This window comes from Tropicimonas sediminicola (assembly GCF_900188335.1).
In the GTDB taxonomy this organism is placed as follows: Bacteria; Pseudomonadota; Alphaproteobacteria; order Rhodobacterales; family Rhodobacteraceae; genus Tropicimonas; species Tropicimonas sediminicola.
Genome location: NZ_FZOY01000002.1, coordinates 839790 through 897460 on the forward strand (window position 1 = coordinate 839790; position 57671 = coordinate 897460).

Annotated in this window: 46 protein-coding genes and 1 pseudogene (2 of these 47 cut by a window edge); 25 read left to right on the top strand and 22 right to left on the bottom strand. The window is 64.2% G+C overall.

All coding sequences use genetic code 11. The annotated features are described in order from the left end of the window. A protein-coding gene (locus tag CHB86_RS08215) for a zinc-binding alcohol dehydrogenase family protein (protein ID WP_089232501.1) crosses the window boundary here: on the top strand, positions 1-991 show its 3' portion. It extends 86 nt beyond the left edge of the window; the window shows 991 of its 1077 coding nt (coding positions 87-1077); its start codon lies beyond the left edge, outside the window; it ends in the stop codon at positions 989-991. A gap of 14 nt (positions 992-1005) precedes the next feature. Beyond that, complete coding sequence (locus CHB86_RS08220) at positions 1006-1389, top strand: nuclear transport factor 2 family protein (protein WP_089232502.1); 384 nt, start codon at positions 1006-1008, stop codon at positions 1387-1389. Between the two features lie 202 nt (positions 1390-1591). Here the strand turns inward: CHB86_RS08220 and CHB86_RS08225 are convergent, their stop codons facing one another. After that, positions 1592-2605, bottom strand: a complete 1014-nt coding sequence (locus CHB86_RS08225; protein WP_176442807.1) for a helix-turn-helix domain-containing protein — start codon at positions 2603-2605, stop codon at positions 1592-1594. A 152-nt stretch (positions 2606-2757) separates the two neighbouring features. Here CHB86_RS08225 and CHB86_RS08230 point away from each other — a divergent pair, with 152 nt between their 5' ends. From CHB86_RS08230 to CHB86_RS08245, 4 genes are all read left to right on the top strand, one after another. Then, positions 2758-4137, top strand: coding sequence for an amidohydrolase family protein (locus CHB86_RS08230; RefSeq protein ID WP_089232504.1), 1380 nt, complete (start codon positions 2758-2760; stop codon positions 4135-4137). A gap of 175 nt (positions 4138-4312) precedes the next feature. After that, positions 4313-5134 carry a hypothetical protein gene (locus CHB86_RS08235; RefSeq protein WP_089232505.1) on the top strand — a complete coding sequence of 274 codons (822 nt, stop codon included), beginning with the start codon at positions 4313-4315 and terminating at the stop codon, positions 5132-5134. A gap of 8 nt (positions 5135-5142) precedes the next feature. Beyond that, complete coding sequence (locus tag CHB86_RS08240) at positions 5143-5886, top strand: DUF3299 domain-containing protein (protein WP_089232506.1); 744 nt, start codon at positions 5143-5145, stop codon at positions 5884-5886. Between the two features lie 10 nt (positions 5887-5896). Beyond that, positions 5897-7087, top strand: coding sequence for a carbohydrate porin (locus tag CHB86_RS08245; protein WP_245837823.1), 1191 nt, complete (start codon positions 5897-5899; stop codon positions 7085-7087). Between the two features lie 268 nt (positions 7088-7355). On the opposite strand, the gene CHB86_RS08250 is transcribed toward CHB86_RS08245, so the two are convergent. Further along, the gene (locus CHB86_RS08250) at positions 7356-7991 is read right to left on the bottom strand and encodes a recombinase family protein (RefSeq protein WP_089232508.1); all 636 of its coding nucleotides are present in this window, start codon (positions 7989-7991) and stop codon (positions 7356-7358) included. A gap of 102 nt (positions 7992-8093) precedes the next feature. On the opposite strand from CHB86_RS08250, the gene CHB86_RS08255 reads away from it, so the two are divergent. From CHB86_RS08255 to CHB86_RS08270, 4 genes are all read left to right on the top strand, one after another. Further along, on the top strand, positions 8094-10184 hold the full coding sequence (locus tag CHB86_RS08255) for an inositol monophosphatase family protein (protein ID WP_089232509.1): 2091 nt from the start codon (positions 8094-8096) through the stop codon (positions 10182-10184). Positions 10185-10920: 736 nt separating this feature from the next. Beyond that, a complete protein-coding gene (locus CHB86_RS08260) occupies positions 10921-12843 on the top strand; it encodes an ABC transporter ATP-binding protein/permease (protein ID WP_089232510.1) in 1923 nt (640 codons plus the stop codon). A gap of 24 nt (positions 12844-12867) precedes the next feature. After that, a complete protein-coding gene (locus tag CHB86_RS08265; protein ID WP_089232511.1) occupies positions 12868-15111 on the top strand; it encodes a glycoside hydrolase family 3 N-terminal domain-containing protein in 2244 nt (747 codons plus the stop codon). Further along, positions 15099-16355, top strand: coding sequence for a glucoamylase family protein (locus CHB86_RS08270; protein WP_089232512.1), 1257 nt, complete (start codon positions 15099-15101; stop codon positions 16353-16355). Before CHB86_RS08265 ends, CHB86_RS08270 begins: the two co-directional genes overlap by 13 nt. On the opposite strand, the gene CHB86_RS08275 is transcribed toward CHB86_RS08270, so the two are convergent. Together CHB86_RS08275 and CHB86_RS08280 are read right to left on the bottom strand one after the other, a co-directional pair. After that, the gene (locus tag CHB86_RS08275) at positions 16331-17638 is read right to left on the bottom strand and encodes a glycoside hydrolase family 15 protein (protein ID WP_089232513.1); all 1308 of its coding nucleotides are present in this window, start codon (positions 17636-17638) and stop codon (positions 16331-16333) included. The genes CHB86_RS08270 and CHB86_RS08275 overlap by 25 nt on opposite strands. Beyond that, positions 17635-18390, bottom strand: a complete 756-nt coding sequence (locus tag CHB86_RS08280; RefSeq protein ID WP_089232514.1) for an alpha/beta hydrolase — start codon at positions 18388-18390, stop codon at positions 17635-17637. The genes CHB86_RS08275 and CHB86_RS08280 overlap by 4 nt, the downstream gene beginning before the upstream one ends. A 306-nt stretch (positions 18391-18696) precedes the next feature. Between CHB86_RS08280 and CHB86_RS08285 the strand changes: the two genes are divergently transcribed. Genes CHB86_RS08285 through CHB86_RS08295 form a run of 4 tightly spaced genes read left to right on the top strand, consistent with a single transcriptional unit; the run spans position 18697 to position 23561 of the window. Then, positions 18697-20289 carry an OpgD/OpgG family glucan biosynthesis protein gene (locus tag CHB86_RS08285; protein WP_089232620.1) on the top strand — a complete coding sequence of 531 codons (1593 nt, stop codon included), beginning with the start codon at positions 18697-18699 and terminating at the stop codon, positions 20287-20289. Next, on the top strand, positions 20286-20462 hold the full coding sequence (locus CHB86_RS24585; protein ID WP_176442808.1) for a hypothetical protein: 177 nt from the start codon (positions 20286-20288) through the stop codon (positions 20460-20462). The genes CHB86_RS08285 and CHB86_RS24585 overlap by 4 nt, the downstream gene beginning before the upstream one ends. Positions 20463-20485: 23 nt before the next feature. Then, complete coding sequence (gene mdoH, locus CHB86_RS08290; RefSeq protein ID WP_089232515.1) at positions 20486-22282, top strand: glucans biosynthesis glucosyltransferase MdoH; 1797 nt, start codon at positions 20486-20488, stop codon at positions 22280-22282. Beyond that, positions 22269-23561, top strand: coding sequence for an OpgC family protein (locus CHB86_RS08295; protein WP_089232516.1), 1293 nt, complete (start codon positions 22269-22271; stop codon positions 23559-23561). Before mdoH ends, CHB86_RS08295 begins: the two co-directional genes overlap by 14 nt. 171 nt (positions 23562-23732) lie before the next feature. Here the strand turns inward: CHB86_RS08295 and CHB86_RS08300 are convergent, their stop codons facing one another. The 3 genes from CHB86_RS08300 to CHB86_RS08310 form a co-directional block, all read right to left on the bottom strand. Further along, positions 23733-24101, bottom strand: a complete 369-nt coding sequence (locus tag CHB86_RS08300) for a rhodanese-like domain-containing protein (RefSeq protein ID WP_089232517.1) — start codon at positions 24099-24101, stop codon at positions 23733-23735. 24 nt (positions 24102-24125) lie between these two features. Then, the gene (locus CHB86_RS08305) at positions 24126-24497 is read right to left on the bottom strand and encodes a DsrE family protein (protein WP_089232518.1); all 372 of its coding nucleotides are present in this window, start codon (positions 24495-24497) and stop codon (positions 24126-24128) included. A gap of 141 nt (positions 24498-24638) precedes the next feature. Next, complete coding sequence (locus CHB86_RS08310; protein ID WP_176442809.1) at positions 24639-25184, bottom strand: YgjV family protein; 546 nt, start codon at positions 25182-25184, stop codon at positions 24639-24641. A 198-nt stretch (positions 25185-25382) separates the two neighbouring features. Here CHB86_RS08310 and CHB86_RS08315 point away from each other — a divergent pair, with 198 nt between their 5' ends. Next, the gene (locus tag CHB86_RS08315; protein ID WP_089232520.1) at positions 25383-26012 is read left to right on the top strand and encodes a TetR/AcrR family transcriptional regulator; all 630 of its coding nucleotides are present in this window, start codon (positions 25383-25385) and stop codon (positions 26010-26012) included. A 22-nt stretch (positions 26013-26034) separates the two neighbouring features. Here CHB86_RS08315 and CHB86_RS08320 read toward each other — a convergent pair whose 3' ends face one another. The 10 genes and pseudogenes from CHB86_RS08320 to CHB86_RS24140 all read right to left on the bottom strand — a co-directional run bounded on the left by CHB86_RS08320 (position 26035) and on the right by CHB86_RS24140 (position 36142). After that, a complete protein-coding gene (locus tag CHB86_RS08320) occupies positions 26035-27504 on the bottom strand; it encodes an ATP-binding protein (RefSeq protein ID WP_089232521.1) in 1470 nt (489 codons plus the stop codon). 14 nt (positions 27505-27518) lie between these two features. Then, complete coding sequence (locus CHB86_RS08325) at positions 27519-28574, bottom strand: adenylate/guanylate cyclase domain-containing protein (RefSeq protein ID WP_089232522.1); 1056 nt, start codon at positions 28572-28574, stop codon at positions 27519-27521. A 1-nt stretch (position 28575) separates the two neighbouring features. After that, complete coding sequence (locus tag CHB86_RS08330) at positions 28576-28935, bottom strand: group I truncated hemoglobin (RefSeq protein WP_089232523.1); 360 nt, start codon at positions 28933-28935, stop codon at positions 28576-28578. Between the two features lie 329 nt (positions 28936-29264). Continuing rightward, entirely contained in the window at positions 29265-30440 is a 1176-nt protein-coding gene (locus CHB86_RS08335) for an NAD(P)/FAD-dependent oxidoreductase (RefSeq protein ID WP_089232524.1), read from the bottom strand. Between the two features lie 14 nt (positions 30441-30454). Next, entirely contained in the window at positions 30455-31705 is a 1251-nt protein-coding gene (locus tag CHB86_RS08340) for a flavin-containing monooxygenase (RefSeq protein WP_217898281.1), read from the bottom strand. Positions 31706-32151: 446 nt separating this feature from the next. Then, positions 32152-32730 carry an OsmC family protein gene (locus tag CHB86_RS08345; protein ID WP_089232525.1) on the bottom strand — a complete coding sequence of 193 codons (579 nt, stop codon included), beginning with the start codon at positions 32728-32730 and terminating at the stop codon, positions 32152-32154. A 224-nt stretch (positions 32731-32954) separates the two neighbouring features. Continuing rightward, on the bottom strand, positions 32955-34367 hold the full coding sequence (locus tag CHB86_RS08350; RefSeq protein WP_217898282.1) for a pyridoxal phosphate-dependent decarboxylase family protein: 1413 nt from the start codon (positions 34365-34367) through the stop codon (positions 32955-32957). A gap of 58 nt (positions 34368-34425) precedes the next feature. Then, positions 34426-34872 (bottom strand): glutaredoxin domain-containing protein, encoded by a 447-nt coding sequence (locus CHB86_RS25030; RefSeq protein ID WP_281251212.1) that lies wholly within the window; start codon positions 34870-34872, stop codon positions 34426-34428. Positions 34873-34878: 6 nt separating this feature from the next. After that, a pseudogene (cysK, locus tag CHB86_RS08355) lies at positions 34879-35916 on the bottom strand (cysteine synthase A); the annotation flags it as partial. A gap of 40 nt (positions 35917-35956) precedes the next feature. Continuing rightward, positions 35957-36142, bottom strand: coding sequence for a hypothetical protein (locus CHB86_RS24140; RefSeq protein ID WP_141134847.1), 186 nt, complete (start codon positions 36140-36142; stop codon positions 35957-35959). 268 nt (positions 36143-36410) lie between these two features. On the opposite strand from CHB86_RS24140, the gene CHB86_RS08360 reads away from it, so the two are divergent. From CHB86_RS08360 to CHB86_RS08370, 3 genes are all read left to right on the top strand, one after another. Continuing rightward, entirely contained in the window at positions 36411-38624 is a 2214-nt protein-coding gene (locus tag CHB86_RS08360) for a hybrid sensor histidine kinase/response regulator (protein ID WP_089232528.1), read from the top strand. Then, positions 38624-39340, top strand: a complete 717-nt coding sequence (locus CHB86_RS08365; RefSeq protein ID WP_089232529.1) for a response regulator — start codon at positions 38624-38626, stop codon at positions 39338-39340. Before CHB86_RS08360 ends, CHB86_RS08365 begins: the two co-directional genes overlap by 1 nt. A 499-nt stretch (positions 39341-39839) precedes the next feature. After that, positions 39840-42215 (top strand): S8 family serine peptidase, encoded by a 2376-nt coding sequence (locus tag CHB86_RS08370; RefSeq protein ID WP_089232530.1) that lies wholly within the window; start codon positions 39840-39842, stop codon positions 42213-42215. 161 nt (positions 42216-42376) lie between these two features. Here the strand turns inward: CHB86_RS08370 and CHB86_RS08375 are convergent, their stop codons facing one another. After that, positions 42377-43783 (bottom strand): peptidoglycan-binding protein, encoded by a 1407-nt coding sequence (locus CHB86_RS08375; protein ID WP_089232531.1) that lies wholly within the window; start codon positions 43781-43783, stop codon positions 42377-42379. Between the two features lie 667 nt (positions 43784-44450). On the opposite strand from CHB86_RS08375, the gene CHB86_RS08380 reads away from it, so the two are divergent. The 5 genes from CHB86_RS08380 (at position 44451) to CHB86_RS08400 (ending at position 51336) form a co-directional block, all read left to right on the top strand. Next, positions 44451-46841 (top strand): Ig-like domain-containing protein, encoded by a 2391-nt coding sequence (locus tag CHB86_RS08380; RefSeq protein ID WP_089232532.1) that lies wholly within the window; start codon positions 44451-44453, stop codon positions 46839-46841. 514 nt (positions 46842-47355) lie between these two features. Further along, positions 47356-48291 (top strand): calcium-binding protein, encoded by a 936-nt coding sequence (locus CHB86_RS08385; protein ID WP_089232533.1) that lies wholly within the window; start codon positions 47356-47358, stop codon positions 48289-48291. A 195-nt stretch (positions 48292-48486) separates the two neighbouring features. Next, entirely contained in the window at positions 48487-49005 is a 519-nt protein-coding gene (locus tag CHB86_RS08390; protein WP_089232534.1) for a hypothetical protein, read from the top strand. 68 nt (positions 49006-49073) lie between these two features. Further along, a complete protein-coding gene (locus tag CHB86_RS08395) occupies positions 49074-49868 on the top strand; it encodes a DUF6782 family putative metallopeptidase (RefSeq protein ID WP_141134848.1) in 795 nt (264 codons plus the stop codon). Between the two features lie 238 nt (positions 49869-50106). Next, a complete protein-coding gene (locus CHB86_RS08400; protein WP_245837824.1) occupies positions 50107-51336 on the top strand; it encodes an anaerobic sulfatase maturase in 1230 nt (409 codons plus the stop codon). A gap of 324 nt (positions 51337-51660) precedes the next feature. Here the strand turns inward: CHB86_RS08400 and CHB86_RS08405 are convergent, their stop codons facing one another. Both CHB86_RS08405 and CHB86_RS08410 read right to left on the bottom strand, forming a co-directional pair. Next, a complete protein-coding gene (locus CHB86_RS08405; protein WP_217898283.1) occupies positions 51661-52122 on the bottom strand; it encodes a DsrE family protein in 462 nt (153 codons plus the stop codon). Positions 52123-52309: 187 nt separating this feature from the next. Then, positions 52310-52495, bottom strand: coding sequence for a hypothetical protein (locus tag CHB86_RS08410; RefSeq protein ID WP_089232536.1), 186 nt, complete (start codon positions 52493-52495; stop codon positions 52310-52312). A 358-nt stretch (positions 52496-52853) separates the two neighbouring features. Between CHB86_RS08410 and CHB86_RS08415 the strand changes: the two genes are divergently transcribed. Beyond that, positions 52854-53627 (top strand): ion channel, encoded by a 774-nt coding sequence (locus tag CHB86_RS08415; protein WP_089232537.1) that lies wholly within the window; start codon positions 52854-52856, stop codon positions 53625-53627. Positions 53628-53736: 109 nt separating this feature from the next. Here CHB86_RS08415 and CHB86_RS08420 read toward each other — a convergent pair whose 3' ends face one another. Both CHB86_RS08420 and CHB86_RS08430 read right to left on the bottom strand, forming a co-directional pair. Next, positions 53737-55257: a Ppx/GppA family phosphatase gene (locus CHB86_RS08420; protein ID WP_089232538.1), complete on the bottom strand. Its 1521-nt coding sequence runs from the start codon at positions 55255-55257 to the stop codon at positions 53737-53739. Between the two features lie 981 nt (positions 55258-56238). Continuing rightward, a complete protein-coding gene (locus CHB86_RS08430) occupies positions 56239-57141 on the bottom strand; it encodes a LysR family transcriptional regulator (protein ID WP_176442812.1) in 903 nt (300 codons plus the stop codon). Positions 57142-57345: 204 nt separating this feature from the next. Between CHB86_RS08430 and CHB86_RS24150 the strand changes: the two genes are divergently transcribed. Next, on the top strand, positions 57346-57671 hold the 5' portion of the coding sequence (locus tag CHB86_RS24150; protein ID WP_141134850.1) for a hypothetical protein. 106 nt of this gene lie beyond the right edge of the window; only the first 326 of its 432 coding nucleotides appear in the window; it begins with the start codon at positions 57346-57348; its stop codon lies beyond the right edge, outside the window.

Here is a 57671-nt window from a genome sequence, read left to right on the forward strand (position 1 = left end):
CGGCCGTGACCTGCTGGTCAGGGTCGAGGCGGTTTCACTCAACCCGGCCGACACGAAGGTGCGGCAGGACATGGCGCCGCCGGACGGGCAATGGATCGTGCTCGGCTACGACGCCTCCGGCGTGGTCGAGGCGGTCGGGCCGGACGTGACGGGCTTCGAACCCGGCGATGCGGTCTACTATTCCGGCGACGTCATGCGCCCGGGCACAAATGCCGAGTTCCACCTCGTCGACGAGCGGATCGTCGGGCGCGGGCCGGCGAACCTGAGCCATGCCGAGGCGGCCGGGCTGCCGCTGACCACGCTCGCCGCCTGGGAGGCGCTGTTCGACCGTCTGGACGTGCGCACCCCCACCGCGGAGGGCGGCAAGCTGATCCTGGTGATCGGCGGTGCCGGTGGCGTCGGCTCCATTGCGGTGCAATTGCTGCGCGAGCTGACCGATCTGACGATCATCGCCACCGCCTCGCGCCCCGAAACGGTGGACTGGGTCAGGGATCTCGGCGCGCACCACGTCGTCAACCACCGCGAACCGATGAGGCCGCAGATCGAGGCGCTTGGCCTTGGCGCGCCGGGCTTCATCCTTTCGACCAACGGCACCGCCGGCCATATCGGCGAGATCGCACAGATCATCGCGCCCCAGGGCCGGTTCAGCCCTGTGGACAATTCCGGACCGGTGGACCTCACCCCCTTCGGCATGAAATCCGTCGCGGTCTACAACTTCACCATGTTCACCCGGCCGATGTTCAAGACCCCCGACATGGGCGTTCAGGGCAAGATACTGTCCGAAGTTGCCGACCTGATCGATGCCGGACGCCTGCGGACGACGGTCACGGAGGTGGCGGGCAGGATCGACGCGGCAAACCTGCGCAAGGCGCATGCCCTGGTCGAATCCGGCAAGGCCCGTGGCAAGATCGTTCTGGAAGGTTTCCGAGACCTTTCCCAAGCTGGAACAGCCCACACGAACCGGGGCACGGGCGTCGGTCCGCAGCGTTGAGTTGGAGATCCGAGATGGACACCCTCGAACAGAACAAGCAGAACGTCATCGCCTTCTACGAGATGATGTTCAACGCCTGCGAGCCGCGCAGAGCGATCGAGACCTTCACGGGCGACGACTACATCCAGCACAACCCCCATGTCGCCACCGGAAAGGATGGCTTCATCGCCTATTTCGAGAAGATGGCCGCGGAATACCCGGGCAAGCGCGTGGAGGTGAAACGCGCCCTGGCGGAAGGCAATCACGTGGTCCTGCATTGCCACCAGATCTGGCCTGGGGGTTTGGAATACGCCGGCATCGACATCTTCCGCCTCGATGACAGCGGCAAGATCGTCGAGCACTGGGACGTGCTGCAGGAGATGCCCGAGACAAGCGCCCACGACAACGGGATGTTCTGACCTCGCGGGTGTTGTCGCCTGGTCGATGGCCTTTTCGCATCAGACACCCGGACACGCACAGCCTCGGAGCCTTTCGGGGTCGTGCGGTAACTTCGCGGCGCCCCCAGCCGAACTTGATCGCGATCTCCAACCGCACTTTCGGGTGTCAGGAAGCATGGCTGCCCCCAGAGGGCGGCGGCACAAGCCCCCGTGCCCGGCTTCCCTAAGCCTCCCCGCCCTTCCCGTCCCGCCAGCGGGACGGTGCAACGCCCGTCCAGCGCCGAAAGGCCCGGGAGAAGTTGGAGACATCAGTGTAGCCAAGGGCCTGCGCGACATCCTCGAGCTTGGGAGCGCCGCGCTCGAGAAGGTCACAGGCGAGCTGCTTCCGCTCGTCCTCGATCAGGTCGGCGAGGCCTGATCCGCGATCCCGGAGGTATTTCTGAACATCCCGTCGATTGAACCCCATCTGGGAGACCAGCTGCGGCACTCCGAATGCCGGGTCCGAGATGTTCGACCGGATATTGGAACGGATCGCGGCAATCAGGGCCTCCGTAGGGGGCTTCTGGGCGTTCCTGTCGGGAATTGCGTGTGGATGGCGCTGGATTGGCAGCACCAGCCACTCGGAGGGAAAGGAGAACGACAGCTCCCGGGGGTCGCCCCTGAGCAGGTTGCAGTTCCCGATTTCCGGCACCCTCGCCACTTCCGGATCACAGATCTTGAACACCATGTCGGACGACCGCCACGCATCCCCAAGGGCGACCCGGAACAAGGTGACGAACAGGCCGAGAGCAAAGGCATCGATCTGGGCCGGAGGCTCCATAGGGACAAACCCGCGGTCTCTCTCGAACCATGTGACGCCGGATCCGATCTTCAGGCGGAACGCCACGTTGGTTGTGAACTTCTGCGCGTCCAGCAGAAACCGGGTGAAGAACTCGACCATGACGTGCGAGTCCGAATAGGCCTCCGCGATCACCGGCCAGTCCATGATCGCGGGATCGAGCCCGAGTTTCACGCCAAGATTTGGCTCGCCCAGTTCCTTCGCGGCCAACTCGGTGAACCGGTAGATCGACTGCGCGGGAGCGACGGACTGCGGGTCATTGAGCATCTCCGAAGTGATGCCGACGGACGCACTCAGCGCGCCCGCCGGCAATCCCGCTTCCGTGACCGCGCGAACAAATGGTGCCATCGTCGAAACCTGGATCAGCGGCGCTTTCCTGTCCGGCATCATTCCGTCCATCGTTGTTTCCAGAAATGTAGGTCCATCGGCCGGCGTGTTGCAGACTGACATGTCATTTCTGGCAAGAAATCGACTCCGCCCTTCCAGGGATGACGTGGGCGGGCGCGAAATCGACGCTAACACTCATGGAGGCGAATAACAGGGAGAGAGAGATGAAACCTCAGGCAATCGGAGCGTTCGGCGCGATTCTTTTCGCAAGCACCGCGATGGCGCAGGACGATGCACCGTCCCAGGTGCTTTTCACCAATGTCCATGTCTTCGACGGCGTGAACGAGGCCCGGATCGAGAACGCAAGCGTTCTGGTCGAAGGTAACCTGATCAAGACGGTATCGACGGAGGTCATCGAAGCTCCGGATGCGGAGGTGATCGACGGCGGCGGCAGGACGTTGACACCGGGCTTCATCGAGGCTCACGCGCATTTGGCGCTGATGGGGCCGTCCCTCTCCGCTATGGAGGCAAATTCGACTTGGGAAGACTTCGGCATTCATGCCACGCGGATGGCGGAGATGTATCTCATGCAGGGATTCACGACGGTGCGCGACGCGGGCGGCGCCAATGGCGGCCTGCGGCGCGCCATCGACGCCGGCCAGATCGTCGGTCCGCGTCACTACGCTTCGGGTGCATTCATCAGCACGCGCGGCGGCCACGCCGACTTCGCCAATTTCACATCGCCACCGGGGACCGACACCAATTTCAGCCGCCTGAACATGGCGCAGGAAGTCAGCGGCGTGGACGATGTCTACTTGTTCGGCCGCAACAACTTGCGCATGGGCGCGACACAGCTGAAATTCATGCAGTCGGGCGGGGTCGTTTCGGCCTTCGATCCGTGGCAACTGCTCGCCGGATCAAAGGAAGAAATCGAAGCCGCCGTTCAGGTTGCCAGTGAATATGGCACCTATGTCATGGCGCATTCCTACCGCAAGGAAGCGATCATGAGCGCACTCGAAGCGGGTGTAATGTCGATCGAACATGGTTTTCATTTCGATTGCGAGATTGCGGCTTTGATGAACGAAAAAGGCGCGTACCTCACGACCAACTTGACCGCCTTCGACCCGGGTCTGCTGGACGTGCCGGCGGTCAAGAACCAGCCATCCAGCCTCCGGAAAGCGATATCTGCATCAGCGACCTTCGAGAACTACATTCCGAACATGAAGGAATGCCCGGTCAAACGCGCCTTCCAGACGGATTGTGTTGGCTCGGTCGAGGCGTGCAACATCCAGATCGCCTATGAGAAGTATCTGGGCAACGAGTTCTTCGGCCCCTACACGTCAATGGTCACCCTGACATCGACGGGTGGCGAGCTCGTGGCGCTCAGCGGTGACTTCACGAATCCCTACCCGGAAGGAAAGCTCGGCGTGATCGAGGAAGGCGCCTATGCCGATATCCTTCTGATCGACGGCAATCCGCTGGAGGATTTCTCGGTAACGGGCACCGGCGACAAGTGGTTCGATGCGGAACCGCGGCCCGAGAGCCCGGAGACGATCCGGATCATCATGAAGGACGGTGTAATCTACAAGAACACACTGAACTGATCGAGCATCGGGGCGGTTTCCGATCTCGGCCGCCCCGCCTTTCTTTGATTGAATGGAGAACGAAGCTTCCGGGTGTCGCGACCGTTTTCCTGTCAGACTTGGAGTTGAGACCCTGAAACATCTCAGCCTCTGCATTGCCGTTCTGGCGTTGGTACCCTGTGCAATTCTAGCGCAAGTGGGCCCCAATATTGACGAGCTCGCCAAGGAGTTGGCCAATCCGGGCGCGGCGAATGCCACGCTGAACTTCAAGCTTGAGTACCGGACATTTGACGGCGACCTCCCGGGTGCCGACGATCAGGACAGCCTGACCCTGACGTTCCAGCCGGTGTTGCCCTTCAAGCTGCCAAATGGCAACAATCTGATCTTCCGCCCTGCGTTTCCCTATGTCTGGGATCAACCCGGCTTCAACGCTGAGGAATTGGCGTTCGAGAACGTCGATTCCTTCGGAGATATTCCCTACGATCTTCTCTACTCCTGGCAATCCGGGGCCTGGACACTGGGCGCTGGGATCGTCGGATCAATCCCGACCTACACCGATCTGTCGTCGGAGAACTGGACCCTCGGCCCAAGCTTTCTGGCGGTGAAGACCTTTGACTGGGGGGTGGCCGGTCTGTTTCCGTTCCATAACGAGAAGATTGGCGGCAACGGCCCGGAGACGTCGATCACCTCGCTGCAGTACTTCCTGTTCTACGGACTTGGGGACGGTTGGCAGATTGGGACCGGCCCCACCAATAGCTATGACTGGAACGCTGACACCGACGATGGCTGGACCGTTCCGATCGGGCTGACCCTTGCCAAGACGGCAGCGTGGGGAAATCAGCTGGTGAAACTCAGCCTTGGTGTCGAAAAGAATGTCATCGCGCCGGAAGCTTTCGCGTCCGACTGGAAATACACGCTGCAGATCAGCCCAGTCGTCAAGAACCCCTTCCAGTCCAATCCACCTGCATCCCCGATTGACCCAGCCACACGCGCGGCGCTTCTTGCGCCGATCAGATAGGAGTGCACATGCGAATCTTTATCGCCGCCTTTGGGCTGGGCATCTTGGCAAGTGCTTCGATGGCCGACAACGCGCAGATCGGCTGGAGCGATCTGGTCGATACGCAGGCGCAGATGTTCGAGGATCCCTACCGGGAGCTGGACGAGGATCAGTTCGACCAGTTGATGACGGTCGTTCGTTTGCGCGACGCCCTTGAAGACGGGGCGCTCGGCCCGGAGAGGCGCACGGAGATCGAAACCGGCCTGGCGGCGGCGGAGACCAGCCTCGCCGGGGCCGGGATCGACGCCGACTGGCTCATTTCGCAACGCTGGATCGTTGCCGAGCGTCGGGAGGCAGCTGCCAATGCCGGCAACCCGGCTCTCGACGATCAATCCGTAAGCATCTCGGGCTTTGCCATTGCAGCGCCACGGGACGAGGACGGTGCATCCGTCATCTATCTCGTGGAGGCGCCGGGAATGTGCAGTCACATGCCGCCACCGTCCCCGAACCAGATGGTCCGTGTCCGCCTGGCGAGCGACTGGACGCCGGACTTCATGCACCAGCCGGTGAGCCTGACCGGGCGCCTTCACATCGATCCCTCGGACCGGATGTTCAGGGTGGTGGATGGAGACGTGCCGATGAAGGCCACCTGGCGGCTGGAAGCGGTCTCGCTGGCCCCCCTCACCCAGTCACCGGGAGGCATGGGCGGCAGCGCCGACTGGATCGAGCAACTTCGTGTCAAACTCGCCAGCAGCAAGACGGCCAAGGATTAGGAGGCTGACTATGGCAACGTGTCGCGCTCTCTCCATGGCGCTAGCGCTGGCACTGCTGCCCGGACTGGCAGCGGCGCAGCAGGGTTTGTCCGGTCCGTCGTCGGTCGCGGCCGACCTGGAGCCCGGTGACGGCCTGACCGATCCCCAACCGCGCAGCAGCTTTCCTCGCAACGCCCTGCCCGGCTATTTCGCCTGGAAGGACCGCCTCGCGGAGAGCGGTTTCCGGTTCAACCTGGACTATCTCGCCCTCGGCCAATGGAGCGACAGCGATCTCGGGCAAGGCGATGCAGGCGGCGGGCTGCTTCGGTTCTACGGGGCCTGGCAGGCAACCGAGAACGGGTCCCTGACATTCAAGGTCGAGAACCGGCAGGCCTATGGCGAGGTGGCCCCACAATTCTTCGGCTTCGATGGAGGCGCGCTCTCGATCACGGGAACGGCCTTCAATGACAACGGCACCATGCTGACGAACCTGTTCTGGACCCAGCGAGACCCGGAAGGGCGATGGACGATCCAGCTCGGTCAGCTCGATGTCACCGACTTCGTCGATGTCTACGGATTGGTCAGCCCCTACACGGCGTTCCAGAATCTCGCCTTCAACACCAACCCCACGATCAATGCACCGAACCCCGGCCTCGGGATCGCCGCCGGCGCGAAGCTCGGCGAGCATGTCTACGTCGTCGGCGCTGTCGCCGACGCCAACGGAGACCCGACCGAACCGACAGTCGACGTGTTCGATACCGGCGAGACCTTCAAGTCCATCGAGATCGGCTACACGGCTGGGTCCGACAGGATCTATTTCGACAACATCCACCTGACATTCTGGCAATCGGACGAGGCGGAGGACGGCAGCCGCGCCGAGGACAAGGGCGTTACCTTCTCGGCGGCCTGGTTCATCGACAACACATGGATGCCGTTTATCCGCGCCGGGAGATCGGACGGGACGGCGGCGCTCTATGACCGGTCGCTGTCCACGGGCCTTGGATGGTACCGGCGCAACACGGACCTCGCCGGAATCGGGTTGAACTGGGCCCAGGCCAAGGGGTTCGACGACACCCAGTTCACGACGGAGGCCTTCTACCGTTTCAACATCTCGACCGATTTCCAGATCACCCCCTCGATCCAGTACGTCTCGAACCCGCTCCTCAACCCCGAGTCCGACGACCTGACAATCTTTGGCTTGCGCGCAAGGATCGTGTTCTGAAGGTGCGTCCTTCCTTGTCGGGTTCACCGTTGCGGTAACAGAGCATTCCGGGGGAGCCTGTTCTCCGAAGCGATGGGACGCCGAGCAACCCGAAGCCAGCGCCCAAGGCTCGCCTTGCCGACGGTAGTGGACGCACCGCTGCGCAATCGATGCCGGTGGAGCAGGAGCGATCCACCTCATCCGCTCAGGGTCTGGTCCCAGGTGCAGAAAAGGGCATCACCAACGCTGCCTCCCGCAAGCCTTCAGCCCTTGATGGAAGACGAGGGACTCAACCCGCCTTGGGTGCTTTCGCCGGCCCCAGAAGTTTGCGGACGCTGTCCTCCTTCCAGGGCTTGCCAGTGGCGCTTTGCACCTGCCGGGCGTTCAACTCCTCGGCGATCTCCCTGTTGCTTCGTTTCTCCGCACGCAGCCGTTGCGCTTCTTGCAGGGCACGGGCGACGCGCTCGCCCTTCCCCCTCGTCCACTCGTCCTGCCTCTCACGCCATTGCGAGAAATGCGCAGCCGGATCGAACGGCTTGCCGTCGATCAGGACCTCGTCGGGGTAAACCGGCGTGACCCTGATGCCCAACCGCCGTGCCCAATCGGTAAACGGGGCATGGCTGCGCCATCCCTGCGCCTGCGAAAAATCGACGAAGAGAAGCGTCGCATCCTGCGCCCTGCAGATCTTCGCGACCTGTGCCAGGGGGGCCCGGACATATGCGCTGGCACGGTCCGGAGCGATCTCCATGAAGATCTCCTCGGCGACGAGCCGGTAGGTCTCGTCCTTGGCGAAGCGCCGTATCCGTTCGCGTTGATAGCGGATCGTGCGACTTGCGACGGCCGCCTCCTCGACGTTGTCCGGCAGACGTTCGAACCCGGCCCAGGGTACGGGCAGCGTCCAGTAGAAGCCGACGGCGTTTTGCATGGCCTGCCTTCCCTCCCTTGCAAGAACCGGAAAATCCCGAGCGCCCCCCAGCGGGCGCCGATCCGGGCGTATCCATGCTGCATCGAAGCAAAGGAGACTGAAATGATCCAGACACTTAATGCGCCCGTCGTCGCAGATCTTCTGCCGGATGTGGTCGGCGCAGTCCGCGAGGCCGGCGCCATGCTCCGGGCCGAGTTCCATCGCCCGGGTGGACCGCGCGGAAGCGGTTCCAGTGCGCCTGTCGATGCCGAGATCGAAACATTTCTGAAGCACCGTCTGCTCGGGCTGCACGATTGCGGCTTCATCGGCGAGGAGGCCGACAGGGCCGCGTCCCCGTCTGGCGACACCTGGGTGGTCGACCCGCAGGACGGCACGACGGATTTCCTGGCCGGCCGCCGGGGATCGGCCATTTCGGTGGCCCTGCTCCGCGATGGCCGACCCGTTCTCGGTGTCGTCCTCGCGCCGCTCGCGCCGGACGATGGCGGCGACCTGATCTCCTGGGCCGAGGGGGCGCAGCTTGCCCGCAACGGAACGCCGGTGAGACGACAGCCCGCCGGCGGCCGCATCGTCATCGCGATGAACGCAAATGCGGCGGATCACGCCCAGCACAATCACGAAACCTTGCCGGATGTGCGGATCCTCGGCATGCCGAGCCCGGCCTACCGGCTGGCTCTGGCCGCCGTTGGCGAGGTGGACGCCGCCGTCAGTCTCGTGTCGGGGCTGGATCGCTGGGACATCGCGGGCGGCCATGCCCTGCTGATCGGGGCGGGCTGTGTGCTGGTCGAGAGATCCGGCCGTACGATCGACTATGGCAGGCGCAGCTTCGATGGCTGCATCGGTGGCGACGCCGAGGCGGTTGCGGAACTCGTGGCTTTGAGGCCCCGCCCTGGGTCGCGCCAGGTCCGCAAGCGCGTGCGGCCGGCCTCGCCCATTGCAGATGCAGAGCGGTTGTCTCGGGCGCAAGGCTGCCTGCTGGGTCAGCTGGCGGGCGATGCATTGGGATCCGCCGTCGAGTTCCGCTCGTCTCGCGAGATCGCGCGCAGCCACCCCGAGGGCGTCACACAACTGAGCGACGGCGGGACGTGGGATCTCATCGCCGGGCAACCGACCGACGACAGCGAGATGGCGCTGGCGTTGGCACGGTCGCTCGTGGCGGCCCGTCGCTTCGATCCTGACAAGGTCGGCAAGGCCTATATTCGCTGGGAACGGTCGGGCCCCTTCGATATCGGCGGCACCACGCGCGCCGGCATCGCAGCGATCGCGGCCGGGCAGCAGGCCAGGAATGACCGGAGCCAGGCGAACGGCGCGCTCATGCGGGTCAGTCCGATCGGCATCTTCGCCGCGGGCGACCCGGCGGGCGCCGCCGATCTCGCGGCGCGCGACGCCCGCCTGACCCATCCACATCCCATCTGTCAGGCCGCAAGCGCCGCATTTTCGGCGGCGATCGCAACCGGAATCGCCGGCGGCAGCGCGGAGGACATGTGGGCTGCAGCGGACAGGTATGCGGGCGAAGGCCCGGGCGCGGAGACCATTCGCAAGGTGCTTGCCGTCTCGCGCCACGAGGGGCCGGCCGAGTTCGAACGCCAGATGGGATGGGTTCTCATCGCTTTCCAGAACGCGTTTCACCAGCTGATGCGCGGCACGCCCCCGGCCGAGGCGCTGCCCGAGACGGTTGCCCGCGGCGGCGACACGGACACCAACGCCGCCATCTGCGGTGCGCTCCTTGCCGCGCTCCATGGCCGAGAGGCCCTGCCGCTCCAATGGCGCAATGCCGTCCTGTCCTGTCGTCCCGTCAAGGCGCGCGGCATCCGGCACCCGCGCCCGCAGGAATACTGGCCCGACGACGCGCTCGAACTTGCCGAGGCGCTGCTTGCCGCACGACCGGATCGTCCGGCCGGGAAGAAAAAGAAACCCGACCCCAAGGAGGAAACCATGAGCGATTTCGACAACCTGAGCGACCAGCAGAAAGCCCTCTTGCAGATCAGGCTCGATGGATACCTGGAGGCGGCCGTGATGGCAGCCCGCAGCCAGAACATCGGACTGACCGAAGCCCTGTCGCTCGCCACCACCGCGCTGCTGAGGGAGTTCTCGGCGCAGGGCATTCCCCGAGAAAAAGTCGTCGAGATCTGGCAGAAAGCGATGCTGCCGATCTATCCGTCCACCGAGGCGACGGCAGTGCGCCGGATCCATTGAGGCCGGACAAGATCGGCGCCGAGCGATGCGGCCCTGTCGCGGCGCGTGGGCACCTCAAGTTCGCGAACATGACGGCGGTTCATGTTCGCGCGCTTTCTGTTGGCCTGCCGGGAGATTGCCGTCGGCTCCGGTCGCCCCCTTGCATCCGGGCTTGGCCGACAAGAAACGGCGCCCGCCGTGACGGCTGAGCGCCGAGTGTGGAACGAGGGACAGTGCAGCGGGTTGCGGCTGTTCCAATCCCCGCAACCCATGATTTCTTGTAGCAGGCGGGTCGTTTTTCGCCATGACCTGGATCAACGAACACGGCGGGTACGCCCGAAATGACGGTCTTTCTGCGCCCCGCCGGACGCCACCTCCATCCACGTAAGGCAGGAGAGACCGAGAGCGGCCGGAAAGGCGCACTTCTGCACCGTCGCGCCACCGAAAAAGCCCGCGGGATCAGCGACATCGGTGGCGCCCGTGACGTCGTTGTCCGGACAGCTGTGTGAGCGGACCGTTGCAGAAGTGCGACGCAACTTCGCTTTGACCAGCAAAATATGGAGTCCGGTGCCGTCCCGGCGGTTTACTGCCGATCGGAAAAATGGCTATTGTACCTCACGAGCATTGGTCGAGGCGCAACAAACTGGCGCGTATCGGCCCCAAATCAACAAGAAATGGTGCCAAGTCGGCGCCTCAGGCGACAGGTCGTTGCTCTGAGGTAATGCCGGTGTGTCAGGACACCAGTGGGGCAGGCTAAATGAAACGTCTTTCGGGGTTCTGGGGCCTCCTGTCGGCATATTGGGTGTCCGAGCGGTGGCGGGAAGCGTGGTTGCTCACCGCGGTCATCATCGCGCTGACCACCCTGCTCAGCAAGGCAAGCGTCTGGGTCGCCATGGCGAGCGCCGAATTCCTCGCATCGCTCGCGAATTTCCATTCCCTCGAAGCCGCGACGGATCCGGTGCGTGTTGTCCTCCTCGCTGCGGGCACCTACCTCGCGATCTTCGTCGCCCGGACCGCCGGCGTGGCGCTTCGGCATTTCATCTCGACGACCCTCCACCGCAGGGCACGCGGCTGGCTGGTGGCGCAGTTCAACCAGGCGATCCTGTCCGACGAACGCACGGCCCTGGACCTGATGAGCGACCGCTCGGAAGCCGGAGGCACCTCCCGGATGCCCGATGCCATCGACCAGCGGATCGACGAATGCTCCGCAGGGCTTTACGGCGGCGTGATTGGCCTCTCGATGGGACTTTGGGGAGCCGTGACGTCCATCTACTTCATCTCCGAAGCCTTGCTCGAACACACCAAACCCGTGCCCTTCCTAGATCGCTGGGGACAGGAGGCCAATCTTGCTCTGGAACGGACGGTGGGTCCGGAGATGGCCTCCCACGTCAACCTCGTACCCGGCGAATATGGCACGGCGCTGCTGGCGATCCTGATGGTCGCCGTCTACGTCCCGTCCATCACCTATGTCGCATGGCTGCTGGGACGGGTGCTGGAGCGGCTCAACCTCCAGCGGCAACGGCGCGACGGCGCCTGGCGGGGCGAGTGGGGCGTGATGCTCAACCGCGTCGCCCAGATGGCGGCCTCCCGCGGCGAGCGGGCACAGAGCCGCATCAACGGCAAGCTCTACGCGGATGTCGATCAGACCTGGGGGCGCCAGAACCGGCTCGACGCGGGCATGCTGATGTTCCGGAACACCTACAGCTTTCTCTCCGCGCGTCTTCTGGCCTATCTCCCGGCGTTGCCCGCATTCATGGCCGGCAGCCTGTCGTTCCGGGACTTTGCGGCGAGCAGCGAGCTGACGGCGGAACTCATCGGCGACGTGTCCTGGTTCATCAACGTGATGCCCGCGATCGCCATGCTCCGTGCGAACTCGGCCCGACTGACCGAGGTTGCCCGCGCCATCGAACGGGTGCGCCAGCGGCAGGATTTCTACGCCGAAACCGGGGTCAGTCGCTTCGAGCGGGTCCGGACCGAGAGCGGACCGGTTCTGGCGATGGAAAATCTGAGCCTGAACCATCGCGGGCACGACACGCAGGCTTTCCTGACAGTGCCGCGCATGGCGCTCTACCCCGGAGAGCGGGTCTACCTGCGCGGTCAGAACGGCTGCGGCAAGAGCAGCCTGCTGAAAGCCGTCGCCGGGCTGTGGCCCTATGGCGAAGGCCGCGTGAAGATGCGGGACGGGGCGGAGATCTTCTTTGCCGGGCAGGAGCCCGACATCCCGGACCGCCTGACGCTGAAGGCGCTTGTGGCCTATCCCGATTATCCCGAGCAGCATTCCGATATCGCCGCCGCCCATGCCCTCTCGCGGGTCGGGCTGGGGGACTTCATCAACTGCCTCGAGGACGACCTCTACCAGGGCAAGAACTGGCGCAATGTCCTGTCCGGCGGCCAGAAGCAACGGCTGGTTCTGGCGCGCATCCTGCTGGCCAAACCCCGGATCCTCCTGCTGGACGAAGCCACGTCGGCGCTCGACGTCAATGCCGCGGTAGACTTCCATCTCACCTTGTGCGAGTGCTTGCCCGAAACCGCAATTCTTGCGGTTCTGCACGGGGAGACCGTGCCGCATGACCCGGATGGCGACCCGTTCTATTCCTCGGTTCTCGAAATCCGAAACGGTATCGGGCAGTTGCGCCCAATCGTGGCGACAGGATACGCAGCGCGCCACGCGGCGGAGTAAAGGCTCAGCAAACAAGGCGCCCGCATGGCAAAGCAGACGAATGTCGAACGGCTGATGGCCGAAATGACGCTCGCCGAGAAGACCGGTCAGCTCAACCTGCTCGCCGCGGGCGAAGGCCTGGTCACGGGGAGCGCGCAGAACACCCCGCTGGCGCGGCGGCTGGACGCGGGTCAGGTCGGGGCGATCTTCGGCACCAAGTCGCTGGCCTCCGCGCGCGCGATGCAGGAACGCGCCCTTGCCGGCTCGCGCCTGAAGATCCCGCTGTTCTTTGCGGAGGATGTCATTCACGGCCACCGCACGGTCTTTCCGCTGAACATCGCGCTGGCCTGCAGCTGGGACCTCGACCTGATCGAGGAAACCTCGGCCTTCGCGGCCGCGGAGGCTTCAGCAGAGGGCCTGCACCAGGTCTACGCCCCCATGATCGACATCTCCCGTGACGCTCGGTGGGGCCGCGTTGCGGAAAGTCCGGGCGAAGACCCCCTCCTCGCCTCCCGGATCGCGGCGGCCGCCACGCGCGGCTTCCAGGGAAAGGACTTCGCCGGGCCCGGCCGGGTGGCGGCCTGCCTGAAGCATTTCGTTGCTTATGGCGCGCCGGAAAGCGGTCGCGACTACGACAACGTTAGCCTCGCCTGGGAAGACCTGCTTTCGGTCTACCTGCCCCCATTCGAGGCCGGCATCGCCGAGGGAGCCGCCAGCGTCATGGTCGCCTTCAACGCGGTCAACAAGCTACCGATGCACGCCAATGGGCCCCTGATCGAAGGCTGGCTGCGCGGCAAGGCGGGGTTCGGCGGGCTGATCGTGTCCGACTACACGGGCGTCAAGGAGCTCACGCCGCATGGGCTGGGGCCAGCCAACGTGGCCGTGGCCCGAGCGCTCCACGCAGGGGTCGACATGGACATGGTCGGCGAGGACTACCTTGCCGAGCTTCCGGAACTGGCACGAAGCGGGCTGGACGCACCGGACGCCGGACTTGCCCTTTCGCCCGAGGACATCGTGGGCCTCGTCGACCGTGCCTGCTATCGTGTGCTGATCTTCAAGGAGAGGCTCGGACTTCTCGAAAACCCGTTTCGCGGGCTGGAGGGATCGCCCGCGGCGCCGTCGCGCCTGGAAGGGCGCAAGCTGGCCAGGAAGGCCGCCGCCCGCTCGGCTGTCCTGCTGAAGAACGACGGCCTTCTGCCCTTGAGGCCCAAGAGCCGCGTGGCGCTCATCGGCCCGTTTGCCATGGATCGGGCGAACATGCTCGGCACCTGGTCGGTTTCCGGCCGGGCGGAGGATGTCGTCAGCCTGCGGGATGCCGTGGCTGCCATGACCGGCTCCGCCCCGTTGGTCGCCTGGGGCGCGAATATCGTCGACGAAACGTGGCTCCGGCAGCGCCTCAACGTTCACGGCGTCACCGTAGATGCGGACGAGCGGCCGGAGGCCGAATTGCTTTCAGAGGCCCTCGATGCCGCCCGCGACGCGGAGGTCGTGATCGCCACAGTGGGCGAAGCCAAGGAACACGCGGGCGAGTCCTCTTCGCGGCTGTCGCCAGACCTCCCCGCCCCGCAGCGCCGTCTGATCGATACCCTGGCCAGCACCGGCAAGCCGCTGGTGGTGGTGGTGTTCGCCGGTCGTCCGCTCGCCCTGGGCGAGATCGCGGAAAAAGCCGACGCCGTGCTCTACGCCTGGCACGGCGGCATCGCCGGTCCGGAAGGCGTCGCCGACCTGCTCTTCGGTGCGACGGTGCCGTCGGGGCGGCTGGCGGTGTCGCTGCCGGCGCACCCGGGCGAGGTGCCGCTTAGCTACGCCAGCGACCCGACGGGGCGCCCCTTCACCGGGCGTTTCATGAAATTCCGGACAGGCTGGCTCGACATGCCCGATGACGCACGACGGTTTCCTTTCGGCTTCGGGCTCGGCTACGGCAAGGTGACCTACGGCGCGCCGAGCCTGTCGGCGGAGGCCGCACCTGCGGATGAGCAGGTCCTGCTGCGGCTTCACGTCGAGAACGATGGCCCCGGTGCGGTCGTCGAGACGGTGCAACTCTACGCGACGGACCCGGTAGCGCGTGTGACCCGCCCCGGCCGGATGCTGATCGACTTCAAACAGGTGGCACTGAGCGCCGGGGAAAGCCGCGAGTTGGTCTTTGAGATCAGTTCCGAGCAATTCCGCTACCCCATCGCTCCGTCCCTGGATGCCGCCCAATGGGTCCGCGATCCCGGCGAGGTGGTGCTGCATGTCGGCCCGAACAGCCGCGACACGCAGAGCGTGAAGCTGACATGGCAATCGTGATCCGCGGGCTCGACGACGCCGCGCTCCGCGACCGGGTTGCCCAAGCCACGGCCCTCTACTTTCTCGACTGGAGCCACCCGGTGAGCGGCATGGCGCGCGAGCGCAGCGGCGGCGCCTTCGGTTACGATATCGAGGAGACGGTATGCACCGGCGGCACCGGTTTCGGCCTGCTCGCCCAGATCGTCGCCGCGGAACGCGGCTGGCGCCCGAAGCGCGAGATCCTCGACCGGACGGAACGGATCGTCGGTTTTCTGGAACGCGCCGACCGGTTCGATGGCGTCTTCCCGCATTTCCTGCAGGGGACGACAGGGCGCGTGCTCCCTTTCATGCCCGGGGATGATGGCGGCGACCTTGTAGAGACCGCCTTTCTGATGATGGGCCTTTTGGGGGCTGCAGCCTATTTCGCGGAGGAGCCGACGCTCGGCGCCCGGATCGAGGGGCTCTTCGATGCGGTGAACTGGGCGGCGCATCTGCGCGAGGACGGCGCCGTCATGTGGCACCACCATCCGGACCGCCCCTGGTGTCCGAGCGCGTTGCCGATCCGCGGCTGGAACGAAGCCTTTCCTGTCTTTGTGCTCGGCGCGGGCTCTCGTACGCATCCGATCCCCGCATCTGCCTACCACCGAAGCTGGGCCACCGCACCCGCGTTCCTCAATGGCCGCAGCTACGGCGGAACGCCGCTGCCCCTCGGTCCGGACTGGGGCGGGCCGTTGTTCCTGTCCCAGTATCCCTTCCTCGGCATCGATCCACGGGGGCTGCGCGATGCCTATGCGGATTACGGCGCGCAGGCACGGGCTCATGCCCTGGTGAACCGCCAGCACTGCCTGCTCAATCCGAAGGGCTGGGACGGCTACGGGGCCGATTGCTGGGGATTGACCGCGAGTGACGATCCGTCGGGCTACGTCGCGCATTCTCCGACCGAAGACACCGGGGTCATCACGCCCACCGCCGCGCTGGCCTCGTTCCCTTTCGCTCCGGCGGAGGCGATGCCGGTCCTGCGGCACCTGCACGACGTTCTGGGCGACAGGATCTGGGGCGAAGCGGGCTTCGTGGATGCCTTCTGCGAAACGCAGGGATGGGTCGCCGAGAGCCGGCTTGCCATCGACCAGGCCCCGATTCTCATCGGGCTGGAGAACCATCGCACCGGATTGCTGTGGGAGCTGGTGTCCGGACGGCCGGAAGTGCAGCGCGGGCTGCGCGCCTTGGGCTTCACCGCGCCCTATCTGGCCCCCGCCATCGCCTGAAGCGCCGTATCGCGCGCGGCAGCGGCTTCGAGGAATGCGGCGGCTGACCAGGTGAGAGCGAGGCATGAAACGGGCGCTCCGGTGCGGCGGTCGAATTGCTCCGCCAGCGGCTCGGCCGGGTCTGGTGCAACGCTCTGGACAAGTCCCATCCAGGCTTCCGCCTTCTCGAACGCTTCGGCCTCTCCCATGGCGGCGAGGCGGTAGTGCAGTTCGGCAAAGCCAAGCGTCGTCGGATACCAGGGGTTGCCTCCGAAATAGACATCTTCCTTCCAGCGGCCGATGGCAGGGGCACCTCGGCCCCGGTTGATCGGATAGAGGGCGGCGAAACACGCCTCCAGCGCGGCGACCGTCGCACGGGTCGCGGGGGCCGAAATGGCGAAGGGCCCGTCGCGGCGTCCGGCATGCAAGATTGCGAGCACGGTCGCGCTGTCGAAATGCCCTTCGGGCGCCTCGACGCTCTCCCGCCAGCCTCCCGACCGCGCATCTCGCGCCTCCTGCATCAAGGTGACGATACGGTCCGCGGCCGCTCGCATCGCCGGTGCGGATGCCCCCCGCGCGGCTGCCCGGGCGCATCCCCTGTCGAGCGCATCCCATTCAGCGATCAGGGTGAAGGTGGATCGCCGTGCCGGCGCTTCCTCCCACGGACCGATGCAGGGGCGGCCCGCGACCCGGAGGCTGTGTTCGAGGTCCCGCGCGACAAGCGCATCGGTATCCGGCGAGGCGACCTCGGGCAGTGCATCGATCAGCGCCATGACCGCAGAGGCCCGCAACGCTGGGCCGTCGTCCTGCGGGCGGCCCCATTGCTCGAGATCCGGGGAGCCATCCGCCGCGAACCTCGGCTCCTCCAGCCACTTCTCGCCAGCGAGACCCGCGAGTTCCCCGTCAGGGCGAAGAAATTGCTCGTGGCTCTGCCGGGTGGTGGCGCGCAGGGGATTGGTCGCCGGACCACGGCGGCTCGGATCGGAGATCCGGAGGGAAAACCGCACGGTGTCGGCAATCGCCTCGAGCCAGAAGCCCCGTGCTTCGGGCTCAGCAGCGATCGCGAGGGGAACGGCGCGCAGGGCAATCGCCGCGTCGCGGATCCAGTGGTGGAAATAGTCGGGCTCCGGATCCCAGCTCGCAATGCGTGTCGACGCGAGGATGGAGCCGGCTGCCGGACGGACGGTCCAGCCGAAGCCTGCTCGATGGCGTTCCAGATGCGTGGCCGAGGTTGCCGCCCGCAGCGCACGGGCGGCAGCCAGACGCCGTGCCGAAATCCAGTCCGGATCGGGTGTGCGCTTCATGCCGATGCTTCAAGCGCCGACAGCGCAGCGGTCAGCGCTTCGCCGACATCCGGGCCCACCGGGCAGTGGTGTTGCCCCGGAACTGCCGCGAAGAAGCGCGCGTTGGCAGCAGCCGCGAAATAGGCTCGCGCGTCCTTTAGCGGAACCAGCCCGTCCTCCGCGCCTGTCACGACAGCCAGCGGCGCGTCGGTCTTGGCGAGCGCGGGCGCGGCGTCGGCGGCCTCCATCTCGGCGCGGAACAACGGCGCCTCCCGTTCTACCGCCTCCACGGCCGGCGGCCCCATCGCCACCCGCGCCAGCAGCAACGCCCGCCCCGACACGGCCGGGGACACGGCCAGCACATGGTGCGGGCCGGGCGTCTCGGCGGCCAGATGGGCGACGGCGAAGGCGCCGATGCTGTGTCCGGCAAGCGCAAGCGGCGTGTCCGGCCAACGTTCACGGACCCAGCCCCATACCGCCGACGCAGCCTTGCAATGACCGGTGAACGTCAGCTTCTCAGGGGCTCCCGAGCCCGGCAAGGCGGAGGAATTCGGCAACCCGGGCGCCACCACGCGCCAGTCGCGGGCAAGATACGCCTCCGCGATCTGTGCGATATGCGGCTGATCCGGCGCGCCATTGCGGCCGTGCACAAGCAGAACGGTCCCCCGCACGGACTCGCCTGGCGAGGCCACAACCAGCGGAATTGGCTGGCTTTCCGTCGGAACCGCGTTGCTCCGGTCGGCTTCGGTCCAGGACCGGGCAGATCGTGCCATCAATCTATTTTCACCTCTGCCACTTGAAGCACTTGAAGCGTCGGCGTTCTGATCCTAACTGCCCCGACTGAATTGAGCTCATCGAAGATATGCCCATCATGCAAGCACCTCGACGAAGATCCGGTTCATCAGTGCGCAGGGTTCCGGGCGGCATGTCCCGGATCGGCGGCTTTCCGCATCGCGACGCGGAATCATGCCGAGAGTGGATGCGAGGTGTTTGCCGCAACGCAGACGCCAGTACATTTTAGGAATGCATTCGATTAGTGCCATTTCTGTATTGGGGGAAGTTCCGTGTTGAAGACCAACATGAAACAGAGTGGGGCGTTGTCGCAGGGAAAGTGGGCGAGACGCCAGTTCCTGTGTTCGGCGGCCGCTGCCATCGGCGCGCCGGCGATCATGTCGCCCGCTCTCGTTCACGCGCAGCAGGACGCGCCTGCCGCGTTCTCCTTCGACGTGCTGAGCGCCGCGATGCAGGAGGCTGCCGGAAAGGAATTCGCCCCTGCCGAGCAGTTGCACGGGTTCCTCGCGGAGCTCGACTATGACGCCTACCAACGTATCCGCTTTCGGCCCGAACAGGCGCGCTGGAGCGATGGCGGGGGCGCCTTCCGGCTTCACGCCTTCCACCCCGGATGGCTCTTCAAGGAGCCGGTGAAGATCAACGAGATCGTCGGCGACACCGTTCGGCAGATGACCTTCACGACCGCCGATTTCGAATATGACGACGAGGACCTCGCCGCGTCGATCCCGGCGAATGCGGAGATGCCTGGCATTGCAGGCTTCCGTCTGCACACCCAGCTCAATCGCGCCGACATCTTCGACGAGCTGGTCGTCTTCCAGGGGGCGAGCTATTTCCGTGCGCTCGGGAGCGGCAACACCTACGGGCTCAGCGCCCGCGGGCTTGCCGTGAACACCGGCCTTTCCCAGGCCGAGGAATTCCCCGTGTTCACCGAAGTCTGGCTTCGCCGTCCGAACGAGGGCGATGGGTCGGTGACACTCTACGCCGCGCTCGACAGCCCGTCCGTCACCGGTGCCTACCGGTTCGTGATCTCGCCCGGCGACACGACCTCGATGGAGGTGACCGCCCGCCTGTTCCTGCGCAAGGACATCGAGCAGCTTGGCGTGGCGCCGTTGACATCCATGTTCCTGTTCAGCGGCGCCGACATGGGTCCGTTCGACGACTACCGCGCGGCGGTCCATGACAGCGAGGCGCTGGTACTCAACACGCGGCCCGGCGAAACCTACTTCCGACCGCTGAACAACCCGCCTCAACTGGCGAGTTCCTATCTCGGCGCGATGAACCCGGCCTCCTTCGGTCTCGTTCAGCGTGAACGTGCCTTTGAGCATTTCCTGGATGCGCAGGCCCATTACGAACTGCGCCCTTCCCTCATGGTCGAACCGATCGGCGACTGGGGCGAGGGCTCCGTGCGGCTGGTCGAGATACCGTCGGACCTGGAGATTCACGACAACATCGTCGCCTTCTGGGTGCCTGACGCCCCGACCCGCGCCGGCGATGCGCTCGAATTCTCCTACCGGCTCCATTGGGGCATGACCCCGCCCGGCGCGCAGCCGAAATCCCTCGCAAGGGTGCTTCGGACGCGGATCGGCAAGGGCGGCGTCGCCGGTGTGGAGACCGAGACGGGCACGCGAAAGTTCGTGGTGGATTTCGCGGGCGGGCTGTTGGGCTCGCTGCCTGGAAACGCCGAGATTGAACCGGTCGCCAGCGCAACCAATGGCGAGATTGTCGAGACCGTCCTGAGCCCCGTGAGCGGCAAGGACGTGTGGCGGCTGGTCATGGAGGTCCGGGCGCAACCGGGCTCGATCGTTGAATTGAAGGCAGGCATCGCAGGCTACGATCGCATACTCACCGAGACATGGGTGTACCAATGGATCAACGCTTGAACGCCAAGGACTTCGAAGACGCCCTGCCCTGCGACGCGCCGGACTCCGGCCCATTGCGTTGGGCGCCGCCGGAGGCGCCCCTCGCGATGCAGAAGCAAGTGCTCGAGACGCGCACGAGCTGGGCAGACCTCGCGCTCGTCGGTCGACTGTTCCTGTCCCGCCGCAAGGCGTGACGGGGGTGCATGTGTAATCCGCCATGCATTCGCATCTCTCCCCCGACAGGCCGACGCGCCTGTGTCGTCTTCTTGCGCTGAGCTTCTCGCTGATCGCGGCAATCACGGCCTCGCTGCTGATGGCCGAAGCAGCCGCGCGCGACGGGTTCGGCGCATTGGATGGGGCACGAGCCGCGCTGATCTTCCTGACCACGGCCTGGCTCGCCTGGGGCGCTTCGCTGGCGCTGATCGGTGCGCCGGGGCTGCAGCGCCGCCGCGCGCAACCTGACCTTCGGATGCCTCAACCGCGGACGGTCATCCTGATCCCGATCTGCAACGAGGACCCGCTGACCACCTTCGCGCGTATCGCGGCCATAGACGCATCGGTCGCTGAGGCAGGCGTGACCGCTGATATTGCCGTTCTGTCCGATACGCGAGACGAAGCCGCTGCCCGGCGGGAGCGCTTCGCCTTTGCCCGATTGCTGCGGGAAACCGGGGGTGAGGGACGGATCTTCTATCGCCGGCGGACGCAGAACGTCGGGCGAAAGGCCGGCAACATCGAGGATTTCTTCCGCCGGTCCGGCAGCGCCTACGACCTAGCCGTGATCCTGGACGCGGACAGTCTCATGTCCGGCGAGGCGATCCGCACGATGATCGCGCGGATGCAGGAGGACCCGAAACTCGGCCTGCTGCAGACCTTGCCCCGGATTATCGGCGCGCGATCGCTCTTTGGCCGTGCGCTCCAGTTCGCGGCAGGCTTCCACGGCCCGGTTTTCTCGCGCGGGCTGGCCCGGATGCAGGGCGCGACCGGCCCGTTCTGGGGCCACAATGCCATCGTGCGCGTCCGCGCCTTTGCCGGAAGTTGCGGCTTGCCGGAGCTTTCGGGCAAACCGCCGTTCGGAGGGCACATCCTCAGCCACGACTACGTGGAAGCGGCGCTGCTGGCTCGGGGAGGCTGGAAGGTCGAGGTGGATCCCTCCATAGCCGGCTCCTACGAGGAAGGCCCGGACAACGTTCTGTCCTTTGCCCGCCGGGACCGGCGGTGGTGCCAGGGCAACCTTCAGCATTCCCGGCTTCTGCTCGCGCCCGGCCTCGCAAGCTGGAGCCGCTTCGTCTTCCTGCAGAACATCGCCGCCTACGTGGTCTCGACGCTCTGGGCGGCGTTCCTCGTCGCGTCCTTCGTCGCGACCGTCACCGCTCCGCCGCCGAACTATTTCCCCGAGGCGCACCAGCTCTACCCCGTGTTCCCGAACACATCCACGCGCGAGATCACAATGCTGGTCTTCGGCGTCGTGGGGCTCCTGATCATACCGAAGCTGACGATCCTGACCGGCGCCATCGCCTCGAACCGGGTGCAAGGGTTCGGCGGCGTCATCCGGGCGACCTCCTCGGTGCTGGCCGAGATCGTTCTCACAACGCTCCTCGCGCCGCTCATGTTGCTCTACCACAGCCGGGCCGTGCTGCAGGTGCTCTCCGGCCAGGATGGCGGATGGCCGGCCAATCAGCGCGGAGAGGGGCTCCTGGGCCTGGCGGACGGCTGGCGTTCGGGACGCTGGATCGTTCTGGTTGGCGCCACTGCACTGACGACCGTGTACTGGATTGCGCCCGACCTCCTGATATGGCTATTGCCGGTCGGACTGCCGATGCTGGCCGCCCCATTCCTGATCGCCTGGACATCGCGCCCGCTCACCCATGCGCTTTTCAGGGTGCCGGAAGAAATCGCGTCACCACCGGTGGTCGCCACCTATCACGAGGTCTGCGCCCGTTGGGAAATGACCTGGAAAAACTCGCCGGCGGAACCAAGTGCCGGCATGGCCGTTGAACATCATGTCCCAGCATAGACCAAGCGCGGAACTCATTGCCTTTCCGACCAGAAAGGCCCCCGGCGAACGGAGTCCCCGCGACCTCCGGATCGACGCCTTTCGCGGGATTGCCCTCGTGATGATCTTCATCAACCACGTGCCGGGCAATCCCTACGAATACCTGACGATCCGCAACCTCGGTTTTGCGGATGCGGCGGAGGCGTTCTTCCTGATGTCCGGCATCGCCGCCGGGCTCGCCTATACCGCGCGGTTCCTTCCGGACGCACTTGCCCGCAACGGGCTCTGGCACGCCGTTTCGCCGCTCTGGAAGCGGGCCTGGACGCTCTACCTCGTCCAGATGACCCTGTCGGCCTGTGCGCTCGCCATCTTCGGCCTTGCCTACCAGCTCTCCGGCCTGCCGGACCTTCTCACCCAGAACAACATGCGGCAGGTGTTCGAGAACCCGACCGAGGGGCTGATCGGCCTGCCGATCCTGACGCACCAGTTCGGCTACGTGAACATCCTCCCGGCCTACTCGGTCCTGCTGATCTGCGCACCGGCGGCGATCCTGCTAGGGATCCGCTGGCCTCGGGTTCTCTTCGCGGCCTCCCTCGGCCTCTGGCTCGTAACCGGCCTCTTCCGCCTCAACCTGCCCAACTATCCCAACGAGGGCGGCTGGTTCTTCAATCCCTTCGCCTGGCAAGCCATCTTCGTGATCGGGCTTGTGACGGGCCTCAGCCTGCGACAGGGCAAGGCATTCTTCCCGCGCTCCCGCTTGCTGTTCTGGCTTTCGGCGGCTTTCCTCGTGTTCGTTCTGGCCTGGAAATACGTCCCCGGCCTTGAGGATTTCTTCAACGTCCAGATGCATCACCTGGCCGAGGCCGGGGTTCCGTTCATCTTCACGTCGCACGACAAGACCTATCTCGCCGCGCCGCGCTTCCTGCATATCCTCGCCCTTGCGTACGTCCTCTCCCAACTCGCCATCGTGTCCCGACTTTCCGCCCATCGCTACGCCCTGCCGCTGCGGCTGCTGGGGCGGCACGGGCTGCTGGTTTTCGCGGCAGGCACCGTGCTGTCGCTGGCGGCCCAGGCGCTGATGCTCTCGCTGCCGGACGCCCTCTGGCTGGCCTGGGTGCTTCCGCCGCTCGGGGTGGCCGCGCTTGTCGGACTGGCCTTTCTCGCCGATGCGGCGAAAGGCAGACCCTCGGCGCCTGCCACGCCGGTGTCGGCCGACAACGGCTCCTCGGACCCTCTGCCACCGGTCCACGCGCCGCAACCTTCCAGCCTGACCGCCAGATCCAAGCCGCCATTGACCTAGGCGACCTCCCCTGCCCGATTGCCATTGAATTGATGGGGCCGCCCAACCCGTCCGGTTGCCGGCCCCAAAAGCGACCGCTCGTGCCATGCAGGAACGAGCGGTCCGAACTTGCGAGGCGGGCATGGGGCGAACTGCACCCTGACGCCCATCCTCCCTGTCAAGTCGCGCCGGTCAACGAACAGTCGGCAATCCGGCATCGACCCATGCCTGGGTCCCTCCGCTGACATAGCTCACGCGGGCAAAGCCGAGCTTCGAGAAAGCCGCCGCCGCGCGCGCCGCCATCGGTCCGGCCTGGCAGGACGTGACCACGTGGATAGAGCGGTCGGCGAAGGCCGGCGGCAGGTCGCCGGCCTCGATCCGGGAAAGCGGTATGACGCGGCCCCCCGGGATCCGCCCGGTGGTCGCGGAGATCACCTCTTCCGGCCGCGGGTCGACGAACTCGACGCCCGCCCGGTTGTGCAGCCTTGCTGCCTCGGCTGGGCTTATGGGGATCACGACGGCTTCGTCAGCGGCCGTGAAGGTGCTCGAGCAGCTGGTCATTTCAGGTCTCCTTTCCAGTGTTCCTCAGAAGCTCAGCGTTGCTGCGCCGTCATTGATCAGGGCGTGGAGCGCCGGCGAGCCGACGATCTGGACGCCGTCGATCAGGTCGTCTTCGGCATAGCCGCGGACCTTTGCGCAGGGCGGGCAAACGAGGATACGTCCGCCCTTTTCCTGGAAGTTCGCGATCAGTTCGCCCATCGGCGGGTCGAAAGGGTTCATCCGGACATTGTCCGAGGCGCCCTTGCGGACCGTGTCGACGGCAGAACTCACGAGGAACATCGTCACCTGCTGCCCTGAATCCAGGCCGGTGTTCGCGATGGTCCAGGCGACGGTACCGCGTTCGTCGTCATGACCCCGCGACGAGACGATGGCGAGTTTGCGTGTCGTGCTTTCCATTTCATTTCTCCTTTGAAGTTCAGTTGCTTTCCTTCAATCGTGAAGGTCGTTCGTCTTGGGCCGGTATGGCCGTGTGCTGATGGTTCGGTGCTTGCGTTCCTCCTTTTGATGAGACGAGTGATCCGGGTCTTTTCGGTCGGCTCAGCCGGGCATTGCCGCACGCGAATGGCCGATCCATTCGCGCCGAAGCGCGGCGGCCCCTATGGCGCAGGACAGGACAGCACCGGCGAGCGCTGCGACGGCGCCGACAATCAGGTCGTGGCCGATTCCGAAGGGTGAGGCTGAGAGCATGATCGCCCGCATTCGAAGCATGTCGCGCTGCATCCGCCCGATCATCACGAGGCAACAGGCACAGGCGGCCAGCAGCGATGGCAGACCGGACCACGTCAGGTAGCAAAGCGTGATCACCACCGGGATAAACCCGAGGCCCATCCGGCTCAGCCAAGGCCTGTCGCCGGCGAGGAGGGCAATCGCGCTCTGGGTCGCCCCGACAAGGCAGACGCTCATACCGCTCCACTGATCCAGCAGCGCGTAATGCGTGGCGTAGCTTCCAGCGATTCCAATCTGTGTAGCGAGGATGCCGTTGCGGTTGCGCAGCAGCGGCCATGTGAACTGCCCGGCCAGGCCGGCCAATCCAAAGACCTGCGCCAGCGGCACTTCTGCGGAGAGGATCGTCAGGCTGGTCATCGTGTTCCTCATCTGAAATCGGACTATCTGGTCTGTTTTAAACATACCATTCAGTCTGTTTCAGAAGTCGGTCAGGGGACGTTTCAATTGTTTCCGGGAGGAACCACGTCGGGAATCTACAAATCCACCCTGCGCCATTGCTCGCGATCAGGATCCAAGCTAGCCTGAACAGACCGAATGGACTGATCCGAGGGTGAGATGTCAGAGAAGGGAGAGCGCTCGCGCGAGCACATCCTGGCGACGGCGAAGCGCCTCGTCATGGACAAGGGATTTGCCGGCACGTCGATCGACGACATTCTGAAGGCGGCCGGCGTCTCCAAGGGCGCCTTCTTCCACCATTTCCGTTCGAAGGCCGACCTGGCGTCGCAACTGATGCGCTGGCATTCCGCACAGGACATCCGGATGTTTCGCGACCTTGCCGCAAGGGCCGAGGCGCTGCATGACGACCCCTACGAGCAGCTGCAATTCTACCTAAAGGCCTTCGAGGGGTATATTTCCAACCCGACAGAGCCGTCGCGGGGCTGCATGTACGCGGTCTATACCTACGAAAGTGAAGCATTCGACGAGGACGTGAATGACGTCGTCGCGGAGACGTTGCGCGAGTGGAGCGCGATCTACATCCGCAAGTTCCAGGAGGTGATCGACCGTTATCCGCCCGCGCGACCTGTGACGGCCAAGGAACTGGCCGAGATGATCGTGTCGCTGATCGAAGGCGGCCTGATCCTCCAACGGGCCTATGGCAACACGGCGATCACCGCACGCCAGTCGGAGCACTTTCGCGCCTATCTCGACATGCTGTTTGCGCCATCCATGGCCGCCTCGAACTGAAACCTGGATGCCGGCCGTCTGATCAGCCGGTCGAGACCGGAAGATCGATGTGAAAGGTCGCGCCCTGCCCGCTGCTTCGATCGAGCTGGATCGAGCCGCCATGTGCCGCGATCACCCGGTGACAGAATGCCAGACCCACACCGGTTCCCTTGCCCTTGGACTTGGTCGTGAACAGCGGGTCGAAGATCCGCCCCTGGATCTGAGCCGGGATACCGGGGCCATTGTCGGAAATCACCAGTCGCACCAGGCCCGCATCCGGGCGTGCCTGCGCCTTGACCCGGATCAGGTCTCCGATCCCGGACTGGGTGATTGCCTGATCGGCATTCGCGAGAATGTTGATGATGACCTGAACCACCTGAATCTCGTCCACGCGCACCTCCGGCAGCGACGGTGGCAGGGACAGCTCGATTTCGACGGCCGTCCGGTCCGCATGGCTCTCGAGCGCATCCGTTGCGGTTTCCACGAGTTCCACCACTGAGGCGTCGGCAAGGTTCAGCGGCTGCTGTCGCGCCATGGACAGGAAGGTTCGAACGATGCGAACACAGCGGTCCGCCGCGTCGCCGAGCTTGTTCACCCGCTTGAGCGCCGCGTCGCCGAGGCCCTCCTCCTTCAACATGGTGGCATTGCCGATCACGACCGAAAGCGGGTTGTTCAGTTCATGCGCGACACTGGCGAGGAGTTCGCCGAGCGCCGACATCTTCTCCGACTGAAACGCGAGGTCCTTCTGCCGTTCCAACTCCGCCTGCAGGGCTATCTCGTCGCTCAGGTCGATCATGTTTGCGACGACGACTTCCTCGCCGCGGTAGTCGATCAGCCGCGCGGAGAGCGAGGCGGGGAATTCCGAACCGTCACCGCGCCGCCCGGTCACCCGCATGTCGTCGACCCGCGCGTCCGGCAGGAGGGCCGTGACGAAGTCGGCGCGTTCCTCCATCCTGGCGAAATGATCGCGGCTGTTGCGAACCGCGCCTAGCAGTTCCGTGGCGGCAGGGGTTCGATAGAGGATCTGGCCGTCGCCGATGCGAGACATCGTGAGGTTGGCGGGGCAGGCTTCGAGAACCTTCGACATCAGGACTTCCGCGAGTTCGTCCCCCGCGGCGCGACCGCGCATGTCTATCACCTCGGTCTGGATCATGGCGAAACCGCCATTCGATGTCGGCTTCAACCTGATCTCGTGGGCGTGCCCGCCGTCGTCGCGATGCTCGATCGGCTCCGTGGAAGCGCTCTGCGCACCCAGCATCGTTTCCGCCAGACGGAGGTCCTGACAGGCCGACCGATCGAGGGCACCATGACGTTCGGCCTCCAGCAGAAAGATATCCCAGGACGAGCCGTCCTGCAGGTACTGGCCAATCGCACCATAGCTTTCGCGGAAACTGCGGTTCATCGCCGAAATCCGACCGTCGGCGTCAAAGAACGCGACGGCCTCCTGCAGAAGGTCGATCACCTCGCGCACCGGCACCGCTTCGATGGCGGGATCTACGGTGGCGGAAGACATGTCGCTAGGCCGCCTCACGACACCCCATGCGCCTCGTTCTGGCTCGCCTCCTCAAGCAGGAACAGGCCACCCGGCGCTTCCGGCCGTACCTTGGCCGGCGGCAGAGCCGTCAGGGAGAAGCGCGAGTCCAGCAGGTCGCAGATGCTGGAATCCGCTGCGATCGACATGCCGGGTGCACGGCCCCGCGTCCTGCCCGCCAGTTCGACCGCGGGCCCGAAGACGTCGTAGATGTATTTCTGAACGCCAACGACGGATCCGACGACCGGCCCCGACGCCAGTCCGAGGCGCGCCTGCCACCGGATGGGATGGCTTTCGTTCCGGCGCGTCAGATAGCGCAAGAAGCGGACAGCCGCATTGGCGACGGATTCTGCATGGTTCAGCACCGGGTCGGGAACGCCGGAAACCGCGAAATAGCTGTCGCCGTTGGTACGAACGCGTTCGCAACCGAACTGCTCGCCGATCCGGTCGAAGGCCGTGTAGATGTCGTTCAATTCGCTGACGATCACGGCCGGGTCGTTGGCCTCGAGGATCTTGTCGAAGTTCTCGAAGTCGAGGGTCAGCACCGAGACGGACTCGAATATCCGCGGAGCGACCACTCCAAAGGACTTGTACTCCTCGTAGGCAGACCGCGGCATCATGTTGAGAAGGAGTTTCTCGACCTGCTCCTTCTCCCGTTTGATCTCGTGCGTATTCCGTTCGACCATCATGGAATAGGAATCGATCATCGACTCCAGCTCCTTGATCCGCGTGATATTCTGACAGACCAGAACCGCGATCGGTTCGGACGCGGTCCCGGCGCGGGTGAGGTCGATGGCGACCGTCATCCGGCGCCGCTTGAGCTTGAAGCTGGCCTCGCCCGTGAACTTGCCTCCGTCGGCCATCTCGCGGGACAGCGCCTCGAGGTCCAGTGACGGAAAGACGTCGCCGAGGCGGACACTCGCCTCCGGCCCGCCGAACCATTCGATGAATGTGTCGTTGCGAAAGTTCAGCTCGAGGGAACCGAGATCGACAAGGGCGACACCGACGCCGATTGCCCGCAGCAATTGTTCGTTGATGGCTTCGATCGTCATGTCAGCCGTCAACCAGCAGTTTTCGGCGTCCCTCGAAAGCCGCGAGCACGGTTTCGATATCGTCCTCTTCGACGTCGAACTCGCCAAGGGTCTCGGCGATGATCTCCTTGAGACGGTCGAAATGGAGCGGTGCGATCTCGAGGTTGTGGTGGGCCCTCTGGATATGGGTATCCGTAAACGAGGCAGGGCCACCCATGAGCGAGGCGACGAACTTGGTCTGGTGATCGATCAGGCGCGGCATGTCGACATCGTCGAAAAACGGACCGACGTCGTCGTCCTCCAGAAGCTGGTCGTACAGGCGCATAACGATCTTGCTGACCGTCGAAAAACCACCGTACTTGTCGAACAGGGACTTCTCCACGGGGCGGTCCTCCCCAGTTTTCCTGGTCTGCGGATGGCTTCACAAAGCTTTCCGCAAGGTAATTTCGTTATCCTGCCACCGACCGTCCACACGCACAAGAAATTCAGCGATCATCGGATCTGCGAGGCGGGCGGCGGTCAGATGCGGGATATGTCCGGCCTTGCCGATCACCTAATCCCGCACGAAGGGCACAGTCCCTCGCGGTGCCTGCGCGGGTCTTCAACGTCATCTCGTGGCCTCATGTTCATATCGAATTCCCCTGCAGATCCCGCCAACAGGTCATGGCCCCGAGGGGCTTCACACCGTGTTCGATTGCTTCCGTACGCATCTCAGGCAGCCAGGAAACCGGGCGCGAATGTCTCCGCCATCCAGGTCTGCTCGTTCTTCATCTCTCCGTTGAGCTGCTTGTGGAGCCGTTGAAGCTCCTGCAGGGACCAATCGAAGGAGGCGATCCGGTCCGTGATGCCGAACAGACCGCGCGACAGCCTGTCCCGTGTGTCCTGATAGCCGGCCAATGCATCCGCCGTCCCACGGATCACGGCATCGGCAAGGATCTCCGCATCGCGCAAGGCGTCCGTGATCCCATGCGCCGTGAGCGGATCCTTGAAATAGCCGGCATCGCCGACCAGCGCCCAGCCGGGGCCATGGCTGTGGCGAACATGTCCGGGCGCGCCGGCAAACATAATCGGATGCGACAGCGCCTCGGCCCCATCCAGAAGCGCGCGCAGCTCCGGATTGGTCCTTTCGGCGAGCAAGGCGAGGAGGTCTGCCGGCTGATGGCCTGCCTTGAGGATCCGGAACTCCTCAGCCGAGACGGCCGCAAAGACGCAATGTGCGCCCGCATTGGTCGGGATCGCGCCGGCGGCGGCATTGTGACCGTAGTACCAACGGTACCCATTGTCCTCGAGCCCGCCGAAGTAGCCATAGACACAGCCGGTCAGATGCGTGCTTTCCAACATGGTCCGAGCGCCAACCTGCCGGGCCACCGACGAGCGCCGTCCATCGGCGCCGATCGTGATGCCGGCGGAGACCCGGTAGGTCTTGCCGCGCGGATCGCTCAGCACCGCGCCGCTCACACGGCCTGTCTCGGGATCGAACGTCACCTCCCTGAGCGCCGTCCTGTGCCGGACGACGGCCCCTGCCCTGCGCGCCGCTGCTACGAGCTGCGCATCAAGGACCGCTCGGCGAGGCGCCATCAGGATCCCGACACCGTGGCCCGGGCGGATGTCCAGGGGAAGCGTCTGGGAGCCGTAGTGGAATGTCGTCCTGCGCACTGGCGGCACGCCCCCTGCGAGCAGTTCTTCCAGCAGCCCCCATCGGTCGAGCTGCATGACGGCGCCGCGCATCAGGGCATGGGTCGACATGGTGTCGGAGCCGGCTGCGTCCCTGTCGATCAGCAGCACATTGAGCCCCGCCCGGGCCAGCAACATCGCGGTTGCGGCACCGGCGCAGCGTGCGCCGACGATCAGGGCGTCGAAATGGTTCGATTCCGGGTGAGTTTGCATGATGGTCTCCTGAGTCAGGCAGCGGCGCGGCTTGTTCTTTCGAGATGTCGAGCGATCTCGACGGCGATCTCGATCGCGTCCTGCCCGACGCCATCGATGAAGGTGGAGTTCCGCCGGCGCATGAATGGCAGGCCGAGCGTGTAGAGGCCGGGACATGGGGTGATGCCCCCGGTCTGCAGAATCTCGCCCGCGGCATCGAAGACCGGCAACTGCAACCAGGGGTAGCTGCGCCGGAAGCCCGTGGCCCAGACGATGGTCCGGATTCCGGCCGACCGCAGGTCGAGACCGCGCAGACCGGCGCTGACCGGCATGGTCAGCGGCGCATGGGCTTCGCGCTCCGGCGCAGCGTCACCGGACGAATGGATGAATGCATCGATCCGAGAGAGCGTGCGTTCGCGCCGAGCCTCCGCCGCCAGGATATCGGCGGGCAGATTGTCGGCGAGGTGCACGATGTTCCCGCCGATGCTTTCGACCCGCCCGATGACCGTCACGCCCAGTCGGGACAGGCTCATCAGGTCGATGTCGCGCGGCGGAGAGGACCCGACCAGTTGCAAGGATGGCTGCGACAGGGCGCGTGCGTCCGCGACCGACGGATCCCGGCGCTCGGCCAGAACGTCGGACCGGTCCAGCCAGTCGAGGATATCGCGGCCGCGATAGCGCCGCGGCAGACGGACGTGCCCTCCCGCGGCGAGCGTCACCGGGCGGCCCGAGAGGTGGATCTCTTCGGCCAGTTGAACGCCGGTCGCAGAGGCGCCCACCACCAGCACCCCGCCCTTGTCGAGCTGTCCGGGGTGGACATAGGTCGCCGTCGTGACCTGTTCGATGTCACGCGCGACCTCATCGGCAAAGCCCGGAACGGCCGGCCGATCGCAGGCGCCGGTCGCAACGACCACCGACCGCGCTGTCCAGAGATCTGTCCGGGTAACGACGCAGAACCCATCCGCTGTCCGGCAGATGCCCTCGACGTCCGTGAATTCCTCGACCGGAGCGGCGAAGGAACGGGCATAGCGGTTCAACATGCCGACGACTTCATCCTTGTGCATGTAGCCGTCGGGATCGGCTCCCTCGTATCGCCAGCCCGGCAGGCGGGTCATCCAGTTGGGCGTCAGAAGGTGCAGGGAAGCCCAGCGTTCCGCCCGCCAGCGCTGCCCGACCGCGCCGCGGTCGAGAACGACGTGATCTATCCCCCGGCCGGTCAGGCAATGGCTCATGGCCAGTCCTGCCTGCCCGGCACCAATGATGAGAACATCTGTCTTGCGGATCATGCTCGGCTCCCCTGGTGCTCAGCCAGCGTTGAGACTGGCGATGAAGGTCCCGATACCGCGGCGCGACATGGGTTTGCGCGCCGCGTTTCGATGCATCAGGCGTTGGGCGTGGCGGTTGCTTCTGGCGAAACGGGCCATCGGTTTTCCCTTCGGTGTCAGGCGATCCAGCCGTCCCTGCGATCCGGGAGGATCCCGGGCAGGCGCAGGGCGCGCCAGGCGGCGCGGCGGATCGGATCGGGTGAAACGGGGGCGGAAACAGTGCGACGGGTCATGGTCAGATCACCTGAACCGGAGCACGGCGTTGCATCATGCGTGCGGCAGATGCATGGCGTTCGCGCAGATCGGGGTTCAGCCGGGGCGGGTTGCGAAACAGGGTCGGCAGCATGTGAGTTCCTTTCTGGAGTTGGGAAGGGTTGCGGCGGGCGGTGCCCGCCGCACAGGAGAGATCAGGCGTCGATGGTCACATCGACCACAGTGCCGTTGGTCAGCATGTCGAAGACAGCGGAGCGGGCGATCGACTGGCGAACGACCTTCTCCAGCTGCTCGACCGGGGCGTCGCCCTTGATCTTCACGGTGGCCCGGATGCCCTCGTATCCGTTGCGAACCTCGTCGTTCAGACCGAGGATGCCTTGCATGTCGATGTCACCCTCGACGGTGGTCTCGACCGACGTGAGGTCGATCTGGCGCACCGAGGCGATGTTGCCGACGCCGGCGGTCAGGCAGGCGGCGAGCGCAGAGAGAAGGTACTCGACCGGGGTCGGTGCCCGGTCGGCGCCACAGACGACGGCGGGATGGTCGCCCTCGATCACGAAATCCTGCGCCCTGCCCTGCTCCTCTCCGGCTCCGAAGAAGCCGTTGACGGTGGCGCGGCTATGGGTGCCGCTGACCCATTCGCCCCGGGCGCGGAACTGGAATTTCGCGGCGGCGGGCATGTCCTTGACGGCACCGATGGTGGCCAGGAGCGTCGGAACGTCGACGCCGTTCTTGGCGACCTTGGCGGGCTTTTCCATGACTGCGGTATTCATCAAAATGTCTTCCTGTCTGGTATGTGCTGTTGGATCGAACGACCGGTCTCGTTTGGCCGTGACAAAGGTTCTACGGCTGGCACATTTCAGTTCGCGGTCAGGAAGCGGGGTTCAGCGTATCAAATGTTTCGAATCCGAAGCCCCGTGTAACGGGCTGAAATACAGCACGAAAAAGCCCACCGGGCGCGCCGGCGGGCTTGATGATCGTACGGATGACAGGAGGCTCAGCCCTGACGTCGAGCGGCTTGGAGGTCGCTCCATTCCCTTTCCATGCACCGGGCCAGGTCTCGGATCTCGGCCTCGCCCGTTTCCCGGGAGATGACGGAGACCCGCAGCACGGTCTCCCCCTTCCATTCAGCCGTCCGGAAGAAATACCGGCCGCCTGCGTTCAGTCGCTCTTCCATCGCCGCGGTCAGGTTTTCGCCCCGCGCGCCATCATGGAAGGAGACGACGAGCTGGTTGAGCACGACCTCGTTGTGCACGCGAACGCCGGATAGCCCGCCGAGCAGGTCCCCGAGGAGTGCGGCAGCGGCGCAATGGCGCTCGATCATCTCGGCCACGCCCTGACGCCCCAGGGCGCGCAGCACCGCCCATACCGCGAAGCCGCGGGCCCTTCGGGACAGCTCCGGGCTGAACTGCGTCGGGTTGCGGCCGCCGTCCGGCGACTGCGTCAGATAGCTGGCAGTGATATCCATCGCCCGCACATGCGCCTCCGGGTCGCGCACGATGGCAAACCCGGAATCGTAGGGGACCTGCAGCCACTTGTGACCGTCGGTGGACCAGCTGTCCGCACGATCCAAGCCGTCGGCAAGGTGCTTTCGCCCCGGCGCGGCCCGCGCCCAGAGACCGAAGGCCGCGTCCACATGCAGCCAGGCATCGTGTTCGCGCACGAGGTCGGCCAGGGCATGGAAATCGTCGAAGGCGCCGGTGTTGATCTGGCCGGCCGTCGCGAGGACGATCTTCGGCCCTTCCGTCCCCGCCATACGCTGCGCGAGTTCCGGCACCGCCATCCTGCCGTCGCCATCCGTCGGAATCCGGACGATGTCGCGATTGCCGATCCCGAGATACCTGATCGCGGCCAGGTTCGAGGCGTGCGTGTCCGCCGCGACGAAGACTGTGACGGGCGGCGCATGGGCAAGCCCCAAGTCGGCGAAGTCGTGACCCGACCTGCGCAGCACCTCGCCGCGCGCGGCCGCGAGGCAGGTAAACCCGGCCATCGTGGCGCCCGTGCTGAAGCCCACGGATGCGGTGCGGGGAAGATCGAGCAGATCGAGCAGCCAGCCGGCGGCGACCTCCTCCGCCGTGGCGGCGGCCGGAGAGCATTGGTAGATGCCCGGGTTCTGCCCCCAGGCCGAGGTCAGCCAATCCGCGGCGACGCCGACGGGATGCGAAGCCCCCATGACCCAGGCATGAAACCTTGCGTCCGTATTGCCGACCAGCCCCGGCTCTGCCGCGGCAATCAGGTGACGGATGACGCCCTGCCCCTCCTCGGGAGCGTCAGGCAGCGGGCCGCCGAAGGCATGGCGCAACTCCTCCAGGCTCGCGGTGGGATGGATCGAGCGCGCGTTGGCGTCGGCTCGAACCGACGAGGTCGCGCCCGTGCGCCAAGCCGCGCCATGATCCGCGGCGAGTTTCATAGCGTCTCTCATGTGGCCCCCTCGATCCGGCGGCAGAATGCAATCCAGTTTCATCATACTACCTTGCGTGAAGCCATTTGGGCAGGAAGGAATAGGCATCGCACTCCATGCCGGGATCGAAGGCCACGGAGGCCTTGGCCAAGGCAGCCTGCAACTCCCCGGAATTGAACGCATCGAACGTCTCCGTCGCGCCGCCGATCGACTGACCGCCGACGAATACCTGGGGAATGGTCGGCGCGCCTGTCATGTCGCGCAACACGGCGCGGTAACGCGTGCTTCTGCCCGGGTCGCCGTCGAGAAAAGCCACTGAATCGAGATCCACACTCTCGTAGTCAATGCCGGCTTCCGCGAACATGTTGCGAACCGACCAGGTGAACTCGCACCATTCCAGCGCGAAGATCACGACCGGTTTGCTTGCGACGAGTTCCTCGACCTCCGCCCGGGTCGCCGGATCCACGACCGGCTCTGTCTCGGTCGCGGCGGGCGCAGGAGCCGGGGAGGTCACGTCGAAGCGGTAATTCGGGGTGGAGCGCGAGAGGTCCATTTCTTCTTCGGTCATGTCCTCGGGCACATCGGCAAAGAGAGGCGTCGAAAGATAGCGCTCGCCGGTGTCGGGCAGCATGGCGAGGATCCTCGACCCCTTCGGCGCCGTCCTTGCGATCTGCAGCGCGGCGGCGAAGGTCGCCCCAGAACTGATGCCGCAGAAGATCCCTTCGCGTGCAGCCAGTTCCTTGGCGCAACGGATTGCATCATCGCCGCTCACAGGGCTGAACGCGTCGATATGGCCGGCGTCCAGAACCTGTTGCGCGAGCTGGGAAATGAAGTCGGGCGACCAGCCCTGCATCAGGTGCGGACGCCAGCTCGGATGACTGCCGACGGCCGCACCATCGGAGCCGAAGCCCTGCGCCACGCCGGAGTTCAACAACTGGGAATTGTCGGGTTCGGTGGCAATGATCCTTGTCCTGGGGCTGCGTTCCTTCAGGACGCGGGCGACACCGTTCATGGTGCCGCCGGTACCGAAGCCGGAAACCCAGTAATCCAGTCCATCCTCTCCGAAATCCTCAAGGATCTCGATCGCCGTGGTTCGGGCGTGAATCTCGGAGTTCGCCGGGTTGTCGAATTGCTTCGTCCAGTACCAGCCGTGCTTTTCCGCGAGTTCCTTCGCCTTCGCGACCATTCCGGTGCCCTTCTCGGAGGCCGGCGTCAGAACAACCTTTGCACCGAGAAAGCGCATGAGCTTGCGGCGCTCGACCGAAAAGCTCTCGGCCATGACCAGAACGAGCGGATAGCCTTTCTGGGCACAGACCATCGCCAGCCCGATACCGGTGTTGCCGGAGGTGGCCTCGATGACCGTCTGGCCGGGCGTCAGCTCTCCGCTCCGTTCCGCGGCCTCGATCACGCCAAGCGCCAGCCTGTCCTTGACGGAGCCAAGCGGATTGAACGCCTCGCATTTCACGTAGAGCTCCACACCCTCGGGCGCGATGTTGTTTATACGAACGACGGGGGTCTTGCCGACGGTGTCGAGAATGGACGATTTCAGGTTGGACATATGCTTGGCCCTCGAATGAAATGGATACGGTCAGGAATTCTCAGAAGCCCGAAGCGGACAGCATGGGCTGGCGCGCGGCGTGCACGTGACGGGTACCTCTCGCGGATTCCCACACATCGGCACGCAGACGATTGTCCGGCGGATATCCGGAGGTTCGGCGCGGCACGAGCACGTCCATGGCGCCATCGATCCTGTAGTGGCTGTTGCGGTTCCGTTGGGCGCTCATGGTTTCGGTCCTCTCGAATGAAATGCCGTGGCTGCAATGCCGATGCAGGAAAGACTGCTCATCCAGCGTTGCGGGCCCGTGTCAGAAACGCCGGGAAAGTGTTTCGAAAGCATCAGGACGCGCGCCGCGCCGCTGACAGCCGATCGCCCTGAAATCACGCCCAAAACCGCGACACCCGACCGTTTCCCGTGACCCGCGCTGATACAATTGAAACGTTTCCCGCCGGGAGTGAAAACGCGGTGAAACACCCGCGGTCCAGTGTCGGGACATGAACCAGCACCCCGCTTCCTCTCCTGCTACAGTCCCCTCGCCGGACACCGTCCTGCTGGACGCGATCGAGGCGCTCTCCGAGGGCATTGCCGTCTTCGACTCCGAGCGGCGCCTCGTCATCAGCAACGAGCGTTTCGCGGAGATGCTCGGCCCGATCCGGGACATGATCGTGCCCGGACTGCGGTGGGAAGACATGCTGCAGGCCTGCGTGGCCGGCGGGATCTACGCGGACGTCTCCGACCGGGACCGTGAGTGGCGAGCGAAGGTCGGCGCCGACGGCCCGCAGGACGTCGAGATTTCCCAGACCGACGGATGCGTCTACGCGATCCGCTACAATGCTACACCCTCGGGAGGGTTCGTCATCGTCCGAAACGACGTGACGGTTTCGCGTCAGAACAAGCGGCTGCTGGAAGAGAGCGAGGCGCTTCTGAGCAACATTCTGGGCACGAACCCCACCCCCGTCGTCATGTCGCGCCTTCGCGACGGGTTGATCCTGTACCGCTCACCTGCCGCGCGGGACCTGTTTGGAGAGACCGTGAATGCCGTTGAGCATTACGAGAACCCGTCCGACCGGGAACACTACGTCCGCGCTCTCCGCAAGGAAGGCAAGGTGGACGATTTCCGGATGGTCTTCCTCGGAGCAGATCGCAGCCGCATTCCGATGTCGGCCAACGGACGGCTCACGCAATACGACGGCGAAGCCTGCGTGGTGACGGCACTGGTCGACCTTCGAGACTCCGCTGCCCGCGAGGCGATTGCCCGGAAGGTGGTCGAGAACTGCCCCGCGCCGATCCTGATGACCGACGCGGAGAGCGGCCAGGTCCTGTTCCGCAGCCCCGAGATCGACCGGATCTTTGGCAACAAGTCCAACACCAAGAACTTCTACATCGATCCGTCGGACCGTGAGGGGTTCCTCGACGCCCTGCGCAAGGACGGGCTCGTCCTCGACTACAAGGCACGGTTCCATCGCGCCAACGGAGAGCCGTTCTGGGGCGCTGTTTCCGCCCGGATGTTCGATTACGAGGGGCGGGATGTGATCGTCTCCTACTCGCGGGACCTCACCGAGCAGATCGAAACGGAGGCCACCTTCTCGAGGAGACGGGAACGGCTGTTCCAGAACGAAAAGCTCTCCGCTCTGGGCGGGCTGCTTGCGAACGTCGCCCACGCACTCAACAACCCGCTTTCGGTGGTCTCCGGAAATGCACTCATGCTGGAGGAAGAGAGCCAGGATCCGGAGGTCGCTCGCAAGGCCAGACGCATCGGCGAGGCCGCGGCCAAGTGCACGGATATCGTCCGGACCTACCTGACGATGGCCACAAAGGAGGATGCGGCGCTGGAACGCTCGGACATCAACGAGATCGTGGGAACCGCGCTGGACGTGGTTCGGCATGAGCTCGGAGAAGACGGCACGGTTGCCACCGCGGACCTTGCCCCCGAACTTACGCAGGTTCTCGTCGATCCGGACCAGATGGCTCAGGTCGTGATAAATCTGCTGCAGAACGCCCATGCCGCGATCTCGGATGCCGGCAAGGGCAGCCGGATCCGGGTGACCACCGGCGCGGCGCCCGAGACCGGTTGCATTCGTCTTGTTGTCGAAGATGACGGCCCGGGGATCTCCGAGGACATCGCGAGAAAGATCTTCGAGCCCTATTTCACGACCCGGGGCGTCGGAAATGGCAAGGGGGTCGGCCTGACGTGGTGCCACAGCACCCTGCAGGCCTTTGACGGGCAGATCCACATCGACAGGACGTACCGGAATGGCGCCCGCTTCGTCATCGACCTTCCCGCCGTGAAAGCCACCCCCGAGGCCACGCAGGAAGACGGCGAAGATGAAACGACTGCCCGCATCCTCGTTGTCGACGACGAACCGGATGTCGCCGATCTCAACGCCGAGATCCTGCAACGCGTTGGATACGAGGTGACGATCGCCTATTCTGGGGCCGAGGCAATCGAGGCGATGGAGGGAACCGCATTCGATTGCATCCTGTGCGACCTGAACATGCCCGAGACAGACGGGAGAGCGGTGTACGATCATGTTCGCCGCTGCCATCCGGACAGCCTGTCGAAGATCGGGATCGTGACCGGTGACACGATGGGACGCGCGTCGCAGACCTTTCTGCTGGAAGCCGCGCGCCCCTATCTCGAAAAGCCGGTCTCGCCAACGGAGCTGCGGGATTTCGTGGCCGGTATTCTTGCCGGAGGAGGCAGATGATGACCGATGCGGCACAGCCGACCATTCTCGTTTGCGATGACGAGGTCGATCTCTGCGAGATGCTCTGCGAATATCTCGGCAAGCGGGGCTTCGAGGTCATATCGGTTCATGATGCCGCCCAGATGCGCGCGCGACTGGCGGAAACCGAGGTCGACCTCATCCTGCTGGATGTGAACATGCCCGGCGAGGACGGTCTGACGGCGCTGCGTTCGCTGCGCGCCGATGACAAGACGCCGGTGGTCATGCTGACGGCGGCCGGGGAGACGATCGACCGGATCGTGGGACTTGAGATGGGAGCGGACGACTATCTCGGAAAACCGGTCGACCTCCGCGAGCTGGAAGCACGCATCAAGGCAGTGCTGAGACGCGCCCCCGCGCAGGCAGAGGCCCCCGCGAGCGCAAATGGCAGGGCTTCCGTGCCCTTCGGCTCCTATACGCTAGATCTCGACGCGGCGAAGCTCTTTCGGGAGACCGGCGAGGAAGTCCCTCTGACCGCCATGGAGTTCCGCCTTCTCAAGCTCTTTGCCGAGAACCGCTCACGCGTGCTGAACCGGGACCAGATCCTCGAGCAGGCGCACGACCGATCCTGGGATCCGTTCGACAGAAGCATCGACATCCGGATTTCCCGGTTGCGCCGAAAGATCGAGGCGAACCCTCAAAAACCCGGCCTGATCAGGACCGTGCGCGGGATCGGTTACGTGTTCGATCCGGACTAGACGCCTGGCCGGACGCACCAAGGGCGGGAATGACGCCAGCCTGCCCGCTGTTGCCGAAGCCTCGGGCCGCTGTAACCGTATCGGAAACATGTCCGGTCCATGTGGGATAGGCCGTGGGCAGTAGCCGCTGCAACGAGTGCCCAGCAGGGCTTCTTCAGCTTTCGCTTTCACCGCCGATGCCGTCCTCTCGCTGCTCAATCCACTGAGCCGGGATCCTGGCAGAGATGGAGTGAGATCCCGCCTTCCCTCCAATGCGAGGCAAATCTTCCACAAGTGCCACAGAATTGCCCTCGTTCCGGACTAGATCTTAACGCGGGGGCAGGAAGGCGAAGCGGTGGCACGACCTGACCTCACGTGGTCCCCCCAGCAGGAACCCGAGTTCCCGGGACCTTCGGCATGTTCGGTCCAGCCGCATGTGGCAGAGACCGTGGTTCCTGCTCGCATCCACCAGCTTTCTCCCTGACCGACCCTCCCTGAACCCGACACGTCGAGGATACCCATGGCCCGCCCCAGCGACCCGCTTTTCGACACGCAATGGCATTTCGATCTGATCGGAGACATCGAGACGATCTGGAACGACTACGCAGGGCGCGGCGTGACCGTTGGCGTCTATGACGACGGTGTCGAATACACCCACCCCGACCTTGCGGCGAACTACGATCCCACCCTCCACTTCACAGACAGCGGCGGCACGACCTACGACCCGATGACGACGACCAGCGTGCATGGCACGGCGGTTGCCGGGCTGCTGGGCGCGACCGCGATGAACGATGCCGGCGGAGTCGGCGTCGCACCGGGCGTGATGATGACCGGCGTGAACTTCGTCGGCGACATCCAGTTCCAGCCGGACGCAGAGACGCTCTCGCTCGAGGCCTTCGCCTGGGCAGGCAACTTCGACATCATGAACAACAGCTGGGGCGAGGCCGCGGGATACGGCTACCTGCTGAAGTTTCCTTACGGTCCGTCCTTCTTCGGTGGCGAGGTCGACCCCGAAGCCCCGGGTAGCCTAGCGGACCCGACCAGCCGCGCATCCGCCTGGCACGACGCCTATGCCGGGATCGCGGCGACGGGTCGGGACGGGCTCGGCACGCTCATCGTGCAGGCCGCGGGCAACGACGCGCGCAATGCCAATGGTTACGCGCTCAACGCGTCGAGGTTCACCATCACCGTAGGATCGACGGATGCCACAGGCGCCGCCGATGCCTTTTCGAACTGGGGCACGTCGCTGCTGTTGTCGGCACCGGCAGCTTCGGTGACCACGGACCTGTCCGGCTCCAACGGGGTGAACACCAACCGGGACGATGGCGATTACTTCGACGGCTTCTCGGGAACGTCGGCCGCGACACCGTTGGTTTCCGGCGTCATCTCCCTGATGCTCGAGGCCAACGACGCCCTCGGCTGGAGGGACGTACAGACGATCCTCGCCACGTCCGCCGCCCTTACCGGATCGACCTACGGAGGGGCAGCTTCCGGACTGGAGATCTCGAACTGGGACTCGAACGGGGCCAGCAACTGGAACGGCGGCGGCATGAGTTTCCATTTCAACTACGGTTTCGGAATGGTGGACGCCTTTGCCGCGGTTCGAATGGCCGAAGCCTGGTCACGATTCCATTCCACGCCTCAGACATCGGCCAACGAACAGCACGTCTCGGCGAGCTACGGTGGTGACGCCGTTGCGATCCCGGACGACTCGGCTGCTTCGGGGACCGCGGGCACGCCGGCCGAGATCGATCTGGTGGTCTCCGAGAACATCGAGATCGAGTCCATCGCCGTGAAGCTCGGCGTGACACACGCGCGCGCCGTCGACACGGTGTTCTCGCTGGTGGCGCCGGATGGCACGGAAATCCCGTTTCTCGTCCGCGAGGGCGAGGAATATGTCTACACCGCAACCTTCGAAAGCGGGGACGCGCTCATGGAGAACGGCTTCGAATGGACATTCGAGGTCACCGCCTTCCGCGGCATGTCGACCGCGGGCACCTGGACGCTGAAGGTCGAGGATTACAACGCCGACGGAAAGACCGGACAGATCGACGGCTTCAGTCTCGATTTCTACGGGGCGTCGGCGAGCGTCAACGACGTGCATCATTTCACGGATGACTTCCTGGAACTCAGGTCCGCCGAGCCCGGACGCGGCACGATCAGCGACACGAACGGCGGCAAGGACTGGTTGAACCTCGTGGCGGTCTCGGGGCCGGTGACGCTCGATCTCGAGCAGGGAACTCTGTCCGTGGACGGCGCCGCATGGGCGAGCATCGCCGCCGGCAGCGCGATCGAGAACGCGGCCGCTGGCGATGGCAACGACGTGCTCGCCGGAAATGGACTGAGCAACACGCTTCGCGGGGGACGCGGAGACGATCGGATTTCGGGCGGCGACAAGGTCGATTGGCTCTACGGTGAAAAGGGCCACGACAGCCTTTACGGCGATGCTGGCAAGGACCGGATGTGGGGTGCCGAAGGCAATGACTTCCTCGACGGCGGCAAGGGCGGAGACCGGGCCTGGGGCAACGGCGGCAAGGACTCGCTCTACGGCCGAGGCGGCAACGACTTGCTTCTGGGCGGATGGGGTGACGACCGGCTCGTCGGCGGCTGGGGCGCGGATGTGCTCGACGGGTCCCGGGGGGCGGATGTCCTGCAAGGAGGGCGCGGCGCCGACGTCTTCGTGATCGCTCCCGGCGATGGGTCCGATCTCATCAAGGACTTCGAGGACGGCATCGATCGGCTCGACCTGACCGGGTTCGGCTTTGCGAACGAGGCATCGGCACTGGCAGCGGCGACCCAGGTTGGCAGCGCGGTCGAGTTCGCCCTTTCAGGCAACGATGTCCTGAGGATCCTTTCGGTCACCGTCGCAGACCTTGCCGGGGATATTCTCGTCTGAGCCGCAGCGCATGTTCGCGCCTGCGCCTGGTTCAAGAAGGCCCGAGCCGCCTGTGCCGACGGGCCGACCCAACTCGGCTCGGGTATTTCGGTAACTCGAAAGAGCCAGGCCAACGGCCTTGGATCGCCCAGGGATGGGAGCATACGCCCCCAGCACCCGGATCAGGGCTCGGCAGGGTCGTCGGCCGGGTCGAGGTGGATTCCCACGACCTGGCCGAGTTGCCAGGAGAGAGGCCCATTCTCGCATTCTTCTTCGACACCGTAGCTCTTGCAGAACGCCGCGACCGATTGGAGCGTGCGCGGGCCGAGGAGACCGTCGGGCACGCCGGGGTCAAATCCACGTTGCGCCAGGCGTGATTGTATCGCCTGCACGTAGAGATTCTGGTTCGACCGGAGGTCGAGCAACGCGGCCGTGTAGTCCTTGCCGTCGAGCGTCTCGAGCAGGGCTACCGCCTCCGCACGCTCCGCCGATCCCCTGACCCGTTGCGCCTGGTTCAGGAGTTCGTGCCGGACAAGTCGCGGCCGGTCGAGCAGCGCACCATGCGCCTCGACGATCTCGGCCTCCTTTCGGGCGGCGTCCGGGGACCGGACCGCCAGCTTGTGCCAGTAGTCGAACAGGCTGCGGGCCGCGACCTCGTCGCCGCCGGCGGCGGCCTGGCTGGCAGCGTCGAGCGCCTGCAGCCGGATCGTTTCGGCCTTCTCGCCAAGGGCGCCTTCTTCTTCCCGCATCGTGGCGGCGACGCGCACCATGCCGATATCGCCCGCAGCGATCCCTTCGGCCGCCAGATCAAGACCGGTGTCGGGATCGGACAGGGCGCCGAATTTCCGATAGAGATGCGCTGCGGCGAGGTCGCGTCGTGCTGTGGCGGCAAGCTCGGCCTCGCCCTGCAACGCGGTCTGGAAGTGCGTCAGCGCGCGGGCCGGATCGGCCGTCGTCCCCTCGCCATTCAGAAGCATTCGGGCAAGGTGAAGCTCGGACCACGCATTCCCCGCATTGGCGGCCTCTTGCGTCGCGAGAAACGCGCCCTCCGGATCGGCGGCGCCGCCGACGCCGGACTTGCGCATGCTGGCAAGATCGGCCCAGGCGGTGAAGTCGGGCTGCTCAGACGCGGCCTCAAGGGTCTGACGTGCGATGCCAATGCTGTCGGGATCGCCCGCTTCCATCAGGCTACGGGCATAGCTGATGCCGGACGCGACGTCGCCGGCCTCCCACCCGAGCCGCAGGGCATCGCGAACCTCCGCGGCTTCGGCACCGGTTTCACGGAGCAGCCAAGTCAGGCGCTGGATCGTGGGAATGTCCCCCGCAGCGGCGGCCGGCCCGAGGATATCAATGGCCGCCTGACGATCGCCGCTCTTGTCGAACGCCCGCGACAGGAGACCCGCGGCTTCCGCGTTGCCCTCGCCCGCAAGGACGCGCAACTCTGCCTCGGCGGCATCGCGGGTGGCGGCTTCGGCCGATGAAAGATCCTTCTGAAGGGTCGCGAGATCCGATGGTTCCTGGCCGGCGACGGGAAGCGCCATCGGGCAGATCAGCAACCATGCGACGAGGTACGTTGGAAATTTGGGCATCGTTCCGGCTTCCGGCTCGTGTCACGCTTGGGAATGATATCTCGTCTTCGACACCGCCCCTGTCAAGAAAACTTGGGCGTCATGGTGGAAGACTATGTGCCCCATGCGTCGGCCTCCATGCCGGCTGGCAGCGCCTCGTGAGTGTTTTAGCGATCGAGTAACGGTTCTCATTGTTGGCAAACATCGCAAACGAATTCTTCGTTCCAGATACGAGACGGCTGAGAACATCCAGATTTCAGAGACCGCGCGGTCGGCCCCTTGCCCAGTCCTTCAATCCGAAGAGATTTACAACACCACCGGGACAAGCCAATTACCGGTCAAAGAGGAAACAATGGCGCCCATGGACAAATGAATGAGTTCCTTTGGACAACCTATTAGAACCCTTCCGATATTTCCTGACAAACTTTCCTGACCACCAATCCAACCCGGGAGATTACCATTCACCTCGGACGCGACCATAATTGTGACACATTATTGATCCGTAATTGCCAGAAGAGACCTGGCAGAGCCCCTTCGAGGCGGCGCGCAAAAACTCCAATATAAAAGGTGTCGACGCACGCGTCGTGCGAATGAGCGCACGTGTGACAGTAACAATTACACAAACATAAATGGCCGCGCAGTTTCGAGTTGGGGAAAATGTTTCTCATGTCCAACTGGGAGGATGCACATGGACTGCGTACGGAGCATCACATTCATAATTCCCGGCGTCGATGGCGCGCCAGACGTCGAGGTGCTGGCCGTTGAGAACGACGGAACGATCGAATTCACGATCACCGTGCTGGAGACCGACGGCGTCATCGCCGATCTTCGCGGTCTGTTCTTTGACGTGGATGACGAAACCAAGTTGGCGGGCCTCGCGGCCACCGGCGCCGACGTGTCGGAGTACCGGACGGGCGACGTCATCGATCTGGGCCATGGCGCAAACATGCGCGGCGCCGCATCCCCCTTCGACGCTGGCGTCGAGTTCGGACAACCGGGGATCGGCAAGAACAAGGGCGACATCCAGTCCACGAGTTTCGTTCTGACGAACGAAGCCGGCGATCTGACGCTCGATGACATTGCCCATGTCAATTTCGGCGCACGGCTCACCAGCGTGGGCACGGTTGACGGAAAGCGCGATGGCTCGGCCAAGCTGCTGGCGGTGGCTCCGGCAGCCCCCGATGCCATGGACGATTCCTACGACATTTTCGAGGATGGTCAGTCCGGCCTGAACGATCCGTCCAGCGTGTCGGAAGGCGTCAAGTTCGAAGTCCTGGCCAACGACACCGATGCCGACGGTGACACGTTGACCATCACCCATGTCTTTGGCGCGGCGCACGGGACCGTGCAGATCGTCGATGGCGACGATGCGGACCTGCTGCCGGGCGATGCAATCCTCTATATGCCAAACACCGATTACAGCGGGACCGACGAGTTCACCTACTGCATTTCCGACGGCAACGGCGGAACGGACTTCGCAACCGTTGCGGTCGCGATAGAAGCTGTCGCGGATATCCCGGACGTGTCCATCGAGGCGTTCGCCACCAGCAATGTGAACGAGATCCTCCTCAAGGTCACCGCGACCCAGACCGATGACGATGGTTCGGAATTCATCCAGAAACTCGTGAGCAGCGCGTTGCCTGCCGGGGTAACGCTTTCTCCCGCGGGGCCCACGATCGGAACGGCCGGGCAACCACAGCAGTTCGTGCAGGAATACCTGCTGATATTGCCGATGGATCAGAACACCGATTTCGACCTGACCTTCACCGCGACATCGGAGGAGATCTCGAACGGCGACACCGAGACCGGCTCAGAGACGATCGACATCATCTATGAGTACAGGCAGTCGCTCAACCAGCTGCAGTTCGAAGCGATCGATCAGAGCATCTGGAGCTCGGGCGACCAGTTCCTGTTCAACGACGACAGGTTCATCGGAATCGACACCGGCGATTTCGATGAGAGCCTTTCCTTCGGACCGTTCGAAGCCGGGATCAACGGGCACATCAAGGCCGGGTTCCAGTCCACCCTGTCCTTCAACGGCGGCAGCATCGATGCCACGGCCGATTATGACGTCACGGTCGAGACCAACTACAACAAGACGGTCGACGAACTCCTGATCGAGACCGCCGACCTCCTGGTGGACGCCGCCTTCTCGACGGTTGGTCCATCGGGCAGCTACACGCTCGATTTCATCTGGGATATCCTGCTTCAGGCCTATGTAGGGCTCGATATCGATTTCGGGTCCGTGGACTTCGATCCTCTCGGCATCATCCCCGGCGACCAAACCGTCGACCTCGGCGGCATCGACGAGACGCTCAACTTCCCGGCCGTCGACATTGGCCCCGGCAGCGTGAACATCCTGGATCTCGACAGCGACACCCTGGGTGGGTCTTTCACCTTGCCGCCTCCTGCGGATTCCCTGTCCGTCGACTTCGCCTGGCCGAACGTCTCGACCGACGGCACCGCGCCACCGCTGGACCCGGTCACATCAAGCGGCGCGAGCAACAACTTCCTGCAGCTTAACCTCGATATCGACGAGCTGATCACCACGCTTGCAGGGCTTCCCATCAACCCCTTCAATCCGAGCCTCGACATCCTCGGCGGGCTCTTCTACGCCGAACTCGACATCCTGAACGTCTACGCAAATGCGGGCATCAACCTGCTCCAGGAATTCGAGATGGCCATGGGGGATCTGGTCGGGCTGGTCACCTTTGAAGATGGTTCGAGCACGGCCTTTACCATTGGCGACAGCCTTCAACTCAGCGATGCCTCCTCGATCGACGAGGGAGGCGACGATGACGGAATGGTCGAATTCGAGTTCACCGTCATTTCGGAATCCGAGCTTAGCAACCTGACCGAACTGGGATTCAATGTCGGCGGCGGCGTCGACATCCTGTCGGTCGAGGCCGGATACGACGCTTCCTTTACGTTCTTCGGCGAAACGGTCGGGTTCAGTGACAGCGTCGGCTTCGGTCCGCTGGCGAGCTACGATTTCTCGGTGCCCGTTGGCGATATCGACGTGTTTGATGACACCTTCGACCTGGCATTTGGCGAAGAGACGTTCTCGACCTTCGCCTGATCCCGGGCCTCTCGCCCGAGGCGCCAAATGAAACCGCGCGCCTCGGGCGATATGCCCCTTGCACTGGAATGGGCAACAACCTGTGCAGCCCAACCACAACGCCCCTGCGGAGGGTACGAGTGCCTTGGCCAGGTAGGCGCATACAGAGCCCGGGAACCACCGGATCTCCTGCATCACGGGCTCACCAAACCATGAGAGGATGGAACAATGGACCCTGTCATTGATGGCCTCGTATTCGTAGTGCTGGTGGTTTTTGGACTGCCCTTGGCCCTGTCATTCTTCAAGTAGGGGTGACGCCCCGAACGGTTCTGGGCGGGCTCTTCTCTGCACAGCAGAGGTCCGTCATTCAAGAAGCGTTTCCGAAAGACGCCCGGTGCTGGTTGCCAACCGGCTCCGATCAGTCCGACATCCACTCCCGTCAAACCGACCCTTTCGCCCTGGCCTCCGCCCCTCGGCGCCCATCGAGGTGCCGTTTCGTGGTAGTATGGTCCCATGAATAGATAGGGGGGACACCATGTTCGACAGGGAAATCATTGGCACGAGCAATGACGACACACTGGTCGGCACGGATCGCAACGACAACCTTGTCGGCCTGCTGGGCAACGATCTGCTCATCGGCGGCAAGGGCAAGGACCGGCTGGATGGCAACGAGTTGTCTGATACGTTCGACGGGGCCGACGAGTTGCGAGGCGGCCGTGGCAACGACCTGATGATCGCGTCCTGGGGCGCCGACCTTTTCAACGGCGGCCCCGGACGCGACACGGTCAGCTACGCGCATGTCGGCTTTGGCGTGGACATCAGCCTCACGGTGCCGGTGATCGTGGGCGGGTTCACCCAGGGCCATACGTTCCGCAGCATCGAGATCCTCGTTGGCACGCGCTTCAACGACAACCTGACCGGCGACGAGTTCGACAACGTGCTGAAAGGCGGCGGGGACATGGACGGGCTGAACGGCGCGGACGGGGATGACCGGCTGTTCGGCGGCAAGGGAAACGACGTGCTTCGCGGCGACGGCGGTGCCGATTACATGAACGGCGGCGCCGGCAACGACCGACTGATCGACGACGAAACCGTCGCCTCGAACGATGTGATGATCGGCGGCAAGGGAAACGACGACCTGCGCGGCGGCCTCGGCAAGACGACGATGAAGGGCGGCGCGGGCAACGATGTGCTGGTGGTGGAGACCGGCAGCGCCATCATGACGGGAGGCCGCGGCGCCGACGAGTTCCGCTTCGTGGGCGAGATCGGCAAGGCCCGGGTCAAGGATTTCCGCAGCGGTCAGGACGATGTTCTGCACCTTCAGTTCCTGCAGGCGCGCAACTTCGAGGACGTGTTGCAGAATTCGAGAACGAAGAACGGCGATCTGATCATTTCTCTCGACGACGCCCGGATCGTCATCGACGATCTGACGAAGACGCAGCTCGACACCGACATGTTCCTGTTCTCCTAGCCGCACGCAGAAATCCACCGAAGCGGGCCAGCATCCCCGTCGGCACAAGCCGGCCGATCAACGCGGCGGGCGCTTCCCCTGTCCTGTCGCCCGCCAGGCCAGAGCAACGGATGGCAGTGCCGATATGGAACGCGGGGTCGGAGGGTTTTTAGCCGGCCGCGAGAGAGGAAAGATCCGTAAACCCGGACGAGAACGATGACATCGGACACACAGATTTCGGAGGAATTCCGGGTTGAACGCGATTGGCCGAGGACCGTCGGGCTGATCGCCATCGGCCTGCTTCTCATGGCGGTATCGGCCTATGGTGTGCAGATGGAGGTCGACGGCTACCGGGATCGCAGGTTCCACAGGGACTCCTTCGTCATTCTCCCGCTGGCATCCTTCCTGCTCTGCATTGCGATCTGGCGCCTGCTTGTCCCATTCGGAGCCCCCTTGCGCATCCGCAGGTCCGGCCTGATCGACCTTCGAATGAACCGCGCAGAGATCCCCTGGGCAGCGGTACGGAACTGTGTCCGCAGAGGCGATTTCGTGGTGTTGACGCTTCGCCCCGGCTTCTCGAAAACCTACACGGTGCCGGTCGAACAGAAGCTTGTGAAGGCGATGCACAAACGTGTCGGGCCGAACCATCTCATGATCGCGACCTGGTGCCTGGATATCTCGTCGACGGACCTGAACGACGTGATCGACAGGTATCGGAGTGCCGGCAAGACCTGATCGCTCAGCTCTTTGAGAATTCCCGTCGATCTGCAAAAATCTGGCGCGTCGGTTGTGATGGGGGGCGCATGAGTTGGATTTCGAGGCTGGCAGGCATCGCACTTGCGTGCTCATCGACGCACGCGATCGCGGACGTTGTTGGCGGGCATCAGGTCGTGTGTCTGCAAGCCCCCTACGACCGGGCAATGACGGATCACGAAGCCCGGATACAAGCGCTGGCGGCCTGGCTCCGGACCGCGCTTGCCCGCCATCCGGATCTTCTGTTTTCGCTGGAAGAGAGCGCGCCAAGGATCTGTCTCGCGGAGAAGATCTTCGGCGCCGAGGGCTATTTCGATGTGGATGGCAACGCGATTGTTCTGCGGGAAAGCCTGTCTCCGGACATGATGCGCGCGGTGGCCATCCACGAGGTCCGTCACCTTCACCAGGTTCATTCGGGGACTTGTCCGGAGCCGGACAACTCGATGAAGGCGGTTGCGCGCATGACGCTGGCGCTCGAAGCCGATGCAAGCGCGATCAGTCTCGTTGTCGGATGGAGCTTGCGAGAGGCCGGCGCCCCCGGCGTGTGGGACGCGCTTGCGGCATGGCCAACGCATTCGGATCTGGCCGCAGCCTATGAACGCGCGATGACGGAGACGGGCGATCCGATGCACGCCGCAGCGCAGGCTTTCGCCCAATGGTACGTGTCCGACTGGCGGCGCCAGTCGTATTATCTCGCCGCATGCAGCGACTATCTCGATCGACAGGACGAAAGCCATAGCCTTCCGCGCTATGGCGCTCTGGCGTCGGACTTCCTCGAAAGCATATGCCGACTTCCGGATGGTCGCCCCTACCCTTGCGAAGAGCCGGAAATCGGAACCCGATGATCGAACCGATCAAACCAGGTCCGCTCGCGCACTGACAATCGGGCTGGACCAGTCAACCGGGGCCACCCAGTCGGCTTCGTGCGCCCGATGATCGGCATGTTTGACACGGGGTTCCAACGTCGCGGCCGCACGTCCCGCGGTTTACTGGAAAGCGTCACTGAGGTAAGCGCGGTGGTGAAGATCGCCCATTTCCGGATCGCAGAGACCCGGCCGGTGCCCTTGAGTGAGAAGGCCTCCCGTGACCCAACCGCGCCCGTTCAACCTCATGACGAAACCCATCGGACCGCGGTGCAACATCGAATGCCAGTACTGCTATTACCTTGAAAAGCTGAAGCTATACCCCTCCGAGAAAAAGTTCCGGATGTCGGACGAGGTGTTGGAAAGCTACGTCAGGCAGGTCATCGAGACCTCGCTCGAGGCCGGAACGACCGAGATCAACTTCGCCTGGCAGGGCGGCGAGCCGACGATGCTCGGCGTGGACTACTTCCGGAAGATCGTGAAACTTCAGGCCAAACACGCGCCCGCGGCAGCGAAGATCACCAATGCACTCCAGACCAACGGCATGTTGCTGGATGACGAGTGGGGCGCCTTCCTGCATGACAACGCGTTTCTCGTCGGCATCAGCATCGACGGACCGAAAAAGGTCCATGACCGCTACCGGATCGACCGGCAGGGGCAGCCGACCTTCGACAAGGTGATGCGCGGGCTCGAGATCCTCCAGCGTCACGAGATCGAGCACAATGCACTGACGACCGTCCACCGTGCAAATGGCGGCAAGGGCAAGGACGTGTACCGCTTTCTCAAGGGGCTGGGCATTCAATTCATGCAGTTCATTCCGATCGTGGAGCGCAACGGGGCCGACGGCCTCGCCGGCGCGCCGCAGGTCGACATGGACCCCGGGAACAGCGTGACCGAGTGGAGTGTCAGCCCGCGCGCCTACGGCAAGTTCCTCTGCGATGTGTTCGACATCTGGTTTCGGAACGATATCGGCAAGGTGTTCGTCCAGCATTTTGACGTGATGCTGGGTAAGTGGGTCGGTGCGCCGGGCGGGCTTTGCGTGTTCGCAGAGACCTGCGGCGACAGCCTGGCGCTGGAACATGACGGCAGCCTCTATTCCTGCGATCACTACGTCTATCCCGAGTACCGGCTTGGCCGGATTACCGAGACGCCGATGCGCGAAATGCTCTGGACCGAGCGACAGGCAGAATTCGGAAGGGCGAAGTCGACCACCCTGACAGAGCAGTGCAAGAACTGCGACTATCGTTTCGCCTGCAACGGCGGCTGCCCCAAGCACCGCATCGCGACGTCCAGGAATGGAGAGCCCGGCCATAACTATTTCTGCGAGGGCTACACGATGTTCTTTCGCCATGCGGATGCGCGGTTGAGGGACATGGCGAGGTTGGTCTCGATGGGCCGTCCCGCTGCCGACGCGGCACGATCGCAATCCCGGGTCCACAACAAGGCCTAGCGCCCTGCCTCGCTCCAGAACGGCGCCGCCTGTGCCGATTGGCTCGACCGCCGGTTCACATGAACCTCGTCGATCACATCCGCGAACGTCGCTCATTGCCCGATCAGCACATCAACAGGCCGTGGCCCCGGAGCTCTTTCCTGTGGCCTGTGCCGCCTGCTCGCCATTCGCTGTTCTCCGTTTCCCGGAGATCCGATGGACGAGGCCGGACGGGGCAAACCATTCACGCTCTGCGCAGCAACCGACCTGTTCATCTTGCAAATGGGGGTCGCTGCACAGATCTCGGGAATTCGGAGCGGTCTTGCCGACCGGCCACGTAGATCCCTAGGGGCGGATCATGAAATAGCCTTGGTCACTGAGCTCCATCAGCCGGACGATGCCGCCGGGAACCACCCGCGCGTTCGCGACGATCTCGATATCATTGCCAGCTTGTTTGCTCATCCCCTTGATGGTGTTGCCGCAGGCGGAGATCGTCACGTTGGGAACGCTGTCGGTGAAGCTCTCGACACGCTCCAGAACCGGAGACGTGTCGGTTCGAAGCATGTGGAGGCCGGCATTGTAGGCTACGATCTCGATTTCGTATTCCTCTCCCCGGGACAGGAAGAAATTCGACATGTTGGAAGCGTTGTTGAGAACCTTGGTGAAAGTTCCCGGGCTGTCGTCGCTGACTTGAATGACGATCCGGTGCGTTTCGTGGTCGGGCGCGTCATCATGCGCGAGAGCCGGTATTCCGACCAGAGCATAACAAGTTGCCAGAACCGCGGCGAGAAGTCGTGTGGCTTGCATTGTGTCCTCCCGATACGTCCCTCAAGGGGCTCTATCTGATGCAATCCCAAGGCAGGCAGCTATCCGTCCCGGCGCGGAGTTGCATGCAAATATACTGATATATCCGGAGCCGTGGGCGCAACCATGATTTGCCGCCCCCTCCTGCTCGATGGATCGAATGTCGGTGACTACATCGAAGCGCTTGGACTTATTTCTTGTTCGCCGGATCAGTGCACAGGTTGATCACGGTCGCACCCACAATCCAAACGGCAAACATCAAGAAGGTTGCCAGAGATGCCGAGTAGAGTTGGCCGATATAGCCGCCGAGCCCCAAGACCAGCCCCACCGCTCCGTTGACTGCTTGCAGCTCCTTTCGTTTGGACTTGAGATCCATGTCTTTTCGCTCCTGGGCCGTCGCAAGCTTATTGCCTCCACGAGAGAACCATTACCTTGATCTTGATCACGATCGGCGCCCCTGAGACGGCTATGTCTGCGCTCCGGTTCCAGGCAGTAGACCGGCGCTCGACCCGGCGGATCTCCACGCCCCGTTCCGAAAGACATCCGCATGCGTCCTTTCCGATACGAAATCAAGCACTGGGCCGGGACGCTAAAGCGCAGTGCAAATATCACCAAAGGCCCTAGACCGAATGGTGCAGTCATTGCTTCACTTCAGGGCGCGTGCCCATTTGGGGTCAGAGCTGGTCAGGCGCGGGTACTGCAACCCGGCGCGGCACTGAGGCAGAGGGAACAACATGGAGCTGCTGAAAGCGCGGGTATCCGAACTGTACACCGGGCAGACGCCAACCGCGCGGAGGCTGCGCTATTGGCTGATCCTGTTCGACCTGGCCACGGTTGTCTATTTCATCGTGACCGTCCCGCTACCGGCAACCCCCTTGATACGCATTGTGAATTTCGCACTGGCCGTATTGATCGCGATCGATTTCCTTTGTCGGCTTTGGATCTCGGACAATCGCTGGCGGCACCTTGGACAGATCTACGTGCTTGCCGATCTGATCGTGCTGCTGTCGCTGGTGCTCGACCCCTTGCTGCACCTCGATCTTACCTTTCTACGGATACTGCGTGGCGTCCGGCTCGGGCGGTCGGAGTATCTGCTTCAGGACCTGCGGCGCGGCTGGAAGTTCTTCCGCGAGAACGAAGACGCGCTGGTGGCTGCACTCAACCTCGTGGTCTTCGTGTTCGTCACAACATCCGCCGTGTTCATTTTCTTCGCAGAACCGAAGAGAGGTGCATCGGGCTACGTGGACTCGCTCTACTACACGGTCACGACGCTGACGACGACCGGCTATGGCGACCTCACACCCCAGACTCCGGTGGAGAAGATCGCAGCCGTGGCGATCATGGTGATCGGGGTATCCCTGTTCCTCCGCCTTGCCGGCGCGGTCTTCACCCGCTCGCGGGTGCATCACCCATGTCCGCAATGCGGGCTGACGCGCCATGATCCGGATGCCGTCCATTGCAAGCATTGCGGCGAGATGCTCAGGATCGAGACGGAAGGCGCCGGCTGACGACACCAACCGTGCCGACGGCGTCGGAGGCCCGGCAGCCCGCCCCTCGCCCGGCGTGTGGGACGCCAGTCAGCAGCATTCGGCCAAGGGCGCACACAAGACCGGAAGCCTATTCCGAGACGACTTCCGCGCCTTCGATACCTGCCACCTTGGCAAGCTGCTTGAGGCGGCTCTGGACGGCATCGCTGTCGGGAACGCTCGCATCCTCCAGCACCTCCAGCCGGACGGCATCTGCCTCGATCCTGAGGCGGGATTTCTCGAGGATCTCCGGAACGCTGGCCGAGAACCGGTGTCCCAGCAACAGCGCCCGCCCAAGGATCTCGGCACGCTGCAAATCGTTACGGGACAGGATGCCGGAGAGCCTGTCCTTGATCTGCTCATCCACCTTGCCGCCATAGCGCGCCATCACCGAAACGGCGAGGAACGCGCGTTCGCCGTGGCTGATCCCGATGAACGGGAACTCCAGAAGCCGCAGGAAGCTGTCCATCGCGCGCACCTTCTGATGGTCGCGCCACGCGATATCGGTCAGCGCGCACACCGCCAGCCTGACGCGGCGCTCGCTCTGGGTTTCACCGGGGAAAAGGTCCGCGGTCCAGTTGCCCAGCGCCTCGCTGAACTTCGGAACGCGCGCCACCGGCAAACCGATCGCCAGCGCCCCCTCCACAAGCGGGTCACGGTACTGTTCCGCCTCGCCGAGCTGGCTGTAGAGCCAGCCCTCCCGAAGACCGAAAGCCGAGAAGACAGCCCTCTCGGGCTTCAGTTTCCGGAAAACGCGCCACAGAACAAGCGCTGACGCCGCAAGCGTTTCAACCCGCCTTCCGGGCACATCCGGAAGGGCCGCGATCTCGTCCGTGGACATCTTGGCGATCTTCTTGGCGAGCGACGAAAGCTCCTTGGCCGGCATTTCGTAGCCGTGCGGGACAGAGATCGGGTGGTTGGTCATGGCGATATGTACGCGCGCAAGCGCCCGCCACCCGCCGCCGACGGCGTAAAAGACCGGCTCCGTCAGCATCGGCGGCAGCGCGCCATCCAGGATATCGTCGATCTGCTTCTTTGCCGCGTCGATGCCATCCTCCAGCATCGCCCGGACCGGAAGCGCCCCCAGCGGCATGCTGGCCCGGCGGTCCCCCACGCAGTCGCCGAGCACCTCGGCCACCTCCAGGCTCCCGCCGCCAATATCTCCGACGAGACCTCTCGGCTGGAAGAATCCGGAGATGACACCGAGTGTCGAATAATAGGCTTCGTCCTCGCCCGAGATGACCCTTGGCTCCATGCCGGTTTCGGCCCGTATGGCCGAGACGAGGTCATCGCCGTTCTTTGCCTTCCGCGTCGCCTCGGTCGCGAGGATGTCGACCTGCGGCACATCCATGGCCTTCGCAATCGCGTCGAAGCGACGGATGGCGGCCAGGGCGTTGTCGATGGCCTTCCGTGTGAAACGGCCATCGTCATCAAGGCCGGCGCCAAGAGCGGCTAGGGACTTCTCGTTGAACCTTGGAAACGGCGCGCGACCGAGATCGTCGTAGACGACGAGCCGTATCGAGTTCGAGCCGAGGTCTATGATCCCGTAATGTACCGGCCGATGGGACAGCACGCGATCGGTATCGATCTCTATGACCCGCGGATCGTCCATTCGTACTCATCTCCCGACTGATTGCATGCACCAAGCGCCAGCATCTTGAACGGTCTTCGGACCCATTGGGGCCAGGAAGACGCTTCATCCGCGAGGCCCGGAAAGGACCGGAGAGCGCGTCTGATTTCCACCATTATAGATCGATCCGCGGGACAGGCTTCATTTTCTTGGAGCGGAGCTTGAATTCACCGGTCTAACTGGAAGCTTGCCCAAGAGTGATCGAATCCAACGTTGAGCATCGCGACAACTACAGAGACGGCCAACTCGGAAGTCGCGCGCGCCTCAAGGCCGTGCTTCCAACAAAGCGGCTCGTCGATGCGGCTACGGAGTCTGCTGGACTGCGGGCGCGGCAATCGGGCAGATTGGCGAGCCGTTAGTCGGCGCCGGAAGCATGAGCGGAATGGCCGCACGACTTCCATCACCAGGGACTTGGCCAAAGGGTGCGAATTTCCATCGGGCTCATACCCACCGATTTCTTGAATGCGCGGGCAAGGTGGCCTGCCGTAGAGTATCCAAGCTGGGCGGCAATCTCGCAGACGGAAACGGCGATCGCAATCACGGCCACCGACACGGGACCGGGCATCCCGGAGCGCCTGTTCCCGACCAACTTCGATCCGTTCACGCGCGGTGAAGGGTGCGGGAACGCGGAATCCGGCGGAGCCCGCCCGGGGCCATTCAATCGCTCGCCGCATCGTCCGACTCCATAGCGGCGAAGTTTCCCTCGAAAACCGAATGCCGCAGGGAGAAATTGCGGCCATCCGGCTGCCGATTTCCGGCTCGTAGCGGGCGAATTCGCACGCCCCCGCGCGATGGCGCTCATTCGCTGCGGGCGCCACGGTGATTGACGTTCGTCGCCACGGCGGTCAATCGCGACAACCCGAGATCTCGTTGTTCGGGTTTCCGCCCGCTCCAGTCTTGGTCAGCCCGCCAAGTTGGACCTGCCTGCCAACGGCTTCGTCCTCGAGGCTATGTTCTTGGGCGCTAGCGGAGAAGCAGGTCTCTGGCACGGACGTTCCGCCGGATGAAGTCGACCAGAAGGCGGATGCGGAGCGGCACGACGCTGCCGCCGGCATAGACGATGTGCAGTGGAATGGCGGGCGGGGACCATTCCGGAAGCAGGCGCACCAACTCCCCGTTCGCGATGTGGCGGTCCATCACCCACTCAGGCATGAGAACCACCCCAGCTCCCGCGACCGCGAACTCGACAAGAGTGTCCCCCTGGTCGGCTGTCAGGTTGCCGGACACCGGGATGTCCCGAACGGTTCTCCCTCGGGTAAAGCGCCAAGTCTGGGAAGCCTTCATCCGGCCGAAAGTCAGGCAGTTATGGGAGGCGAGATCCTCCGGCTCCGAGATTCCCGGGGCTCCCTCGAGGTAACCGGGAGCGGCGACGAGGGTCAGGGGGTTGGAGGACAGGCGCGAGGCGATCAGGGTGGAGTCTTGCAGATGGCTCGCCCGGATGGCCACGTCGATGGCCTCACCGACAATGTCGAGATGCTGTTCGGTCAGGAAGGAGACGACCTCGATCCGGGGATATTCCCGCAGGAACTCGACGAGAAGCGGCGCGATGACGATCCGCGACAACACGGGCGACATCGAAAGGCGAATGTTGCCAGCGGGCGTTCCGGCATCCGCCTGGAGCTGGGCTTCACCGGCATCGAGATCCCGCAGAACGCGCTGGCAATTCTCCAGGTAGGTCTCGCCGAGCGTTGTCAGCGTGACCTGTCGGGCATTCCGGCGCAGAAGCTGAACGCCCAGGTGCGTTTCGAGCGCGGCAATCCGCTTGCTGATCGTTCCCTGCGCGAGCCCTTCCAGCTTGGCGGCCTCCTGGAAGCTGCCAGTCTGGGCAACCCGTGCGAAGGAGCGCATTGCAAGCAGCTGGTCCATATTCATTATTCCATATTGGAATTTTTATTATTCCCCCAGGAATATTGGCCCATCGCGAAGTCTGTGCAAGGGTCATCACGACCGAACAGCGGTCTACACCCGACACAGACCTCCGAAACAATGCCTTGCGGCTCGAGTAGCCCGAGGTGCCGGGACGGCATTGCCGCCCCCGTTGCGAGAGGCATTGCCCGAGAAAGGGACCGCATGACGATGCTGTCAGACAAGCTTTCCGACCTGTCCGTCCGCGTCGGTGATGTCGAAGCGAGGGCCGAAGCGTTCCGGTCCGAGAGCCAGGCCGGTCGCACCCGGAAACTCGACGAGTTGAAGGCCGTCGCAGAGGCACATCGTGCGAGCCTTCTGGTCTCGGATCCGGCCGGCGAGGATGACATCGAGGCGGCTTGGGCGAAGTTCGGCAGGTCGATACTTGGGCGCATCGACTCCGTCCAGCTTCTGGTCGAGCCGAGGAAAGACGCCAAAGATCCAAAGGACGCCGCCCTTCGTGCGGAGCGGTTGGAACGCAATGCCGGAAT

Excerpts from the sequence above, each read along its gene's own strand:
- CHB86_RS08340 (WP_217898281.1), bottom strand. The coding sequence starts at position 31,705 with ATGATCCGCAAGACAGATGTTCTCATCATTGGTGCCGGGCAGGCAGGA.
- CHB86_RS08250 (WP_089232508.1), bottom strand. The coding sequence starts at position 7,991 with ATGCAAAACGCCGTCGGCTTCTACTGGACGCTGCCCGTACCCTGGGCC.
- CHB86_RS08345 (WP_089232525.1), bottom strand. The coding sequence starts at position 32,730 with ATGAATACCGCAGTCATGGAAAAGCCCGCCAAGGTCGCCAAGAACGGC.
- CHB86_RS08365 (WP_089232529.1), top strand. The coding sequence starts at position 38,624 with ATGACCGATGCGGCACAGCCGACCATTCTCGTTTGCGATGACGAGGTC.
- CHB86_RS08300 (WP_089232517.1), bottom strand. The coding sequence starts at position 24,101 with ATGACCAGCTGCTCGAGCACCTTCACGGCCGCTGACGAAGCCGTCGTG.
- CHB86_RS08275 (WP_089232513.1), bottom strand. The coding sequence starts at position 17,638 with ATGAAGCGCACACCCGATCCGGACTGGATTTCGGCACGGCGTCTGGCT.
- CHB86_RS08380 (WP_089232532.1), top strand. The coding sequence starts at position 44,451 with ATGGACTGCGTACGGAGCATCACATTCATAATTCCCGGCGTCGATGGC.
- CHB86_RS08245 (WP_245837823.1), top strand. The coding sequence starts at position 5,897 with ATGGCAACGTGTCGCGCTCTCTCCATGGCGCTAGCGCTGGCACTGCTG.
- CHB86_RS08370 (WP_089232530.1), top strand. The coding sequence starts at position 39,840 with ATGGCCCGCCCCAGCGACCCGCTTTTCGACACGCAATGGCATTTCGAT.
- mdoH (WP_089232515.1), top strand. The coding sequence starts at position 20,486 with ATGCATTCGCATCTCTCCCCCGACAGGCCGACGCGCCTGTGTCGTCTT.
- CHB86_RS08260 (WP_089232510.1), top strand. The coding sequence starts at position 10,921 with ATGAAACGTCTTTCGGGGTTCTGGGGCCTCCTGTCGGCATATTGGGTG.
- CHB86_RS08255 (WP_089232509.1), top strand. The coding sequence starts at position 8,094 with ATGATCCAGACACTTAATGCGCCCGTCGTCGCAGATCTTCTGCCGGAT.
- CHB86_RS08285 (WP_089232620.1), top strand. The coding sequence starts at position 18,697 with ATGAAACAGAGTGGGGCGTTGTCGCAGGGAAAGTGGGCGAGACGCCAG.
- CHB86_RS08240 (WP_089232506.1), top strand. The coding sequence starts at position 5,143 with ATGCGAATCTTTATCGCCGCCTTTGGGCTGGGCATCTTGGCAAGTGCT.
- CHB86_RS08395 (WP_141134848.1), top strand. The coding sequence starts at position 49,074 with ATGAGTTGGATTTCGAGGCTGGCAGGCATCGCACTTGCGTGCTCATCG.
- CHB86_RS08360 (WP_089232528.1), top strand. The coding sequence starts at position 36,411 with ATGAACCAGCACCCCGCTTCCTCTCCTGCTACAGTCCCCTCGCCGGAC.
- CHB86_RS08375 (WP_089232531.1), bottom strand. The coding sequence starts at position 43,783 with ATGCCCAAATTTCCAACGTACCTCGTCGCATGGTTGCTGATCTGCCCG.
- CHB86_RS08430 (WP_176442812.1), bottom strand. The coding sequence starts at position 57,141 with ATGGACCAGCTGCTTGCAATGCGCTCCTTCGCACGGGTTGCCCAGACT.
- CHB86_RS08310 (WP_176442809.1), bottom strand. The coding sequence starts at position 25,184 with ATGACCAGCCTGACGATCCTCTCCGCAGAAGTGCCGCTGGCGCAGGTC.
- CHB86_RS08410 (WP_089232536.1), bottom strand. The coding sequence starts at position 52,495 with ATGGATCTCAAGTCCAAACGAAAGGAGCTGCAAGCAGTCAACGGAGCG.
- CHB86_RS08280 (WP_089232514.1), bottom strand. The coding sequence starts at position 18,390 with ATGGCACGATCTGCCCGGTCCTGGACCGAAGCCGACCGGAGCAACGCG.
- CHB86_RS08420 (WP_089232538.1), bottom strand. The coding sequence starts at position 55,257 with ATGGACGATCCGCGGGTCATAGAGATCGATACCGATCGCGTGCTGTCC.
- CHB86_RS08390 (WP_089232534.1), top strand. The coding sequence starts at position 48,487 with ATGACATCGGACACACAGATTTCGGAGGAATTCCGGGTTGAACGCGAT.
- CHB86_RS08220 (WP_089232502.1), top strand. The coding sequence starts at position 1,006 with ATGGACACCCTCGAACAGAACAAGCAGAACGTCATCGCCTTCTACGAG.
- CHB86_RS08320 (WP_089232521.1), bottom strand. The coding sequence starts at position 27,504 with ATGTCTTCCGCCACCGTAGATCCCGCCATCGAAGCGGTGCCGGTGCGC.
- CHB86_RS24140 (WP_141134847.1), bottom strand. The coding sequence starts at position 36,142 with ATGAGCGCCCAACGGAACCGCAACAGCCACTACAGGATCGATGGCGCC.
- CHB86_RS08305 (WP_089232518.1), bottom strand. The coding sequence starts at position 24,497 with ATGGAAAGCACGACACGCAAACTCGCCATCGTCTCGTCGCGGGGTCAT.
- CHB86_RS08325 (WP_089232522.1), bottom strand. The coding sequence starts at position 28,574 with ATGACGATCGAAGCCATCAACGAACAATTGCTGCGGGCAATCGGCGTC.
- CHB86_RS08295 (WP_089232516.1), top strand. The coding sequence starts at position 22,269 with ATGTCCCAGCATAGACCAAGCGCGGAACTCATTGCCTTTCCGACCAGA.
- CHB86_RS08265 (WP_089232511.1), top strand. The coding sequence starts at position 12,868 with ATGGCAAAGCAGACGAATGTCGAACGGCTGATGGCCGAAATGACGCTC.
- CHB86_RS08270 (WP_089232512.1), top strand. The coding sequence starts at position 15,099 with ATGGCAATCGTGATCCGCGGGCTCGACGACGCCGCGCTCCGCGACCGG.
- CHB86_RS08335 (WP_089232524.1), bottom strand. The coding sequence starts at position 30,440 with ATGCAAACTCACCCGGAATCGAACCATTTCGACGCCCTGATCGTCGGC.
- CHB86_RS08405 (WP_217898283.1), bottom strand. The coding sequence starts at position 52,122 with ATGCAAGCCACACGACTTCTCGCCGCGGTTCTGGCAACTTGTTATGCT.
- CHB86_RS08230 (WP_089232504.1), top strand. The coding sequence starts at position 2,758 with ATGAAACCTCAGGCAATCGGAGCGTTCGGCGCGATTCTTTTCGCAAGC.
- CHB86_RS08415 (WP_089232537.1), top strand. The coding sequence starts at position 52,854 with ATGGAGCTGCTGAAAGCGCGGGTATCCGAACTGTACACCGGGCAGACG.
- CHB86_RS08315 (WP_089232520.1), top strand. The coding sequence starts at position 25,383 with ATGTCAGAGAAGGGAGAGCGCTCGCGCGAGCACATCCTGGCGACGGCG.
- CHB86_RS08350 (WP_217898282.1), bottom strand. The coding sequence starts at position 34,367 with ATGAAACTCGCCGCGGATCATGGCGCGGCTTGGCGCACGGGCGCGACC.
- CHB86_RS08225 (WP_176442807.1), bottom strand. The coding sequence starts at position 2,605 with ATGGACGGAATGATGCCGGACAGGAAAGCGCCGCTGATCCAGGTTTCG.
- CHB86_RS08385 (WP_089232533.1), top strand. The coding sequence starts at position 47,356 with ATGTTCGACAGGGAAATCATTGGCACGAGCAATGACGACACACTGGTC.